The following is a 57671-nucleotide window of genomic DNA, read 5'->3' as shown; positions in this document are numbered from 1 at the left end:
TGTGCTCACGAGTTCGTGTGTAGTTACTGGTCGGTGCGTTATGGGTGGCCCACGGCAAGATCACCCGAAAAGCCTCGTTCGCCGCCACCCTGGGTAGGTTTGGCGAGGCATTTTCAATCTTCGCTCTGCAAGTTTTCGACCGCCTGGCCTCTTGACTCCCAGCCCTTGCGCCACGTTGGCGGATGGCCAGGCCGCGCCCCGCGCAGGTCGGTGATCTGCCTCGTGTCTGCCTGCACCCGGACTGGGCAAGCAGAATCCGTCCGATCCCGTCGGCCTCCGGCGTCACGGAGGCGTCGGCGAACGGGCGCCGGTCCATATCTCGATGCAGACGTGCCGTCCAATCGAGGGCAGCAGGGTCTGGGTTGATGTCGTCGTACACGCGGACCACGACGAGGATCGATGCGGCTATCTTCTGGTTGCCTGGTTCCAGGTGCAGGCGCCCGGTGCGGTTGAGTGTGCAGATGAACGGGCCGTCTTCGATCACGGTCACTCAGTTGTCGGGCTAGACGGTGAGACTCATCGAGGGGATTCACCACCTGGCTCTTGACCAGCAAAGATGTAGCAGTTGAGCCCGTCTTGGCCAAGCATTGGCCACGGACCACTGCGAGAGACCCCGCGGAGGCGGGAAGTGGGCAGCCGAGGCCGCCTACTTCATTCGCGTTGAAAATCCGCCTTTGGGCAGTTCGTACACGCACCCGATATCGAGGGCTTGAAGGAGGCCGACGATGTCCCCGCCCGGGTGCCCGGGAAGTAGCACAGTGGCTGTGAGCAAGCCTCGACCGAGCGTGCCAGGAGCGTACGGCGGCCGGTCAACGTGGAGTCGGTGGCAGAAGGCGGGCCATGTCCGCGAACCAAGCGGGCCAGCCTCGGTCAGCGGCCAACCGCCTCCACCCCTGATCGCGCCGAATTCGCCCCGAGCGCGGCCCTTATGTTCTACAAAAGGATCATGACACAGTTCGCGACCGGCTCCGGCCGTGTCCCTCGGCTTCGCCCGAGCTGGGCCACGTGCGATGTTGCTGGGCAAAATGGGTCGCGGTGTACCGGGGTCCAAGTCGATGGCTTCGGCCAATGCCTAGCCCACTTGGCCTCTGAACAGCTCAACGAGGCTTTAACCCGACTCCGCCGATCTAGCGACGTGGACCTCCGCGGCACCGAGCTGTCGCCTGAGCTGCTCGGGCGAATCCTCGACGCGGTTCGCGAGGAGGATAGCCATCCGGTCTTCTCTGGCTTTGCCTCATTCGTCGGGGCAACGTTCTTGGGCGGTGCCTCTTTCGATGGGGCCACGTTTTCGGGTGGTGCCTCGTTCGATGGGGTCACGTTTGCCGACGAGGCGTCATTCGTCGGCACGACGTTCTCCGGTGACGCTGATGCCTCATTCGTCGGGGCGAGGTTCGCTGGCGACGCGTTCTTCATTGGGGCAACGTTCACTGACGACGCCTGGTTCATCGAGACGACCTTCGACAGCGAAGTCTCCTTCGGCAAGGCAACGTTCAGCGGCAAGGCCCGGTTCGGCGGGGCACAGCTTAACGGCACAGCTTGGTTCAGCGAGACGACGTTCAGCGGCGAAGTCTCCTTCGACGGGGCACGGTTCAGCGGTGACGCATTGTTCAGCGAGACGACGTTCAGCGGTGACGCTCTGTTCAGCGAGACGACGTTCAGCGGCGATGCCTTGTACGACGGGGCACGGTTCAGCGGTGACGCTCTGTTCAGCGAGACGACGTTCAGCGGTGACGCTCTGTTCAGCGAGACGACGTTCAGCGGCGAGGACGCCATGTTTGACGGCGTGGCATTTGAGATGGCGGAGTCGTTCGGGCCAGTGGTCGCCTCCTGGTGCTTGACGCTTGATCGCGCCGTATTCAGCAAGCGTGTGGTGGTACAGGTCTCCGCCAGTTATCTGGAGTGCGTCGAGACTCGGTTCGCGTCTGGGGCTGAACTGCAGCTTCGTTTCGCCTGCACCACTCTCAGGCGCGCAGAGTTCGGGGCGCCGTCCGCGATCGTCAACGCTGCTCAGCCACCCACCAAGCGTGTCGAGGCAGACGAACAACGGAACGAGATAGCTGGACTAGAGGTGGGACCGGATTACCTCCAGCAGTCGCCAGCACTGGCCTCCTTGGAAGGCGTGGACGTCACGGACCTGGTGGTTACCGACATCGACATGTCGCCCTGTAGGTTCGCCGGAGCGCACCACCTAGACACCCTCCGCCTGGAGGGCGACTGCCAGTTCGCCTGGCCCCCGAAGGGTGCCCGCTTCGGCTGGACCTGGCCACCGGTGCGGTGGTGGACGCGTCGACAGGTCCTAGAGGAGGAGTGCGGCCGACGAGCCGCCGGCTCCAAAGGCACCGGATGGCGGATCCACTCATCGTTCAACCCGCCGGGGGCCACGCCGTTGAACGCCAAGCGGGTAGCCGCGTTGTATCGGGACCTGCGCAAGGCCCAAGAGGACAGCAAGAACGAGCCAGGCGCCGCTGACTTCTACTACGGCGAGATGGAGATGCGCCGAACAGACAGCGCGACACCCTGGCCCGAGCGCCTGATCCTTTTCCTGTACTGGCTGGTTTCAGGCTATGGGCTGCGAATGACACGAGCACTGAGCTGCTTGGTTGTCCTTATCGCTATGGCATCGACCACCTTGTACCTAGTTGGACTCGCTCCTCCTCGGCCAACCCCGCCTCCGCTGGAGATTCCCCATAGGTTGAGCGCGAGTGTGCTCTACGCCGCCGAGAGTGCTGTGTCGTTGGAACCCAAACTTGCAGGGCTTCCTGTCCTCACCCCGCAGGGCGAGGTTGTACGGCTGATCATGCGGGTGCTCGGCCCACTGCTACTCGGCTTGACACTCTTGGCCATACGTAATCGCGTTAAGCGCTGAGCGACCACGCGCCCACTTAGGGTTCGTTGTCATGGACTGCGAACGACGAATCGCCCCGCGTTGCCTTGAGAGCGACGCGGGGCGATTCGTGTCTGGTGGGGCTATAGCGGCGGAGCTCCAGTCGCGCCGCGGACGCGCTGATCGAAGACGCGTTGGGTGATGTTGACGCCGAAGGCCGGTCCGGCCAGCTGTTGACCGATGTGAAGGTGGCATGGCTTTCACCCACGAGTTCCTGGCCTATCTCCGTGACGACCAGGGGTTCTGGCTGCCAGCTAGTGCAGTCGGGGTCACCGTTGTCCCGGTCGTGGTGTACCTGCTGGAGGATCGCCTATGAGACAGTTGTGCAATTTGTACGTCCGGGTGCTGTCAACTAGTCGTCTTCGTTGCTCAGTCTGATCCACTCTCTCCGAGCTCGACGAGAATGTCGGAGAAGGCTTGGCCTCTCAGCTCGTGGGCCTCCCGTACGGCGGAGACGGCAGTCATGAGGCCGATGAGCGCGTTCAGTTCGGTGCACTGAATGCGTCCAATCGCGTGCGCGGTGGCGTGCCTGTGGAAGAACGTCGGAATGCCCTGCGTTTCGAAATTGATGTCTCCGAACACCAGCGGTACTTGCAGGAACGTGCATACGGTGCGGACCGCCTTCGTCGGCACCCTCCAGGGCTCAGCTTCGTCGACAGCATTGGTCAGGTGTTTGTACCTCCAGCGCGACGCCCCTGGTGGTGGCTCGAAAAGCTGCCTCACTACGACGTCCAACACTGAGGCGGACAGTGGCTGTCCTGCTCGGAAAAACCCCGCTCTCCGCCATCCGGACCAGCTCGTCGAGAAGTTCGACTTGCTCGTCCCAGGGGGCGTTTACGGTCCCCCTTAGCTCACTGACGACAGCGACGCAGTCGTGCAGCACAGCCTTCCGGTGATCCAGGAGCGCGGTGCCGCGCTCCGCGGATGACGCATTCAGGAGCAATTCGAGGACGCTGACCCTCGGTACCCATGTAATCGGATAGCCGCGCTTGGCCAGTTGGAGCAAATTTCGCATCCGGATGCGTTTATCAAGGCGAGCCCAGTTGGACGGCTCGAATTCTTCGACGTCATCGCGATCGTGTCGTTCGAGAGAGTCCAGTAATCGCTCAATTGTCGGGATAATTTGGCTGGGCCACTGCGTCGCGAGAAGTTGGCGATTCTGCTCTTTAGTCGACCGGATAAACTGACTGAATTGGTCCTCGGTGAGCTGACCTGCAAGCTTCGAAGTGAAGTTGCTCTGCTCCTCGGCCCACTTCGCCAGGTAGAAGGTCGGATTATAGGCGCTCCTTACGATATCTTGGAACAGCGAGAGTGCCGGGACTAAATGTTTTGGCCTGCGTAGCGGGTCGATCGACGGCTCGCGGTCATCGTCAGGTTCGTCTACAGAATCGGCGTTGAATTCTGGGCTCATGGTTTTAGGGTCCTTTGTCAGCGCAGGCAAAGCGAATCGGATACAAGGCGCCCCCGCGTGGGCCTGTCTTGGGGGCGGGTCATCGTCGATGCCAGCGGCCTGGTCGTCCTTCCACCGCCCAGGCAGGTGGGATCGAGTGTCGGCGGATGGTGTCGGGTGTGAAGGGTCGAAGGGCCTTGGGCGGGCCTGTCGGCTGGGCGCAGTCTGGCGCTGTGAGAACGCTGTGGAACGGTGTGATCAGTTTCGGGCTGGTGGCGATCCCGGTCGGGTTGGCGGCGGCGACGGAGTCGCGCTCGATCAGCTTCCGGCAAGTACATCGAGCTGACGGGGCCTGGGTGCGGCACGAGCGGGTCTGCACCGTGGAGGACCGCCGGGTGCCGTGGGAGGAGATCGCCAAGGGCTACGAGCTGCCGGACGGCCGCATCGTGGTGATGTCCGAGTACGAGCTGGCGGAGTTGCCGCTGCCCAGTGCGCACACCATCGAGGTGGCCGAGTTCGTCCCGACCGGCGCGGTGGACCCGATCCTGTTCGACCGCTCGTACTTCCTGCAACCGCACCAGGTCGCACTCGGCGCGTACAGCCTGCTGCGTGACGCGATGACCGACACCGGCCACGTCGGTTTGGGGCGGGTGGCGATCCGGACTCGGGAGCGATTGACGCTGCTGCGGCCCTATGGGCCGGGGATCAGCCTGGTCACGCTGTTGTGGCCGGATGAGGTGCGGGAACCGGATTTCGGATGGCTCACCGACCAGGCTCCGCCGCCCCGCGAACAGGAACAGCGAATGGCCGAACAACTGGTGCTGTCGCTCTCGAACGTGACCTTCGACCCCACCGCCTACCGGGACCACTCACGCGAGGCCCTGCAGGCGCTGATCGATGCCAAGCTCACCAACCGCCAGATCGCCGTTCCGGAGCCCCGCACGCAGGAAGCCGCGGACCTCGAGGAGGCGCTGCGGGTCAGCCTCGACCAAGCCCGCCAGGCGCGCACCGCTGACCGACGTGAGACCGGATGACGGCGGGACACGGCCAGGGGCAACCAAGCGCCCCGCGTCGCCTTACTCAGGCGGTGCGGGGCGCTGTCGTGTTCGCCGTCCCCGCGATGACCGGTGTCGAGCTGGCCGACGGCTGGGGCATGGAGGCGACCGTGGAGGGCGACCTGATCGGCTGGCGGCGAGACACCGGCGGCCGCTGGTGGGGGAAGGTCTGCCTCTGCGTCCAGCGAGGCGTGAACGCTGGAGCGGGCAGGGTCCCGTACACCTGGTGGGTGCCGGCGCATGCGGTGAGCCGCCGCTGAGGCGGTTTCGCGTCTGAGCAGACACGAGTCTTCCAGGTCTCAGGTGTCTAGTCAGATCGTCTCTGACGTCGCCCCGACTTCCCCCCGTGTTCCTGTTCGAGGAGGGTTTGGAGCGCCCGGGACATGTTCGTTCCTGGCTAGTCTGCGGCTGCAGCTCAGGACATGTCGGAATGCGGATACATCGCTGCGCAGGTGGCACGGACGGACGCTGCCAAATGGTCAAGCTTCTCGCCCAATAGCCACACATCCGACGTTGTGAATTCTCGTGCTTGGTTGTACTTCCATTGACGACTGACGTGGCAGTGCCAAAGCGTTTCGTCACCGGGCTGATTCCAGCCGAAATAGGGGCGGGCGCGGTCCGGCAGGTCGTCTACACGTAGCTGAGTTGACCGCGGGGCGACCTCGTCCTCTTCTTCTTCGAAGGGAGTGTGGTCAGCGGAATACCAAGTGCCATGAATGACTGCGTTTCGCAGCTCTTGGAGGGTCTTGGCTCTTGTCAGGATGTCTAGGAGACGGTTATGTGTCTCCTTCGGCCAACTCCGATAGTAGGGGTCGCGCTCACTAAGGACGCCCTTGACTGATTCACGTAACCAGTTCGCGCTCTGTCCCTCGAATAGGATCCATGATGGGCCAATTAAGTCCCCGTCGTTTACGAGTAGCTGGAGCAACGATCTCAGCGCATGCTCAAGTCGGGCGCTTGACATTGCGACGTAGCCGATGCCGCACGCAAGCGCCTGGTCGGCGTCCATATCTCCCGATTCAGGAGCGGCTGGGATGATCATGATAGCGCTAGGGTCGATGTCCATGTGTGGAGGCCAACCTGGCGTCTATGCAGGTTCTTGTCATCGTTGGCGTTGCAGTGGTAGAGGTTCGAGCTCATGCGTGGATCTCCGATTCGATTTCCGAAAGGTGCATGTTCGGGTGGGGGTAGGCGCAGGGTTAGGGAAGGATGACCGGCGGCATTTGGCCGGTTGAGATCCATGTGAATACGTAGTTGCCGGCTACACCGACGACGAGGGCGAGTGCGACCCCACTGAGCAGGAGAGAAATGACTGCGCGAAAACGGCTCTGCCGCTGTAGACGTTCAACAAGTTCCTCGTTCTTGCGTGCGAAAAGTGCCTCGACGGCGGCTGCGGCGTCGGCATGAATCGTCGCCAATTTTTGTTTCTCGTCGGCCTCAGCGGTCAGCTGCTCTAGACTCGTCTTCTTCGCGCGAACCTCGGCGGTTAGCTCTTCGATAAGCTGCTGCGATCGGTTCAGGTGACGTGTTAGCTCTTCGATTCGATGCTCAAATGCGTCTTCCTCGGCAGCTACGGTGGGGGCGTCGGTTTTCCAGGCCGTGAGCAGTTCGCGGATCTCGTAAACTGCCAGTGCCCCAAAAATACCGAAAGTACCCACGACGAACCCCACGCCGAAGTTGGACAGTTCCCTCCAGGGGGCCGCCAAGGCGATTGCTGCCGAGCCAACGAGGACCGCGACCAGGGTGGAAAACCCGCTGCGCCAAAATGAGGAGAACATCGATTCGCAGCGTAGCGGGTGATCACTCCCTCGCGAGACTCCACCTAGGCAGGAACAGCGCGGCGACGCCAAGGACAAGCCGTGATGCGCTAACGGCGTCGTGTCGGGCGTAGCGCAGGGTGTGGTTGTACGGACCCATTGACCGGGCGCGTAGCGCCCCGCGTCACCTGAGCAGGGACGCGGGGAGCTACGTCGCCCGATCGACTATGCCCTAGTGAGCTGACGCGTTCTCCAGTCAAGGGCTCCGGCGAGACGCCCGGCCTGCGGGCTTTTCCAGCTACCGCTCCGTGCGGTGGGAGGGGCTGAATTCTCGTTCTCTTTCCGCGGAGCCGTGTTCGGCCCCTTGACAGGTCAGTGACACGCCTCATAGCGTTCCCGACAATGAACGTATATTCATAAATGTGAACAGGAGTGTTCGGCCGCCGACACCCGGGTGGTGCTGCGGTGGGACCCCGTAGAAGGGCTCGTTCCAAGGAGGCACCGTGGCCGCCATGCAGAGGTCGACAACGCCGACGGTCGACAGCAAGTCCGTGATCAGGAAGGTCAAGCGGGGGATCTTGCCCGTGGCCTTCTTGCTCTACGCCTTCAACTACATGGATCGTTCGTCGATCAGCTACGCCCAGCTGACGATGGGCAAGGAACTCGGCATCGACGTCGCGACTTACGGCAGCATCGCTGCGATCTTCTTCGTCGCCTACGTGTTGCTCGAGGTTCCCAGCAACATGATCCTGGCGAGGGTCGGGGCACGACGCTGGCTCGCGCGCATCGCCATCACCTGGGGTCTGGTCACCATCGTCACCGGCTTCGTGCAGGACCTCGCGCAGCTATACGTCGCGCGCGTCGCACTCGGAATCGCCGAAGCCGGCCTCTTCCCGGGCCTCATCCTCTTCCTCACCTACTGGTTCCTGAACCAGGACCGGGGCCGGGCGATCGGGGCGATGGCACTCGCGATGCCCGTTGCCCTCGTCGTGGGCAGTTTCACCGGAGGCCTGATCCTCGACCACGTCGACTGGTTCGGACTCAGCTCGTGGCGATGGGTCTTCATTCTTCAGGGGCTGCCGCCAGTCCTTCTCGGGTTCTGGCTTCTGCTCACGCTTGCCGATCGGCCCCGCAAGGCACGATGGCTGAGCGAGGCCGAGCGCGACTGGCTGGAGGAGTCCATCGCCGCGGAGCAGGCGACAGTGGCGGAGCAGCAGGACAAGGCTGGCGAGCTGCGAGCCCTCCGCCATCCCAAGGTCCTGTACCTCGGTGCGATCAACGCACTCGCGGGAGTCGCCACCTACGGCATGACGTTCTTCCTGCCGCAGGTCGTTTCCCAGCTCTACCCGACCTATTCCGCTACGGACATCGGAATCTACGGAGCCATTCCCTACATCTGCGCGGCAGGGGCGATGCTGTTGATCGTGCGCTACGCCGACCTCAGCGGAAGACGGAAGCCCGTCGTGCTGGCCTGCTTCTTGATCGCCATCATCGGGCTCATCGTCACTGCGGTTTTCCAGGACGTCCCGGCCTTGGGGCTCGTCGGGCTGGTCCTGCTCGCCATCGGAGTCGTCTCGAACATCCCCACGTTCTGGGCGTTGGCGAGTGAGGTCCTCACCCGAGAGCAGAGCACCGTGGGGATCGCGGTCATCAACGCGCTCGCGTCCGCTGGCGGATTCTTCGGGCCGTTCCTCATCGGCAAGGTGGCTGGAGCGGGCAACACCATCGTCGGGCTCAGCGTTCCGATGGTCTCTCTCGCCCTGGCGTTCGTCATGCTGCTCTTCGTGAAGGTGCCTGGGCGGGTACCGCCTTCAGCGCCTGAAGCGAGTCCCTCCGACGCCAGTCGCTGACGAGCGCGGGATCGAAGAGATGCCTGAGCAGTACGAGGCCTTCTCGGCGCATCCCCGCCCGGAACCTGCTGACTGGAAGAACGTCCAGACGATCGCTTCTCCTGCGAGCGCGATCGAACCTTCGACATCGACATGGGAGTCGACGTGATGGCAGAGTGGTCGGAGATCGACGACGGGTTGCTGAATCCTGCTTGGTACGTGAATGGGGATCCGCACGAGGCTTTCGAGCGGCTACGTGCCGAGGATCCCGTGCACTGGGCGGAACCAGAGAGCTATGGCAGGCCCTTCTGGGCCCTCACCCGTTACCAGGACGTCCGCGAGGTGCTCGCCGATGCGGCGAACTTCAGCAACTACCGCGACACGAGACCGCCTCGCACTGCGAAGCGACTGACCGCCACGCAGCTGCACGAGAGCGGGACCGACGGCAACCTCAACCACATGGATCCACCGCTCCACACGCTGTACCGGCGCCCGATGGAGCGTCATTTTGATCCGCTGTCGAGGGAGCACCTTCGCGTGTTGATCGAAAACTGCGCCGATGAGCTCATCGCCGAGGTCGGACACCGCGGCCGGACCGAGTTCGTCGGCGAGCTCGCAGCAGACCTACCGATGCACGTGATCATGCGTTTCCTGGGAGTGCCGCGCGAGGATTGGACGTGGCTCCGCGACTGCGTGTGGCGATCGTTCCTGCCCGATGACCCGCGCTTCGCGGTGCCGGGGCAGGCATCCGAGAAGACGATGGCCGATGCCAACCAGATGATCGCGGATTACGCTGCGAGGTTCGCGCGCGAGAAGCGGGAGCGTCCCGGAGATGACTTCGCAAGCGTCCTGACGGAAGTGGTCGTCGACGGCACGCCGCTCGACGACCACGAGGTGGCCGCATGGCTCGCGCTGCTCATACCGGCCAGTCTCGAGACCACGCGGAACACGGCCTCGGTCGGGCTCTGGCTCTTCTACCGCAACCCTGAGCAGCGGCAGGCGCTCGCGCAAGATCCTGCACTGATCGGGCAGGCCGTCGATGAGGTCATTCGCTGGGCCTCGCCCGTGCGCTCCCGTCTTCGCGTGGCGAGGTTTGACACCGAGGTTGGTGGGAAGGCGATCAAGGCGGGGGACTGGGTTGTCCCCTTCCTCTCATCCGCGAACCGCGATGCGTCGGTGTTCGAGGACCCGCACGCCTTCAACATCCGCCGTCAGCCGAGGAAGCACCTATCATTCGGCGAGGGCGTGCACGAGTGCCTCGCCTTGCACCTCGTCAGGTGTGAACTCATGACGCTCTTCTCGAAGTTCTTCGCCGCATTTCCCGACTACGAACTGCCCCAAGCGGATTCGCCGTCCTGGATCGCTGATCACGTTCTGAACGGCTTCACCCGGTTGGAGGTCGATCTCAACGTCACCTGAGCGCCGTGACCACGATGGCGGGTGCCTGGAGCGCGCCAATCGGCAAGCCCGGGGCTGCGCATTGAACAGTCTCGGGCTTGCCGGTGAGGGGTGCGGCGTTGCCATTCGCGCGCATGTTTGGTCGTGCGGCGGTTCAGATGCTGAGCAGTACCTTGGTGGCTCGTCGTTCGTGCATGGCTCGGTAGCCTTCGGCGGCTTGGTCGAGGGGGAGGGTGAGGTCGAAGACCTTGCCGGGGTCGATTTCTCGGTTCCAGATGCGCTGGATGAGGTCCGGCAGGTAGCGGCGGACCGGTGCGGGGCCGCCGAGGGTGTGGATGCCGGCGAAGAAGAGCTCGATTCCGGGGATCTTGACTTCGTGGTTGACGCCGACGTAGCCGAGGTGGCCTCCGCCGCGGGTGGCGCCCACGGCCTGCATGAACGATTCCTGGGTGCCGACGGCCTCGATGACCGAGTGCGCGCCGAGCCCGCCGGTGAGCTCCTTGATCTTGGCGACCCCTTCGTCGCCGCGTTCTTCGATGATGTCGGTGGCGCCGTAGTAGCGGGCGAGCTGCTGGCGCTCGGGGTGGCGGGACATGGCGATGATGCGGTCCGCGCCGAGTTGCCGGGCGGCCAGGATGGCCATCAGGCCGACGGCGCCGTCGCCGACGACGGCGACGGTTTTGCCGGGGCCGGCTTGGGCGGCGTCGGCGGCGAACCAGCCGGTTCCCAGAACATCGGAGGCCGCGAGCAGTGCTGGGATGAGGTCGTCGTCGGGTTGGCCGGGGGTGGCCACGAGGGTGCCGTCGGCGTGCGGGATGCGCGCCTTTTCAGCCTGGGTCCCGATCTGCGCCACGAACTCGGCGTGCACGCACTTCGACTGGAAGCCGGCCTGGCAGATCTCGCAGGTGTTGTCGGAGATGACGAACGAACCGACGACGAAGTCGCCGGGCTTGAGGGTCGTCACCTGCTCGCCGATCTCCTCGACGACCCCGACGTACTCGTGGCCCATGACCTGGTGGTCGGCGGGTTCGACGCCGCGGTAGGGCCACAGATCCGATCCGCAGATGCAGGTCGCGGTCAGTCGGATGATGGCGTCGGTCGGTTCGACGATCTTCGGGTTGTCGCGCTCCTCGACCCGGACGTCGCCGGGTGTGCGCATGACAACTCCACGCATTGCTCTCTCCTGTGGTGATTCAGTGGGCCGGCTGGCCGTATTCTTGGTCGCTGACGTGGTCGCCCCATGTCACGACCTGTCCTGTTTCGTCTGCTTCCTGGATGGCGACGTGGGCCATGAACCGGTCGGGAGTGGCACCGTGCCAGTGCTCTTCGCCGGGCTCGATGTAGACGACGTCGCCGGGGCGGATCTCCTGGGCCTGCCCGCCGCGGCGGGCGACGTAACCGATGCCGTCGGTGACGTAGAGCGTCTGGCCCTTGGGATGGGTGTGCCAGGCCGTGCGGGCTCCCGGAGTGAAGCGCACGTGGGCGCAGCCGACCGCGGATTGCTCATCGGGGTTGCGGATGCCGTCGATGTAGACGGTGCCGGTGAACCAGTCCTGGGGGCCGGTCGCGGTCTGGCCGCCGCTGCGGGTGATGTTCAACGTCTGTGCCTTCTTGGATTCAGGCGCGTTCGATCCGCGGACGGCAGGTCCGCTGTCGGGCGCGAGTTGTCTAGTGCTTCTTGGCCTTCTTGAGTTCGTCGGCGAGTGTGCGCGCTTCGTGTGAGAGCTGCTCGGCACGAGCGTGATCGCCCGCATTGACGGCTCGCCAGTAGTCGATCTTCAGCTGGACGTAGCGCTGCCGAACCGCGATGAACTCTTCCTCGCGGGCCAGCTGCTCCCGTTGGGCGGTCAGCAGCTCGATCTGCTCTTCGGCCGCGGCCGGACCGAGCGCCCCGTTGGCCACGTAACGCCGCATGTCATCGACCGACATGCCCGTCGCGCTCAGACAAGCGACCCAGGTCAGCAGGTCGAGATCTTCCTCGGTGTACACCCGGTGCTTGCTCGTCTCGCCCCGGGTGACCGGCCCGATCACACCGATCGTCTCGTAGTAGCGCAGCGTGCTGGCCGGCAGACCGGTCAATGCGGCTGCTTCCTTGATCGAGTAGGTGTGCCGGCGGTTCGGTGCGCTCACCTCTTCGACGATAAGAACTTCAAGCACTTGAAGAAAAGCGTTGCGCACGCCACATCGAAGCACGTCATCCATCCGGGTGGCGGGAGAACGCCCGGCGGCTTGCGATGAGGCCGGGTCAGGGTTGCCCCTGTTCGCACGGGGGCGGCCAACCGCTGGTTCGACGCGCGTCCGAGTCCGATCGGGGCTGCTCGCACAAGGGTGGTACTCGCAGGGACTTCTTCGAGGTGAACGTCCTGCATACCGTGGAGGCATGGACAATCGTGCAGAGGTCCGCGAGTTCCTCACGACTCGGCGTGCCAGGGTCACGCCGGAGCAGGTCGGCCTGCCGGCGGGCTCGAATCGGCGGGTGACCGGGTTGCGCCGCAGCGAGGTGGCGTCGCTGGCGGGTGTGAGCGTGGAGTACTACACGCGGTTGGAACGCGGCACGATCAGCGGTGCGTCTCCTGAGGTACTGGACAGCCTGGCGAAGGCGTTGCGCTTGGACGACGCGGAGCGGGCGCACCTGTTCGATCTGGCTCAGGCCGCCAGTCCGGTCGGCCGTCCGGCCAGACGGCGCAGCGCGAGGACTTGGCGACCGCACGAGAGCCTGCAGTGGGCGCTCGACGCCGTCAGCGCGGGGCCGGCCTTCGTGCGCAACGGCCGGATGGACCTGCTCGCCGTCAACCAGTTGGCGCGCGCGTTCTACAAGGACGTGTACGCCATGCCCGGCGAGCCGCCAAACATCGCGCGGTTCACGTTCCTGGACGAACGCGCGTACGACTTCTACCCCGACTGGGACGCCTTCGCGGACGTCACGGTGGCGATCCTGCGAACCGAAGCGGCACGTGACCCGCACAACAAGGAGATGCACGACCTGGTCGGAGAGCTGAGCACCCGCAGCGACGAGTTCCGCCGCCGGTGGGGCGCCCACGACGTGCGGCACCACGGAACCGGGTTCAAAACGTTCAAGCACCCGATCGTCGGCACCCTCACGCTCGCGTTCGAGGGTCTGGAGATGGCGGCCGAGCCCGGACTGACGCTCACCATCTACACCGCCGAACCCGGCTCGTCCTCGGAGGAAGCCGTGCGGCTGCTCGCGTCCTGGGCCGCCAGCGAGTACGGAACCGTGCCCGACCGGCACGAAAGAGAAGGATCCGAGCGCTGATGGACGGGCGCTGAGGGCCCTGGCCGCCTGGAACGGCCCCCGTCGGCCAGCTTTCTCAGCGCCAGCGGTGAGCGTCGGCCTCCCGGCTTGCCTGCTCTGGCCGTTCGCCAGAGGAGTGATCGCGTGGTTCACCAGGCCCGATAGGCGAGCACGATCACCTGCATCGGTGACGCATCTTGGACGCCGGGTTACTGATCGCGTTCACTCGGGTGCGAAACGCACAGCGGGCCGCCGGGCGTCGCGACGGTGGGAAAACCGATGAGGCAGGAGGGCGCGCGACCTCGGAAGACGTTGTGCCGAAGGGGAAGCGACTCGAGACGCGCTTGCTTTTGCTGCGCCGTGAACAGCAGAGCGAACCCCCGCAGGCCCGCGAAAGCCCCGAGACTTCCACCTCTCGTCGCCCGGTACCGCCGCGCGCCCGAGAGGCGGCTCGGCAGTCCGGCTGATCAATTCCCCGCGACGTTGCGAGGTGCATTGGTACGTGCAGAACAGGGATACGTTTCGCCGCCGTGTTGCAGGCAGCGCGATCGGGAGTTTCGTCGAGTTCTACTCGTTTCTCGTCTACGGGCTCACCGCGCCGGTGCTGGCGCGGCACTTCTTCCCGGAGAACAGCTCGATCGCGTTGATCGCGACATTCGCCATCTTCGCCGTCTCGTTCGGTTTCGGACCGCTCGGCGGTGCGTTCTTCGGGTACCTAGGAGATCGGATCGGACGGGTTCGCGTGCTCGGCGCAACCGTGCTGCTGGCCGGCGGCGCCACCCTCGGTATCGGTGTTCTCCCGACGTACCAGTCGATAGGGATCGCTGCGCCGATCGTGCTGCTGCTGTGCCGCGTCGCGCAGGGCTTCGCGGCCGGCGGTGAACCCACCGGGGCTTACAGCTACGTGCTCGAGTCCGCACCGAGCGACCAGCGGGGTCGCTGGGTGACTTTCACGGTGACCTTCGCGTGGCTCGGCCCCACCGTGGGAAGCATTCTCATCGTGTGCCTGCGCACCATAGGCGGAGAGCAGGCGTATACCGACTGGTTGTGGAGAGTGCCGTTCATCATCGGCGGCATTGTCGCGGTGATCGGGTTGTGGATCCGGCTCAAGCTCGAGGACTCTGACGAGTTCGAGCAAGCGACCAAGCAGGAGATGGCGCCCAACCCGTTCTCCCGCGTCTTCCGAGAGAACCGACGAGCGTTCGGCCTGGTCCTGCTGCTCGGGATCACCAACGGCGCCGCTGCCTACACCATCAACGGCTACATCGCGACATACCTCAGCGAGCTCGCGGGACTTTCCGCCACGGCCACCCTGGTGTCGTCTGCGGTCGTCCTCCTGCTCTTCGTGATCATGCTGCCCTGCTTCGGCATCCTCACCGACCGCGTGGGCAGGCGACCGGTCCTGCTGGGCGGCGGCGCCGTTCTGCTGCTCACCGCGTATCCGGCTTTCCTATTGGCTTCGACCGGCACCCTGGTCGGCGCGTTCGCGGCCCAACTGCTGCTCGGCGTCCCTATCGCGGCCCTGCAGGCGGGGTTCTACCTGGCCAGTCTGGAGCTGTTTCCCACGGCGGCGCGCTACACCGGGCACGCCGTCTCGTTCAACCTGGGCAACAACGTCGTGGGCGGTGCCACCCCGCTGGTCTGCACCGTGCTCATCACGTCCTTGAACCTCTCGACCGCACCCGCGCTCTTCCTGATCGCCGTGGTGATCGTCGGGCTCGGTGCCACGTCCTTCCTCCCCGAGACACGGCACGTGGAGCTGCGGGATTCGATTCACCGCCGTTCGGGCGGGACGCGCGGCCAGGAGGCCGGAACACGCGCGTGAGCGGAAGAGCCCGCCCTTGTGCGCAGGCCCGACGTTTCTGGAAGTCCGAGACCGGTGGTCCCAGGACACCGGCCCCGTCGGCTCCGGGCCGACGACCAACTTCACCCCGAAGGAGTGCGGAGGATGACGCAGTTCGCAGGGAAGACCGCTTTCGTCACCGGTGCGGCGAACGGGATCGGCCGAGCTACGGCCGTGGCGTTCGCTCGTGAGAAAGCGGCCGTGGTGCTCGCCGACATCAACGAGAGAGGCAACGAGGAGACCGCACGACTGATCCGTGACTCCGGTGGCCGAGCCGTCACCGTGCACTGCGACGTGCGGGAGGAGGACGATGTGCGCGCGGCGGTGAGGCGCGCGGTCGAGGAATTCGGCCGGCTCGATATCGCTTTCAACAACGCCGGGCGCGAGACTTCGCTGGGGCCGCTGGACGCGCTGAACGTGGATGACTTCAACGGCGTCATGGACGTCAACGTGAAGAGCGCGTTCTTGTGCATGAAGTACGAGATCCCGCACATGCTCGAGAACGGAGGCGGAGCGATCGTCAACACCTCCTCGGGCGCGGGGGTCATCGGGATCAAGAACCAGGCCGCGTACTCCGCGGCCAAGCACGCGGTGATCGGTCTGACACGATCGGCCGCGCTGGACTACGCCGACCGCGGCGTGCGGATCAACGCCGTGTGTCCCGGCATCATCGCCACCGACATGATGCAACGCGTCTCCGGCGGAACGGCGGAGGGTCGGGCCGAGATGCTCGCCGAAGAGCCGATCGGGCGGTTCGGTCGGCCGGAGGAGATCGCGTCAGCGGTTCTCTGGTTGTGCTCCGACTCCGCGGGCTTCGCCATCGGTCACGCCTTGGTCATGGATGGTGGGCACACCATCCACTGATCCCACAGGTGCTTCGGTCGACCCTTGGCGCTGACTGGGGTGTACCGACAGTGACTCCCTCGCCCGTCGGTTGTCGGGTTTCATCGTCCCTGCCCGGCTCGCAGCTTCACTCGGCGGTCACCCCCGATGTGATGGTTGCGCTCTGGCCTGCAGGACAGGGATCTCCGGTGACACTGAGAGGAAGCACGGTGATCGAACACCCCGAACTTTCCGGCTCCACCGCTCCGCCTGATGATGACGATGATTCCTCGGGGGTGTCTCGGCGTACGTTCATCGCAGCGACCGCGGTCGGTGGCGCCGCTGCGGTGGCGGGCCCGTACCTGCTGGGTGCCGAGACGGCTGCCGCCGAAGGGTTGAACAACCAGCTGTCGCTGTCGGTCAACGGGTCTCAGCACGCCGTCACGGTGGACAACCGAACGTCATTGCTGGACCTGTTGCGCGAGCACCTCCGGCTGCCCGGGACGAAGAAGGGGTGTGATGCCGGAGCGTGCGGGGCCTGCACGGTGCTTGTCGACGGCCGCCGGGTCAACGCGTGCCTGACGCTCGCGGTGCGGATGGAAGGTGCCGAGGTCACCACCATCGAAGGACTCGCGGATGAGGACGGTGCGCTGCATCCGTTGCAGCAGGCGTTCATCGACCGCGACGCGTTCCAGTGCGGTTACTGCACGCCGGGCCAGATCATGTCCGGCGTCGGCTGCATCGAGGAGGGCCACACCGGGACTCGTGCGGAGATCCGGGAGTGGATGAGCGGCAACATCTGCCGGTGCGGGTGCTACGTGAAGATCGTCGACGCGGTCGAGCAGACCGCCCTGGGGAAGTGAGACTCGGATGCGCCCGTTCGCGTACACGAGGGTTTCCGACACCGGTGCCGCGCTGGCAGCCGGGCGTCGAGGAGGACGATACATCGCCGGGGGAACGACCCTGGTGGACCTGATGCGGGAGACCGTCGAACAGCCCGATGAGCTGGTCGACATCTCCTCGCTGGAGCTGCGCGAGGTCGCCACGACCGCGGGCGGTGCGTTGCGCATCGGCGCCCTGGTGACGATGGCCGAGGCCGCCGCGCACCTGGAGGTGCGGACGAACTTCCCGGTCATCTCGCAGGCCTTGGAGCTGAGCGCGTCGGCACAGCTGCGCAACATGGCCACGATCGGCGGCAACATCATGCAGCGCACCCGCTGCACCTACTTCCGCGATGTGTCCGCGGCCTGCAACAAGCGCAGGCCCGGAACGGGGTGCGCGGCGTTGGACGGGCACAACCGCAGCCACGCGATCCTCGGCGGATCGGACAGCTGCGTGGCCACGCACGCCTCCGACGTCGCGGTGGCCTTCGCCGCGCTGGAGGCAACCGTTGAGGTTCTTGGACCGGACGGTCAGCGCAGCGTTCCGTTCGCCGAGTTCCTGTTGCGCCCTGGCGACACGCCTGAACGCGAGCACGCGTTGCGTCCCGGCGAGCTGATCACGGCTGTCGAGATCCCCGCGCATCCGCGCCCGCTGCGGTCCGGGTACCTGAAGGTGCGCGACCGGCAGAGCTACGAGTTCGCGCTGACTTCCGCCGCGGTCGCCCTGCACGTTCAGGGCGGTGTGATCCGGGCGGCGAAGGTCGCCGCCGGGGGAGTGGGAACCGTCCCGTGGAAGCTCTCCGCTGTCGAAGTCCGGCTCGTCGGTCAGCGTCCTTCGGAGTCCCTGTGGGCGGAGGCCGCGGAGGCCGCGGCTGATGGAGCGCGATCGTTGCAGCACAACGGTTTCAAGGTGGACCTGCTCAAGCGCACTGTGCAACGGCAGCTGCGCATCGTGGGAGGCAACAAGTGACCCAGCAACCGCGAGTGGCCGTCGGAACCCCACAATCCCGAGTGGACGGACGCCTGAAGGTGACGGGCCAGGCGGCTTACGCCGCCGACCACCGCGTTGACGGCGTGGTCTACGCCGCGGTCGTGGACAGCACCGTGGGTCGAGGACGCATCACGGGGATCGACGCGCGTGCAGCCGAGGCCCAGCCCGGGGTCCTGGCGGTGATCAGCCATCTCAACGCACCGAGACTGGCCTACCGACCGAACTCGGGGTCGAACAACCCGGATGGCGCCCGGCTGCGTGTCTTCCAGGACGACCAAGTGCTCTTCCACGGCCAACCGGTCGCCGTCGTGGTGGCCACCACGCACGAAGGCGCGCGGCACGCCGCGAGCTTGGTGGAGGTCCGATACGACGCCGCGCGGCCGTCCACGGACCTGAACTCCGCTCCGGCCGGCGAAGCCGACTCCTACGCGAGGGGCGACGCGGACTCGGCACTGGCGTCGGCGGAGGTCCGGTTGGAGCCGAAGTACCGGTTGTCGCGCAACCACCACAACCCGATGGAGCCGCACGCCACGATCGCCCGCTGGGACGGCGACAGGCTCACCGTGTGGGACAAGACCCAATGGGTGGTGGGCGGTACCCAGCAGGAACTGGCCGCGGTGTTCGGCATTCCGCAAGAGTCGGTGCGGGTGATCTCGCCGTTCGTGGGCGGCGGTTTCGGCAGCGGCCTGCGCGCCTGGCCGCACGTGATCATCGCCGCGCTGGCCGCCCGCGAGACGGGACGGCCGGTCAAGCTCGTGCTGACCCGCGAGCAGATGTACTTCGGCACCGGATTCCGGCCTGCCTACGAGTACCAGATGAGGGTGGGAAGTGACCGCCGTGGACGGCTGATCGCGATGACCCACGACATCCGCGGTGAGACGGCGACCTACGAGACGTTCACCGAGGAGGTCATGGCACCCGGGCAGATGCTCTACAGCATGCCGAACGTCCGGCAGACCTACGCCACGGTTCCGCTGGACGTCAACGCGCCGACGTGGATGCGCGGTCCGGGTGCTGCGACCGGGGTGTTCGCCATCGAATCCGCCGTGGACGAGCTCGCGCACGAGGTCGGTGTGGATCCGATCGAGTTGCGCCTGCTCAACGAGCCCGAGCGAGACGAGTCCACGGGTCTTCCGTTCTCCACGCGCCGGCTGCGCGAGTGCTACGAGGTCGGTGCCCGTGAGTTCGGGTGGAACCGGCGCGACCCGCGACCGGCGGCGACCCGTGACGGCGATTGGCTGATCGGCACGGGTGTGTCGGCGGCCATGTATCACACGGGCAGCATGTCGGCCCGCGCCTACGTGCGGCTCAACGCCGATGGCACCGCCCTGGTCCAGTCGGCGACCAGCGACATGGGTCCGGGGACCTACACGTCGATGCCTCAGGTCGCGGCCGACGCGCTCGGGCTGGCGATGTCCGCCGTGCGGTTCGAGCTCGGCGACTCGCTGATGCCGCCCACTCCGCCGCACGGGGGCTCGATGACCATGGCCAGCGTCGGATCGGCCGTCCAGGACGGCGGCGACAAGGTGCGGCAGCAGGCCATCGCGTTGGCGGTCAACGATCCGCGCTCGCCGCTGCACGGAGTTCGTCCGGAGGACGTCATCGTGCGACGGGGGCGGCTCCACCTGAGCAACGACCCCACGCGCGGGGAGACCTACGAACAGCTCCTGACCCGCAACAACCGGCCGCACCTGGAGATCATCGGCAGCTACGCGCCACCGGAGCAGCAGCGCTACACCATGAACGCCTACGGCGCGGTGTTCGCCGAGGTCGCGGTCGACCAGCGCTTGGGCCTGGTGCGGGTGCGCCGGATGCTCGGGGTCTACGACGCCGGACGCATCATCAATCCGAAGCTCGCCGAGAGCCAGGCGATCGGCGGGATGGTCGGCGGGATCGGCACCGCGTTGCTCGAGCACACCGTCACCGATCACCGGGACGGCCGGATCGTCAACGCCAACCTCGCCGACTACCTCGTCCCCGTCAACGCCGACGTCCCCGACCTGCGGGCGATCTACCTCGACGGCGAGGACCAGCACGCCGATCCGATCGGGGTGAAGGGGCTGGGGGAGATCGTGATCGTCGGTGTGGCGCCGGCCATCGCCAACGCGGTCTTCCACGCCACCGGACGCCGCATCCGCGAACTCCCCATCACCGCGGAGGCGTTGCTGTAGTACGAGCGGTGGGGTGGCGCTCAGGCGCATCGGGGGGTAGTCCGATCACCGGATGAGAATGCGGCTCCGTCTGCTGAGGCGGAGCCGCATTCATCGTTCATCAGGCAGGTTCGTCAGAGCGTCAGCTGCAGCTTCTCGGCGCTGCGCTCGTTCACGGCGGGGTGATCGTCGAGCTCGACGGGATCATCACACCGGCGTTTGTCATGTCCCGGGCCCGACACCGTCGCCCGAATCAGTCACGAGAACAAGCGACGTCGTGCCCGTCAGCTCGACAGTCAGTTCGGCGGCAAGGACGTGCTCGCAGTGTCTGTTCAGGAGACTGGATTTCCCAGTTCGCCGAGCGGAGTTCGGTACGTCTCGCGAGCTGTCGTCGCAGCCACGGCCGAGACCAGGCAGAATCCGAGGAACATCCACGCTACTGGCAACCAGTTGGTGCCGCCTTCTCCGATCAGGGCCCATCCGATGGTCGGCGTCAGCCCGCAGATCGCGAATCCGATCTGCGTCCCGAGAGCGAGACCGGTGAACCGCACCTTCACGTGGAACATCTCACCGAAGAACGACGGGTGGATGGCGGTGGGCAGGACCCCGACCATGCCATTGAGGACGATGGCGGCGAGGAAGATCATCGAGATCTCGCCGGAGGTGATCGCGGAGAAGTAGACGAAGATCATGACACCGGAACCGAGCACACCGACTAGGAAGACCGGTTTGCGCCCGTAGCGGTCCGCAGCCGCTCCAGCGAGCGGGAACACCATGAGTCCGACCACGAAGGACGCCACGGTCGTCCACAACATCGTGCTCTTGGCGATGCCAACTGCCGGACTCGTCGCGAAGGCGACGCCGAAGATCGGGGGAACCTGTTGAATCGTCGCGTAGAGCGAGATCACGAAGACGCGGATGAGGTCCTTTCGGTGGGTGCGAAGGAGCACGGACAGCGGTGCGGACTCCGCCTTCCCCGAGGCTCGGGCTTCGGCCAAGGCCTCCGGCTCTTCGAGGTGACGCCGGACCAGGTAGGCGCCAACGACGAGCACGGCGCTGGCCCAGAAAGGCACCCGCCAGCCCCACGAGAGCAGCATGTCCTCGGGCAGTTCCGACACGGCGGCGAACACCGCTGTCCCGAGCAAGAAGCCGCCCGCTGAGCCCGCCGGGGTGAAGCTGGTGAAGAAGGCCCGCCGACCGTGCGGCGAGTGTTCCAAGGTCAACGTGCTCGAACCCGCCTGCTCGCCGGCGACGGAGACGCCCTGCAAGACGCGGAGGACGATGAGCAGTATCGGGGCCCAGATCCCGATGGTGTCGTAGCCGGGGAGGCATCCGATCAGGAAGGTCGCCGTTCCCATCAGCGCGAGGATGAACATGAGCATCTTCTTGCGCCCGATCCGGTCGCCGAAGTGCCCGAGCACGGCCGCCGCGATGGGGCGCACGAGGTAGGCGATCGCGAAGGTCGCGAGCGAAAGAAGCGTCCCGATGAACTCGTTCTCCGCCGGGAAGAACACTTTGCCGAACACGAGCGCGGCTGCGGAGCCGTAGAGGAAGAACTCGTAGTACTCGAGCGAGGTTCCCAGCAGCGAGGCCAGTGCAGCGCGTTTGACCTTGCGCAGGTCCTCCGGCGGGACCGGGCGATCATGCACCTTCTCATCGCGTTCAGGTGTCGACGTCATTGTCTCTCCTTGGCTAGCTATCTCGGTGATTCACCCGAGCGGTCATCGGGCGGAGGGATCGCACTGCGACTTCGCACGGGGCAGAACGACGTACCGTTCGGTGGACCGGTCGGTCTGACCTGGTGGATCGTGTTGCCGCAGGTGAGCACCAAGAGGTGTGGTGTTCGGAGGCCTCAGCGGCCTCGAACGCGTCGCTGCGTCTCTGCAGTGCGCAGTCTCCGCGTCTCCAGGAGGTTCGCCTTTCAGCTCCAGCCGAATCCGCGGATCGCTGTGACAACGTGGTCTCGGACGGCCTCGCGCCCGGCGCGCAAGACTCGCGCAAGCTCCGAGCCCGGCAGTGCTGCGGGTAGCACGTCGGCCACCGCTTCCAAGTAGGCACGGCGGAGTTCGGCGTTGACGTTGATCTTGGCCACGCCCGTTCTGATCGCCCCGTCAAGGTCGTTCGCGGGTAGCCCGCTGGCCCCGTGCAGGACCAGTGGTACCGGCACCGCCTTCCGAACCGCATCCAGCCGATCCAGGTCCAACCGCGCCGATGAGGAGAAGCCGTGGACGTTGCCCACGGACACCGCGAGCGCGTCCACTCCGGTGCGGTCGACGAAGTCCGCAGCTTGTTCCGGTGAGGTCATCATCGCGCCTGTCGGCGCCACGTCCGTGGAGACGTCCTCGTCGCCGGCCAGCCCGCACAGTTCGCCTTCAACCCACGCTCCGTGGCCATGTGCGATGCGGACCGCTTCGGCTGTGTGCGCGACGTTGTCCTCGTAGGGCTCGTGCGAGCCGTCGTACATCACCGAGGTGTAGCCGAACTCCACGCACCTGCGGAGTTCGGCGAGATCACGGCTGTGGTCCAGGTGGACACCGACCTCACCCTCGGCCTCCTCGGCGGCCACCAGCGCCGCAGTCGCCAGCAGGCGAATGTCGGCATGCCTGAACTGACTCGACCCGGCCAGCAGCATCACCGGTGCGCCGGTGATTTCCGCGGCCTTCGTCACCGCCTGCACCTGTTCGAGATCATAGGTCGCGAAGGCACCGATGGCCCTGCCCGCAGCATGCGCCCTGCGCAGCGAAGCGACACCGAGGCTCAGCACGCCGCCTCCTGAAGTCTTCGCACCGCGTCCCTAAGCCCGTTCTCATCTCCTACGTTGCCCGCGAAGACCGCGTACGGAATGCCTTCGGCCGGTCCGGAAACCGGTTCCCAGACGGAGACGGTCCCGGGCAAGACCGTGCCTCGCGACCACGCCCGCCGGATGACCAGCCCGGCCGTCGCGACGTCGGACGAGGTGATCCCTCCCTTGCCCAGCACGAACGCAGGGCGGACCGCGGTGAGCACGGAGCGGACAACAGCCACGAGCGCCGAGCTGACGCTGCGCGCGATCTGCAAGCTGTGCTGGGCGTCGCTGCCGGTCACGAGCGATCGACTTGTGTGCAGCACGACGTCGGCGGCCGTCTCGGTTCTGCTCAACAGCTCGATGACCAGCTGGGATACGTCTTCGACGTGCGCGTCTCGACTGCCGGCGTCGAGCACTCGGTGGACGTCGAGCTCCACATCTGCGCTGCGCCCGTCGGCGCTGAGCGACTCCAGCTGCCGCGTGGTGAGCCCCACGTGCGACCCGACTATCACCATCCCGGACCCCGAGGCGTGGCGTTGCTCCCCGTCGGCTGGTGGGCAGGCGCGCAGGTCCTCGGGTGATGCAGGTGGCCGGGCGCGCTGGCCGAAGCGAGCCCGGAGGAATGAGGGGCCGGTGCGATAGAGGAACCGCTTGCCCGTCGCCTCGGCCCTGAGCAAACCTGACACGAGAACCCGAAGGTCCGCATCGGTGACCGCGTCGATCACGACTGGACGGGCGCCGCTCAGGCCGCAGAGGATCTGGGAGACGGCCTCCGGACCTCTCGCGCGGAGGTCCTCGAGGGTCACCGCCGTGACGGACCCCCGGGGAATCCTCGAATCGGTCTTCTCCTCAACCCACGCTCGCAGGTCCGAGTTGCGGTACCCGAACGTCCGGTCGCGGGCGAACTCGCTCTCGCCGACCTCGAGCATCCCCTCCTGGGTCCGCATCCAGTGCACCGAGTCGACGGTGACACGTCCTGGTTCGATGAGGGCGGGGACGATCAGCACACCGTCCACGGTCATGCCCTCTGCCTCGACTTCCTCGGTGAGCACATCGGTTTCCAGTGGGTAGTGCCCACGCAGCGTCGAATCCCCGCGGCTGGCGAACGCGCAATCGATCCCGGTCGCGCCCGCGACCGCGTGCACCGCCTGCGCGATCTCCCGATTCACCCGCGCTGCGTCGTAAGGTGGAAGGCTGCGGGTGTTGGTCAACACGAAGAAACCAGGAGTTGGCTGCGCGAGCGCCCATTCGAGGTCCGGCTTCGTCCACGCCGTCAAGACCGGAAGGTCCCGGATGCTCTGCGTGCCGGTCGGGTCGTCGTCGAGTACGACCACGCGGCGGGAGGACCCAACTGCGTCAGCGAGCTCCGCCTCAGGGACGTCGAGCGGCTCGGGATGGCCCGCCAGCAGGTCCTCGTACGGTACCGTCGCCATGTCAGACCTCCCGGTCTCGTGTCGTGATTGCGCGCAGGATCCAGGTTTCGGCTTGCGCTGGAGAATTCTCGAACTGGTTCATGTCAGGCGTACTGGAAGCATCGTCGGCCCTTGCTGGTCACCAGCCGGCCGAAGCGAAGGTCTGGGAAGTGGGCTGGTGCGAACACCGTGCCGCTGTCGGTGAGCTCTGAGGCGATCTGTTCCCGTGCCGCTCCGGCGGCATCGGGATCGACGTCGTAGAGACACCGCCACTCCGGATCGGTCAGTTCGCTGACCCCGTGCACGACGTCACCGAGGAGGAGGGCGCGTTCCCCGGCGCTTTCAATGAGGAAGATCGTGGAACCAGGTGTGTGACCGGGAGCCGGTCGTGCGAACACTCCTGGTGCGAGCTGGGTTTCGGCGGAGAACGTTTCGAGCCGCGGTTCGATCGGTCCCAGCTTCCGCGTGGCTCGCTCCACGGGATCGGATCCGCTCACGAAGTGCTCCCAATCAGCCTCGTGAACGCGAAATGTGGCACGGGGGAAGAACACTTCATCGCGCTGGGTCGCCCAGCCGACGTGATCGTGATGCAGGTGGGTGAAGAGTACGTCGGTGACGTCCGCTGGGTGCACACCCTGTTCCTGCAAGCGTTGGGGGAGTGAGCCGCACTGGACGTCGTCCTCGACGACCGGGCCGATCCCGGTGTCGACCAGGATGGTCCGCTTTCCAGTTTTGATCAGGAAGCCGCCGATGGTCATCTCAATGCGTCCGCGGGCGTCCAGCGGATGTTCCGGGCAGTCCCACCGGTCGCCGGATTCGTGCACGAGCAGCGTGTCGATCGGGTCATAGCTGTGGCCATCCAGAATCGGCACGATCTGCAGGTCGCCTACCTTCATTCCCAAACCATTCCATCCTCGTTGACGTGGTGAGACGGGGAAGGCCGGGCTACTTGCCGACCGGATTGCCGAGTTCGTCCAGCGGCGTCCGGTACGTCTCCCGGGCGGTGACCGCCGCCGCGGCCGCGATGAGGCACACGACCACCACCATGAGCGCGACCGGCAGCCAGTGCGTTGCGTCATCGCCGACGAGTGACCAGGCGATCGAGGGAGCGAATCCAGCTGCCGTGAACCCCAGCTGCGTACCGACCACGACCCCGGTGAAACGCACCCGGGTGTTGAACATTTCAGCGAAGAAGGACGGGAAGATGCCGTCCACGGCCGAGTAGAAGACCCCGATGAGGAGAATCGCGCCGATGAAGATGAGCGGAATCGTCGCAGTGCTGATCGCCCAGAAGTAGAAGAGCACAGAGGCCCCAGAGCCCAGGAGCCCGAAGATGAAGACGGGCTTCCGTCCGATGCGGTCGGCGAGCAGTGCCCACACCGGGTACATGCAGACGGCGACCGCGCAGCCGACTACGGCCACGAGCAGCATGGTGGTCCGGGGAACGCCGACGCTGGTCGCGAAGGCGAGCGCGAATGCGGCGTAGACGCTGTAGATGACGGCCTCGAGAGCGCAGATGATCACACGTGCGGTCGCAGCGCGGTGCGTGCGGAAGAGCGTCGCGATGGGGTAAGCGGGGATCTCGTTCTTCTCGCGCTTCTCGGCGTAGACCTCAGGTTCCTGCACTCGGTGCCGGATGACGTAGGCGATGATGACGATGAGTGCACTGGCCCAGAAGGGGACCCGCCAGCCCCATGAGAAGAGGTCTTCATCGGGAAGCGTTGCGACGCCGAGGAAAACCAGTGTTGCGATGCCGAAGCCCAGTTGCGACCCCGCGGGCATCCACGATGTGTAGAACGCGCGGCGCCCCTCCGGTGCGTGTTCCAGGGCCAGCACGCCGGCGCCGGGTTGCTCTCCTGCGGCGGAGAAACCTTGCACGAAACGCAGGAAGACGAGGAGCGCCGGGGCCCAGTAACCGATCGTGTTGTAGTCGGGAAGGCAGCCGATTCCGAACGTGGCGCCGCCCATCAGTCCGAGGGTGAGCATCAGCATGGTCTTGCGGCCTAGCCTCTCCCCGAAATGACCGAGAACCATGGCCGATAGTGGTCGCACCGCGAATGCGATGCCAAAGGTCGCCAGTGACAGCAGTGTTCCCACGACGGGAGTGGAGTCTGGGAAGAACACCTGGCCGAAGACGAGTGCCGAGGCTGAGGCGTAGATGTTGAACTCGTAGAATTCGAGCGTGCTTCCGAAGACCGCTGCGGCGGCAGCTCGTCTGCTTTGCTTCGCTTGATCGTCAATTCGACCTTGAATCTCGATCGTGCTCATCATGCCTTCCGATTCGCCGCAGATGTTTTCTCACGGTCAACACCTAGGAGTTCGGTGTCCGTCGCGGCTGAAGAGAGTGCTGGCCCAAGATCCCACGACAGGGTGTCGTCGTGTGCTGTAGCGGCGAGCTGTCCAGGTGCGGAACAGGCCGCTCGCGCATTCGTATTTCAGAATGGCCGTTCGGTATGGGGAAACGCTACGACGCTGGGTCATCCGTGTCAAGGCTCACGCGATTGCCTTTGGGGGCAGAAAACTTCGTTGATCTGCGTTACCGGAGGGTGAATTCAGCGCGTTTATCCGGCCTCAGGAAACCGGTGCGGAGCGTGACGTCTCCGGCTCGAACGCCTGCTTGCTCATGGGCCGGAGGCGCCGCGCTCCGCGGCTCACTGCTCGTCCTGCTTCGATATGTTCATTGTCGACGGGACGCGATAGGTCTCGATGACGGCTTTCAGCCCGTCTCTCGCGATGTGCGATTTGACCGCTTTCACGCTCTCCGCGGTGTGTGCGATGGCGTCGTATTCCGGCGGAGCTGCCAGCGCCTGACGCGTTCCCATCGCGTTCATGGCTTGGTTGACCGATGCCTTCTTCAAGGCCAGCAGATCGGGCGGTGTCAGAGCGATCCGTTCTGCGAGCGACTGCACGGATTTGATGAGCCGGTCTGCAGGCACCGCGTGGTTCGCCCATCCCCATTCCACTGCGGTTCGTCCGTCGATGCTGTTGCCGGGTACGAAGGTCAGCTCCTTGGCGCGTTTGGGACCGACCAGGGTCGACCAGACCGGCGAGACGTACCCGGCGCCGACAGGCACCGTGACGAGCCCGAGCTTGGCGTCCTCGGTGACGATGGTGATGTCGGTCAGGGTCACGATCTGCGTGGCTCCCGCGATGCAGTAGCCGTGGACCGCGGCGATGATCGGCTTCGGGTGGTCCCACATCGCGATGTAGCGGTCCAAGTTGCGCCGCATGCGAGCACGATCGGCCACGGGATCGACCGCACCGTCCGGTGCGACCTGGCCCAGGTCGTAGCCTGCGCTGAAGCCCTTTCCTTCTCCACGGATCGCGATGACCGGCTCCCCGTTCTCGCGAAGCCATTCCAGAGCTCGGGAGAACTCCTCGAGCAGCTCGTTGGAAAGAGCATTCGCTTTGTCGGGGCGATTGAAGACGATCCATGAGATGGGCTTGGTGTGCTCTAGTCTGATGTTAGTGAACGCGGGTTCCGCTGTGGCCGCAGGCATCTGTTCTACTCCTAACCAACGAGTGCATTGGGTCCGCAGGGCGTCTTTCCGCCACGTGCGGAGCAGGGCTTCGCTTCTAACTCGTCAATCGTGCTGAGCGGGTCGCCATTGCCGGCATCCTGTCCCGGATGAGCTCCTCCGCCTCGTTGATGATGTTGTCGACTACTTGCTGGCACGTGAGCACCTCGTTGATGAGCGCCTGTGACTGCCCGGCCCACCACATCCCGTCGTCCATGCGTCCCTGCGCCAGAACGCTCTCGCGCCCGCGGGCGCCGGAGGCCAGCTCTGCGATGTCGTCGAAGCTCGAGTCGGGTTCCTGCTCGATCTCTCGGATCCGCTCCGAGATGGCGTTCTTCGCGACCCGTGCCGTGTTGCGGAACTTGCGGAAGACCAGGTTCGTGTCCCGCTCGGTGTTGGCGACGATCTGGCGCTTGACGTTCTCGTGCACGGACGATTCGACTGTCGCGACGAAACGGGTCCCCATGTTGATGGCATGGGCACCCAGAGCCAGGGCGGCTGCCAGCCCGGATCCTGTCGCGAACCCGCCGGAGGCGATGATCGGAAGGTCCACGTCGGCGGCGACGGCCGGGATCAGCACGAGCCCGGGAACATCGTCCTCGCCCGGGTGCCCTGCGCACTCGAAGCCGTCAACCGAGATGGCGTCCACACCCATGCGCTGGGCCGACAGCGAGTGCCTCACCGCGACCGCTTTGTGGATCACCTTCACACCCGCCCTCTTGAGAGAGGGCAGGTGGGAGGACGGATTGGCGCCGGCGGTCTCCACGTACCGGATTCCGTTGTCCAGGATCACCTGCCGGTACTCGTCGTAGGGAACTGGCTTGATCGTCGGCAGGATCGTCAGGTTGACGCCGAATGGGCGATCCGTCATCGATTTGGTTCGCCGGATCTCCTCGTCGAGGAGGGCTGGTGTCGGCTGTGTCAGGGCCGACAAGAATCCCAGGGCGCCGGCGTTCGCCACTGCGGCGATCAGTTCCGCGGTGCCGACTCCGACCATGCCGCCGCACACGATCGGGTGGTCGATTTCAAAATCACGCGTGAATCTGGTTTTGATCATCGAATGTCGTTCTCTTCCAGCGGTAATGGTGAGTGTGCGTGCCAAGCGGTCCGGTCGCGTCAGCGCTCTGGCGCGGCCGACAGAGGCGCTCGGCCCCGGCCGAGGAAGTGCCACGGCAGCCCGACCACGTCGTAGCCGCCGAGCGTCGTGCTCGTGACTCGTTGCAACAGGCCGGTCGAGCGCAGGAACGGATCGGCCGAAAGCTCAGCCGCTGTCAGCACCAGTGCCGAGGGCACGCCGATCTCGCGCAGCCGTTCGTCCAGGTCTGCGACGGTGGAAATGCCATCGCGCGCCTGGACGTCGATGAGCTCGCCCCTCCGGACGAGAGCGGGCACCGGCATTCCGACCAGCGATTCGAACGATGCGACATCGTTCGAATCGCGCAGTGACACGGCGACCAGGTCGTTCGCGCCGGGAAGGCGGACGAAGACGTCGCCTCCGACAGGCGGGGCGCGATACGCGTCGTCGACGTCGACGGTCACCAGTTCGACCAGTTGGGCTGCCATGAGTTCCGCCATCGAGATGTCCACGGCAAGACTGGACTCGCGTACTGGTGCCAGCGCCCAGGCCAGAACCCAGGCGTTGAGGGCGACGCTCGTGAGCACGTCGGCCACGGGCACGCCCATGTCGGCCATCTTGCCGAGCGGGTTCTGAGTCGATGCGGTCACGCCTGAGAAGGCGTGCACGTTGTGGCCGTAAGCGCGGTAGTCCGACCACGGCCCGATGCGGCCGAAACCACTGGAGACCAGGGAGAGTGCCGGGCTCTCGTGGGACGTCACGGTGTCCGGGTCGATGCCGACCAAGCGCGCGCGCCGATCCGTGACGTTCTGAATCACGACGTCGAACCTTGTCGGGTCAAGGGAGCTGCCGTTGGCATCGACGCTGACGTCCAGCGTTGTCTTGCTGTGGTTGATGTGGTTGAAGTAGCCGCTGCGGTTCAACCCGGGCTCTCCGTTGGCGAACGGCCCGCGGCGGCGATAGACGTCAAGACGTTCCGGGTCTTCGAGCTTGGTCACCTGCGCACCCATCGCGCCCAACCAGGCGGCACCCAGCGGTACGGCCAGCACGTTTCCGGCGTCGAGCACTCGGAGGTCCGCCAGCGGCACCATTCCGGCGACCCTGGGCGTTGGGGTCTTGCCGGGTACTTCCCGAACCACCGCCGGTAGGGGCGGCGCCTCGCTCGACGCGAAGCCGGAGGGGCGCTCGCTGTCCAGGGTTCGTTCGATGAAGGTGGAGACGGAGTTGACCGCAGTGGCGGGGACGCCGGCTTCCTGGAGTGCCTTCTCGACGTCGGCTGCGCACTGATCGCTGACCCACCGCGACGCGGCGTCGTTGACCTCGTCGGGGCGGTCGCGTCCTTCCTCCAGAGTCGGGATGGAGTCGAGCAGCGGTGCCAAAGCGCGGCGGAACCCCGCCCACTGGTGCTGCTCGAGAACGCAGACGTAGACGAAACCGTCTTTGCACTTGAAGAAGCCGGTGGGGGCTCCGTAGCGGATGCTTCCGCCTTCGCCGGGGCAGTCGGCCAGGACGTGGCCCATCTCCAGTGCCAGGCCGGTGGCGATCAGCACGGCCTGCGCCGAGACGTCGGCGTGCACGGGTTCGCCGTCGGCGCGCAAGGAGTGCAGGCCGTGCAGCGCTGCGACAGCAGCGGCGACGCCCACCATGCGGAGGCCGAGGGAACCCGGGGTCACGGTAGGGGGGAGGGACTCGTCGAAGCGAGCGTGAGCGAGGAATCCCCCTGATGCCTCGACCGAGAACTCGCTGCCAACGGCGTTGGCACGATCGCCGGCCACACCGTACGGGCTGATCGTCACGCACACTGACCGGTTGCGCTCGGAGACGAAGTCGACGTAGTCGTCCGCAGCCCCGGATGCGAGCCCAGGCAGCTTCGGGACCGACTCGGTCCGGTCCACCAGGAGTACGTCGGTCACGCGCAGGTCCTCGGCGCCAACATCGTCGCCTGCGATGACACGAGCACCGAACTGGCGCAACGTCGCCTCCGCCGCCGCGAGCGCGGCGGATTCACCGAAACACGCCACGGTGACGTCGTTCAGCCACGCAACCCTCGCTCCTGCCTCGTTCATCGCCGTTGCGATGCCACTCAGCGAATCGTTCACGAGTCTTCCCACTCCTTTCACCGCCTGAAGTCCGGGCCACCCGATGGATGCGCTAGCCACGCTGGACGCGCCTCTGGTCCGGAGGTCGCCGAATTCCAATCCATTCGAAATATGGAACAGAGTTTCGTGATTCTGAATCACGGTAACCAAGTTGCGTGCAGGGGGCAAGGGTGCTCGCGGCTGGCTTCGCGGGGTCCTCTCGGGCGTTGTCGCGAGGCTTGACACTGGTCTGCCGCGTCCTGAAAAATCCCTAATGGCGAATGAGCATTCGAAATGCTGAACAGGGCCTGCTTGTGGTGACCTGGCGTCGCTCATGGCGCCGGGTCAGGCGGACCGAGGTGGAGGGCTTATGACAAGCGTTGAACGGGTGGGCACGGCGCGATCGGAGCGAGTGCTCACCGAGGCGGAGATCAGGAAGGCCGTGCAGGGGGCTAACATCCCGCCGCTGCTGATGATGGTCTACCAGTTCACCGGTGACGCGGCATGGCTCGATGATCGGTACCGCCCCCGGCGCATCAAGGGACTCCACCCCCGCGAAGACGGCGGGCTCTCCGCCGGGGCGCAGCAGGAGATCCGCGAGGCCGCGGTTCCGGTCGTCGCGGCGTTGCAGGCCGGGGAGGAACCCAAGATCGGCAGCGTCGGCGAAGACGACATGGCCTGGCTCATCGGATTCTTCCTCGGTGAGGACGTCGACCCGCGGTACGGCCCCATGCTCGGCGCTGAGATCGACCGCCGAACGCGCCGGCATCAGCCGGAGGGGGAACCTGTCGCAGTTCCCAACGGCTTCCGGGTCATCATCATCGGTCTCGGACTGGCCGGGCTCGCGGCGGTGCACACCCTCCAAGAGCTCGGGGTCGAAGACTACGCGGTGTTCGAGCGCAGTTCCGACATCGGCGGGGTCTGGAGCGTGAACCGGTACCCAGGTGCCGGCGTCGATACGCCCAGTCACCTCTACACGTTCTCGTTCGCCTACCAGGACTGGGCGAGGCACTTCGAACTTCGTGACGAGCTGCACGACTACTTCGTCGATGTCTTCGAACGGCTCGACGTGCGTGACCACGTGCACTTCGGCACGGAGGTCATCCGCCTGGACTACGACGAGGGGGCCGCGCTCTGGACGGTGACGACCAAGAACGGTGAGGGCGTCGTCCAAGAGCACACGGCCAACGTCGTGCTGAGCGCGGTGGGTGCGCTCAACAAACCCAAGCTGCCGGATGTTCGTGGAATGGGCTCGTTCGACGGGATCCAGTTCCACTCCACGGATTGGCCCGGAGATCTGGACCTGAGCGACAAGCGCGTCGCCGTCGTCGGCGCCGGAGCGAGCTCGCAGCAGATCGTACCCGCGATCGCATCAAAGGCACGGCACGTCACCATCTTCCAGCGGTCACCGCAGTGGGTCGCGCCGTTCCCGCTCTTCCGCCAGCAGATCCCGCAGGCCCAGCGGATGATGCTCGGATCGGTCCCGCTCTACCACGCCTGGGCTTGGCTCGAGCAGTTCTGGCAGTTCGGCGACTCGGTCATCCACGACCTCCGCATCGATCCTGAGTGGCCGGACCTGAAGCACTCGGTCAACAAGCGGAACGACCGGCACCGCAGCTTCTTCACCCGCTACATCGAGGAGAAGCTCGACGGGCGTCCGGACCTGATCGAGAAGGCCGTCCCGCAGTACCCACCGTTCGGCAAGCGGATCCTCCTGGACAACGGGTGGTACGAGACGCTCAAGCGCGACAACGTCGAGCTCGTGACCAGCGGGGTCGACGAGGTCGACGCGACCGGGCTGATCGACAGCGACGGCCATCGCCGCGACGCGGACGTGATCGTGTGGGCCACGGGTTTTCAGGCTGATCACTTCCTCGACTCGATCGACGTCTACGGCGAACGAGGCGTGCGCCTGCGCGACGTTTGGGGAGTCGACGATCCCCACGCCTACCTCGGGGTCGCGGTACCGCGCTTCCCGAACTTCTTCATGCTGGGCGGCCCTCATTCCTTCCCCGGGAGTGGAAGCGTGATGTACGTCGCGGAGGTCCAGGCCCGCTACATCCGAGAGCTCCTGCGACAGATGCTCCGCGAAGGGATCGCAGCGATCTCCGCCGACGACGAGGTCACCGCTGAGTACAACAAGGCCATGGATGAGCTCCACGACCGCGCGGTGTGGAGCCACGAGGGCTTCAGCACGTACTACCGCAACAGCAAGGGGCGGGTCGTGTTCATCATGCCGTTCACGAACCTGGAGTACTGGGAACGCGTCCGGGACGCCGCTCTCGGCGATTACCGGCAGCGCGGAGTGCCGGATGGCGCAACCGTCTACGGAGCTGCGGATGGCTGAGTTCGTCGCTTCTGTCTTCAGCTCCCGTCCAGGTCGCCGAGCGAACGCGGAGGAAACCGAGTAATGGATTTCGAGACTCTCAGTTGGGGAGTGGACGAGCACGGTGTGCTCACGCTGAGGTTGAACAGACCAGATCAGCTGAACTCCTTCAACCTGACCATGGCGAAGGAGCTCGAGCAGGCGTTCGTGCAGGTCCGGGACGACAACGATGTGCGAGCCGTCGTCGTCACCGGTGCGGGGCGCGCCTTCTGCGCTGGAATGGACCTCACCGCGGACGGAAACGTCTTCGGGCTGGACGAGACCGCGGCTCCCACGCCGGAGGCACTGCGGGACCACCTCACCGAGGACCCGTACCAGGACGGCGTCCGTGACACCGGCGGCAAGGTGACGCTGGCGATCCACGCATGCGACAAGCCCGTCATCGCGGCCATCAACGGGCCGGCCGTGGGGATCGGTGCCACCATGTCCCTCGCCATGGACATCCGGCTCGTGTCGACCGCGGCACGTATCGGATTCGTCTTCGGCCGGCTCGGCATCACTCCGGAGGCCGCGTCCTCGTTCTTCCTCCCGCGTCTGGTTGGACTTCAGACCGCGCTGGAGTGGGTCTACGCGGCCGACATCTTGAGCCCGCAAGAGGTGCTGGCGAAGGGACTCGTGCGCTCGATCCACGAACCGGAGGACCTCCTGCCAACGGCCCACTCCCTCGCCGCATCGTTCGTGAAAGACAGGTCCTCCGCCGCCTTGGCGTTGACTCGGCGACTCATGTACGCCGGTGCCGGGGCGGGCCACCCCATCGAGGCTCACCGTCGAGACAGCCTGGCCATGTGGCACTCCTCGATCGGCGACGGTAAGGAGGGTGTCGCTGCGTTCCTCGAGAAGCGGCGCCCGGTCTTCACCCGCAACGCCGCAGATGCTCCTGCGATCGAATGATCGGCCGGCCCAGCGGAGAGAGGACGACAAGGAGTCCCATGAGCGACGAGCTGATCTACGAGGTCGACGGGCACGTTGCCTACGTGACGCTCAACAGGCCTCACAAACTCAATGCCCTCAACGCGGAGCTCGATGAGCTGCTCGCTGCGCGGTGGGATGCCATCGAAGCCGACCCCGACATCTGGATCGCAGTGCTGGCCGGGGCGGGTGACCGCGCCTTCTGCGCGGGTGGCGACATCGGTGCCGACGCAACAGCGCAGCCGCCTCGCATCGCGCTCGGGGGTGGGCTGACGGGAATCGGTGGCCCCCTCCGCACTCTCAGCAAGCCGCTTGTCGCGCTGGTTCAGGGATACGCGCTTGGGGGCGGCTTCGAGCTCGCGATGTGCGCGGACATCATCGTCGCCGCGGACACGGCGCTGTTCGGCCTCCCGGAGGTCAAGTCCGGGATCATCGGTGAGGCGGGAGTGGTCCACCGTGCGATCCGGCAGCTGCCCCATCGCGTGGCCTTGTCCATGATCCTCACCGGGGAGCGGCTCGACGCGCAGCGCGCGTTCCACTTCGGCCTGGTCAACGAGGTCGTTCCTGCTGATCAGCTGCGCACTGCCGGCGAGTCCTGGGTTGAACTGCTGGCTGCGGCGTCTCCGCTGGCCCAGCGCGCGGCCAAGCACGCGGTCCTGTCCCGCGCAGGCCACCCTCTGGAGGTCGCGTTGGCCACGAAGTTCGAACCGATCGAGGCGTACGCGTCTTCAGCCGACGTCGTGGAAGGGCGCAGGGCCTACGCCGAGAAGCGGGAACCGCGCTGGGGCGGACGCTAGGGGAAACCAGGCTCTGAGGCTCTGCGCCCGCGCTCAGCAGCGCGAGCGTCCTATCTCTGCCGAACCGCTATACGATATGCTGAACAGTACGTCCCGTGTTCATGAAGCCGGTTCGGCAGAATTCATAGGATTGAGCGAGCATGCCAAACGAAGACCCAGCGACGCTAGCCGCCGAGCATCGGACCGTTTCACGTGTCATGGGCATCGTCGAGGCCGTCGCGGGCAACGAGCCGCACGGGCTCAAGCTCGGCGATCTGGCAGATGCCGTGGGAGCACCCAAGTCGTCCGTGCACGGCCTGGCGAAGGGGCTGGTGGCTCTCGGATATCTCCAGGAGAGCGATGCACGCTACTTCATCGGTCCGGCGGCGCCGTCGCTGGTGAGCGCGAAGACCGATGGGCTGCGTCAGCGAGCGACCACCGAACAGCTCACCGGCCTACGCGACAAGTGGAACGAGACCGCGATGGCGGGTGTGCTCGTGGGCCAGTCGGTCGTGTACGTGCAGTCGGTGGAGTCGTCGCACACACTGCGCGCGGCGGTCCCGCTGAACAGCAGGGTGCAGCTCTGGCCCGCGAGCAGCGGCAAGTGCCTGCTGGCCGACATGCCTCGCCGCCGCCTCGAGGGGTATTTCAAGCGAATCGGCGTCGTCGGTGAAGAACGGGACAACGCGCTCGAAGAGCTCGAGCAGGTCAAGGAGCAGGGGTACGCGCTCAACCTCGGGGGCACGGCCGTGGGCATGTTCGGGGTTGCCAGCCCGATCACCACTTCCGATCAGAAGGTCACCATGACGATCGCCGTGACCGGTCCCGAGCTGCGCCTGACGGGGCAGCTCGATGCCCTCGCCGCCGATGTTCGCCAAGCGGCCATCGCGCTCTCCCACGCGGGCTAGTCGGAGACGCCGGATCATCTGTCTTGCCGGGGTTCACGGCGCTGGACGAACAACCTCGCCTGGCCATGACATCCAACTGGTGTGGTCGGGGGAAACGCTTTCGTTCCAGGTCTTTCGGTGCTGCTCGCGGCCTCAGCGAGGCGGACCGCCCGGATCAGCAGCCTGATCCGGGCAGCTGGTTCGCGAGCCCGCCCGTGGTGCTTCGACCAATGCCCAGAGGCCGGGGTGACGGCGCAGCGGAAGGCTCCATCGGTGGCGGGCGGAGAGCAAGCTCACTGACTGGTGGAACGCACGGGAGTTTTCAGGGCCGGCCGCTCGGCTCCTGGTCCGTCGGCGGGAGCGGTGCGAAGAGAAGGTCGTGTTCGTCGCGTCGTGCCGGTGTCCACGACTTGTCGATCTCGACGAAGTCGCCGGTGTTGCGGCGCCGCATCCAGTCGAACACGCAGTCGCGGCGCCAGATCCGCCACCCACCGTCCTCACGGTGCTCGAAGGTGTCGACGTAACGGCTCATCACTTCGGTGAAGACGGGTTCGTCTCCGGTACCGGCGAACGCATCGCCGCTCGAGGGGTCGACCACCTGCATGCTCAAGCAGTAGCTCTCGACTCTCGCGAACCTGTGATCCGCGGTGAAACGAACTGACACGTTGGACAGGTGGTGGACCGACGAGAGGACGTGGTCATGGCGTTTTCGCAGCCAGGCGATCAGGCCGTCGACGTCACCGACGTAAGCACCATGGGAATCGATCGCTCCGGGGTGGTAGCAGTCCCGGATTTGATCCCAGGATCGACGGTCGACGCCCTGGCAGTAAGTCAGCAGCACCCCGCTGATGGCTCGCTCGGCGAGCAATTCCTTCAGCTCGATCTCGGTGTCGTTCACGGCGAAACCACCACTTCCACCTCTGCCTCGGACTCGGGCGAGACAACGGGTTCGAGGCCGACCGACGCGCGGTTCAAGTTGATCGTCCGCAACAGCCCGTCCTCGAGGCTGAACTTGCTCTGGTAGCCGATCTCGGCGGTGGCACGAGATCCGTCGTAGCGGCGCTCCCACGCGAGCGAAGAGCCGGGCGGTAGCGGTGCGTCCTCCATGACCGTCGACAGCGGCGCGTCGGGGAACAAGGAGTGAACGAAATCGAAGGCATCGGAGACCCTGCGGAAATCACCGCGGATGATGTAGTTGCGGGATCCGCGGTCAACTCGTGACAGTGCCTTCAGGAAGGCGTCCGAGACATCCTCCAGGTACAGGAAGTCCATGTAGCGCGCGCCGAAGGGCACCACGACCTCCACGCCGCTCCCGACCGCTGGTTCGTAGAGCAGTCCGGTCATCCACGAGCTTCCTGCGCCACGCCCAGACTTGATGTGCTCACCGAATCCGTATCCCCGTGTCAGGCGCAAACCGGTGATGCTCAAGCCGTGGTTCTCGGCGTATCGCCACGCCATCTGCTCACCCATGACCTTGGTCGCCCCGTAGATGAAGGGCGGGTCGTACGGGGCGTCATCGGTGACCACCCCGGAAGCGTCGGCGGATCCGTCGCCGAAGACATCCACGCTGCTGGCCCACACGACCTTTTTCAGGTTCAACCTCGATGCGGCTTCAAGCACGTTCGCCATCCCGACGACGTTGACGCGTGCTGCCAGGGGCGGGTTCGCTTCAACACCGGCGGATAGCAGCGAGGCCAGGTGAACGACCTTCGTGACTTCGTAGCGCTCCATCACGTCGACAAGAGCGTCCAGGTCGGCAACGTCTCCCACGACGATCTCGGTCTTGTCGCGGAGTCCGCCGCCGACCAGCTGATCGACGAACTGGAGGTCTGGCGGGAAGAGGTCGGCCGGGTCGCCTGTGCCTCCGAAGAAGCCGTACAGGACGACTCGCTCGCCCGCGTCCAGGAGATCGCGCACGACGTAGCCGCCGACGTGGCCAATTCCCGTCACCATCACTGTCATCCGGGCTTCCCCTCGATTTTAGACGTTCAGATATACGATTATCCGTTCAATATTGGAAATGATGCTACGGGCGGCGGTTGGTGGCGTCAAGGAATGCGATCGCGGTCCGGGCGGCAGAGGTAGCTGCTCGCGGAGCTCGGCGGGGAGTGGGCCGGCGCGAGCCCGCGAGATCGAGTGAAGGGCCGTGCCTGTGTGAACGGAATTGGAAACCGTTGGGAGACAAGACTCATGATCCGCGGTTCCGGAGGTAGTCCATTCACGGGGGTGCTCGCGGGGACTCCCTCAGTAACGGCTGACGTTCATGGACGTGGCGGAATGCCTCATGAGGAGTGCGGTGAACGAAGAACACGCCCCCTGGCGCACTGTGGCGACCCGGGGGCGTGCGGCCAGGCAGGAGCCGACTAGTGGTGTCAGGCGACAGGTTCCGGCATTCGCAGCTGCGCGTTCGACCTAGAACGTTCCTTGCGGCGAAGGAAGATCAGCGGTACGAAGTAGAGGCTGGCGACCACGGTTCCGACGAGTACCGGCCCGGTCGCGCCGAGCGCGGAGTCCAGCGCGAAGCCGGCGATCCACGACCCGACGGCGGTGCCGAAGTTGAACGACGACGTGCTCAACGCGGAGGCGAGGGTCGGCGCCCGATCCGCGTAGCGGACGGCCAGCCCGATCAGCACGGGGTTCGTGGACATCCCGAACATGCCCAGCAGTGCGATGAGCACCAACGTGATCGCGGTGTGGTGGGAGAACAGGCACAAACAGGCGAGGACGAGGAACGTCATCGTCGCGGAGACGAACAGCACCGCGTACGGACGCTGCGCACCGAGGTGACCGCCCAGGTTGGACCCGATGAACGCTCCGATTCCGTAGATGGCCAGGACGAACGGGACGGAACCAGCTGTCAGGCCGGTGGTGGTCAGCAGTGGTGAGATGAAGCTGTAGGCCGCCAGGGACGAACCGCACACGATGGCGCAACCGGCGAGGACGAGCCAGATGCGCCCATCGCGGAGACTCGCGAGCTCGGCCCGCACCGACGGTGCCGGACCGTCCTCGGCCTCCTCGGTAATGAGCCGGTGGACGATGACCGCGCCGAGCAGGGCCACCACCGCGAGGGCCCAGAACGGTCCGCGCCACCCGATGGCCTGGCCGGCGAAGGCACCGAGCGGTACTCCGATGACGTTGGCGAGCATGCCGCCGCCGAGCACGATGCCCAGTGCACGGGAACTGGAGTCAGGACCGGCGGCCTTGGCGCCGACCACGGCGGCGACCGCCCAGAAAGCGCCGGTGGCCAGCGCCGTGACGAAGCGAGCGCCGAGCACGAGCGCGAAGTCCGAAGTGGTCGCGACGACGACGTGGCCGAGCGCGAACATCAGCAGGGAGAGGCTGAGCGTGAGCCTGCGGGGCATTTTGAGGGTCGCGATGGCCATCGTGGGGGTGCCCACGATCATGCCGATGGCGAAGACGGTGATCGACAGGCCCGCGGTCGCGACAGTGACGCCCAGGTCGGTGGCGATTTCGGGCAGGATTCCCGCGACGACGAACTCTGTGGTGCCCATCAGGAAAGTGCCTGCGGCCAGCACGTAGGTCACGAGCGGTAGTCGGGTCGGGTGTGTGGTCGGAGTGGTGTCACTGGCCATTGAGTCGTGATGTCGCTTTCTTCGAGGTGTCTTCGTGCACCACGTCGATGGGGCGCCGACGTTTCCGAACTCAATGGGACCAAGTGCGGCCGACCCGGGGGAGTCACGCTTGGTGGAGGTACTGGGAGTAACCCGCTGATTCTCCGTTGCCGAGGCGGAGTCGCACCGGTTGGTGGGGCGGGAAGTTCAGTCAGGGGGCGTGGGTGTCCTCGCTGCGATCAACGGCAGCGTGATCTTCGCGGTCGAGCGTGGCTGCCCAGCTCGCGAGGAGGTTGAGGGCGTCTTCGGAGGCCGTGCCCGGCTCGGGGCTGTATGCGATGAGCTTCAGACCTGGGTTGGCGGCGAGTTCCATGGCCTCGAAAGCGAGGTGGATGGCACCGATGACTGGGTGGTGGAAGTGCTTGAGCCCGCTCTGGTGGAGGCGCACGTCGTGCGCAGCCCACCGGGAGCGGAACTCCTCGCTGCGCGTGCACAGCTCGCCGATGAGGTCCGTCAGAGCCTTGTCGTAGGGGTCGCGGCCGACGGCGGTGCGCAGCTGGGCGACGGTGGTGTTCGCGGCCCCGTCCCAGTCCGGGTAGAAGTCGTGCGATCGCGGGTTGAAGAAGGCGAAGCGCGCGAAGTTGGCCGGTCGTGCCGGTTCTTCGAACACCTCCGAGTACAGGGCGTATCCGAGCCGGTTGAAGGCGACGATGTCCAGGCAACCGTTCTGGACGAACGCCGGGGTGCTGGCCATGCCCTCGAGGATGCGCTGCACCGTGGGCGTGACGCGGGGATGCGGCTTGCGCCGCGGGCGGGCACCCGCGTTGGCGATCCGGGCGAGGTCGAACAGGTGTGTGCGTTCGGCTTCGTCGAGCTGGAGCGCCCGGGAGATCGAGTCGAGCACGCTCTCGGACACACCGCGCAGATTGCCGCGTTCGAGACGTGCGTAGTACTCGGTGCTCACCCCGGCGAGCATGGCGACTTCTTCGCGGCGCAAGCCCGGGACGCGGCGCTTGCCACCGTAGGTCGTCATGCCCGCCTGCTCCGGGGTGATCCGGGCACGACGGCTGGACAGGAACTCACGAACGTCAGCCTTGCTGTGCACGGCCACCACCGTACGACCGTTCTGCCTGTTGTGGGGTGGTCTGCCAGTACACGGACAACGCATGACTCCCACGTGCGCGGTTGGTCCGGTTGTCTTGCTGTTGTCCGTTGCGGTCGCCAGTCCCGGGACGGGCTTGATCAGCGTCAACGTCCGTCTGCGAGGTCCCGGGACGAGCAGCCGCTGATGAGCAGTGCGCAGTCAACCTCTGAATCGATGAGCGATTCCCGAGTCCCGTCCCGGATGGTGCCGGGCGTGTGGTTCTTCGGGCGATTAGGAGCATCAAGGAATGAAGACCAACCTCGACGCCGACGGAAGTGCGAGCACCTCCACCCGGTTCAACCGTGGCCGCTTGCTGAAGGTGGCCGGAGCTGGCGCCGCCGTGTTGGGTGTGCTTGCCTCCACGGGCTGCTCGCCGTCCGGGCAGGCCGCGGGACAAGCGCCGACCGTCGCGCGGGCGGCGGCGAACCTTCCTGCCGGGGACATGTCGAACGGTGCGGACAACTTCTACACCAGCGACCAGGTGACCGTTCAGAAGGTCACCTTCAAGAACCAGTACCGGATGGACGTCACCGGGAACCTGTTCATCCCCAAGAACCTGGATCGCAACGCGAAGAACCCGGCGATGGTGGTCGGGCACCCGATGGGCGCGGTCAAAGAGCAGAGCGCGAACCTCTACGCCGCAAAGATGGCCGAGCAGGGTTTCGTCACCTTGTCCCTGGACCTGTCGTTCTGGGGTGAGAGTGCCGGGGAGCCGCGCAACGCGGTGTCGCCGGACATCTACGCGGAGGACTTCAGCGCTGCGGTTGACTACCTGCGGACCGAGGACTACGTCGACCGGGAGCGGATCGGCGCGCTGGGCATCTGCGGTAGCGGCAGTTTCGTGATCAGCGCGGCCAAGATCGATCCCCGCATCAAGGCCGTAGCCACGGTCAGCATGTACGACATGGGTGGCGCGAACCGCAACGGGCTGGGGCACTCGGTCACCCCGGAACAGCGGCAGGAAACCCTGCGGCAGGCCGCGGAGCAGCGCGACGTGGAGTTCCGGGGAGGACCGACCGAGTACACCTCGGGCACTCCGGAGCAGTTGAACGCTCAGTCGACGCCGGTCGAGCGCGAGTTTTTCGACTTCTACCGGACCTCCCGCGGCTTCAGCCCGGACACCACGACGCACCCGACGCTGACCAGCAACAGCAAGTTCATGAACTTCTACCCCTTCGAGGACATCGAGACGATCTCTCCCCGTCCGATGCTGTTCGTGACCGGTGAGAACGCGCACTCGCGGGAGTTCAGCGAAGAGGCATTCCGGCTCGCGGGTGACCGCAAGGAGTTGGTGGTCGTCCCTGGCGCGGGACACGTCGACCTCTACGACCGCGTCAACCTGATCCCGTTCGACAAGCTGACCTCGTTCTTCCAGGACAACCTGAGGTGATGTAGCAGCCGGCGAACCCGCGGAGCGCGGCGTGGGGGGTGTGTGGGGCCCGGTTGACGGGCCTAACGTGGCTGGTCACGGGGCCCTCTACTTGTTGTTGCGGACTCGGCTCCAGCCGGCCGGTTCTCCCGCCTGAATACGATCTGTTGACGAAGTCTCATAATGCAGGATATCGTCAACGCCACCTTGGGAGCGACGTCCGTCACAGCTGCGCATCGGCGCATCGCCGAGTCGGCGGTTGCTTCGCAGATCGAGACGATCCATCCGCGAGAAGGAGCGGTTCCCCATACCCCGTTGTGTTCGCGCTGTCGCACACCGAACACCAAGTCGAAGGTAGTAAGCCGCATGAACGAACAATGTTGCTCGAACCCATGCGAAACCCGTACTCCTAGCCTGCCCGCGCGCGCTCGTATCGCGGGCGCGATTGCGGAACCGGCCTCGTTCGCCCTCCGCGCCCCGGCCCACGAGAGTTCGGGCCGCGACCTCGGCCCGGCACGGTCGGGAGGTGTGCGCAGGTGAACACTTACGTCAACGCGGCCCAGCGGCTAGACAGTCTCCCGCTCGGCAAGTTTCACGGGCGCATGATGTTGCTGATCGGGCTGGGCATGTTCGTCGATTCGTTCGACAACAAGATCTCGTCCGCGGTGCTGGCATCAATGCTGCCCACCGGCTTCTCCACGCTCGAGCTGAACTCCCTGTTCCTGTCGGGCACGTTCGCCGGTCTGGCGATCGGAGCGGCTCTGGCCGGCTGGCTCAGCGACCGGTTCGGGCGCTCCTTCGCCTTCCAGTTCAACCTGGCGCTGGTCGGGCTCCTCTCGTTCCTCGCGGCGATGGCACCGACGATGGAGGTGCTCATCGGTCTGCGCTTCATCATGAGCATCGGCATGGGAGCCGAGTACGTCATCTGCTACGGCCTGATCACCGAGTTCATCCCTCGTGGTCGTCGCGGCCGCTACCTGGGCATTCTCGGCATCTTCGGCGGCCTCGGCGTCTCGCTGTCCTCGCTCATCGGCTGGATCGTCATTCCCGCGCTGACCTGGCGTGGAATGTTCGTCATCGGGGGGCTGGGTGCGCTGATCGTCTGGTGGCTGCGCCGCGGTATGCCGGAGTCGCCGTCCTGGCTGGAGTCGCGCGGCCGCTACGAGGAAGCCGAAGCCGTCCTGCAGCGGATCGAACGGGAGTCCGGTGCCACTCCCCAGGAGGGCGAGGCCGCTCCGGCCGCGCACCGGTCGGCCGATGGCACAACGGACGAGAAGGCGGAGTGGGTGCCGATCACGGTCCTGTTCTCCCGCACCGTCATTCGACGGACGTTGATGGCCCTGCTGTTGACCGTGATCGCCCTGTTCGGTTCCTACACCGTCACCGGCTGGATGCCCACGTTCTTCGTGGAGCAGGGCATGACGGTGTCGAAGTCCCTGGGATTCAACGCAGCCATCATGTCCGGCTACGTCGCGGGACCGCTGCTGTGCATGTTCATCGCCGACCGCCTGGGGCGGCGTAACAGCATCATGCTGTTCGGGACGCTCGCGGCGATCTTCGGCGCGATCTACCCGTTCATGACCGAGCCTGCGCTGGTGATCGTCGTCGGCTTCGTCCTCGTGGCCATGGCCGCGTCATTCCTGACCCTGGCGCACGGAACGGCTCTGGAGTTCTTCCCCATTGCCTACCGGTTCCGCGGCGGTGGGCTTGCTCAGACCGTCGGTCGCGTCGGCCTGATCTTCTCCCCGTTCATCATCCTCTGGTTGTTCTCCAGCTACGGGATCGGCGGAGTGATCTTGAGCCTGTCGGGCATGTATCTCGCGATCACGCTGATCTACGCCGTCGCCCGCATGAACACGGTCGGCGAGGTCGTGGAGCAGATCCCCTCGGACCGTGACACCGATGTGCGTGAGGAGTCTGGAGCCATGCATGGTTCGCAGCGAGAGCCGGATCAGTCTTCCGGTTCCTCGCGCTCGGGCTGATCTCGCAGGGTTGGCCGGCCGGCTCGCAGTGGCCGGCCAACCGTCGGTCGCCAGCTGGCCGGACGGGCGCACAAGCTCAGCCAGCTCGTTCGGTGGGTGGCGCAGATCCACTGGAGCTGCCACGGCGGAGGGCAGCGCGAGCTGTGAGAACTCTGCCTTCTGAGCAGGCCGGTGGTGGGGCGCATGGTCCCCACACCCCTCCACTGGCCATCCCACGTCGGGTGCGGCGGGCTCGTTCCACCTCCTGAACAATTGAGGAGCATTACCATGAAAGCTGTCTACTTCCTGGGCGAAGGCGAGCTCGAAGTCCGCGAGCTTCCCGACCCGGCCCCCGGCCCCGACGAGGTCGTGCTGCGCATGAAGGCCTCCGGGATGTGCGGCAGCGACATCAACCACCTGCGCGGCCCCAAGCGCACCGGATCCGAGCTGGTGATCGAGGGGCACGAGCCGTGCGGTGTCGTCGAGCTCGTCGGTGAAGCCGTGCGGCCCAGCGAGGCGAAGGTCGGGGACCGGGTCATGGTCCACCACTACGACGGCTGTCGCACCTGCCAGTACTGCCGATCGGGCTGGACGCAGTTCTGCCCGACGGGACGCACCGTCTACGGCGGGCTGGACGGCGACGGTGGGCACGCGGACTTCATGAAGGTGCCCGCGCACGCGCTCATCAGGCTGCCGGACTCGCTGTCGTTCAAGACCGGCGCGGCGATCTCGTGCGGGACTGGTACCGCCTTCGGGGCGATCAAGCGGGTCGTTCTGTCGGCCGACGAGACCGTTGCCGTCTTCGGGCAGGGGCCGGTGGGCCTGAGCGTGACCATGCTGGCCAAGGCCTTCGGTGCCCGGGTCATCGCCGTGGACGTGGAGCCCTCGCGGCTGGAGATGGCCGCGAAGTTCGGCGCCGACCACGTCATCAACGCCGCCGAGCGGGACCCCGTGGTCGCCGTTCGCGAGCTGACGCGAAACCGCGAAGGCGCGGACAAGTCCATCGAGTGCAGCGCCAACACGGCCGTGCGCACCCAGGCGGTCCAGGCGCTGCGACGATGGGGAACTGCCTGCATGGTGGGCGTTTTCGGCAAGATCGAGCTGGACAGCGAGGAAGTCATCCAGCTGCAGAAGACCGTCGTCGGCTCGCTGACCTTCAGCAAGAACCTGCAGGAGGAGTGCGCCTTGTTCGTGGCCGAGCGCGGCCTGGACGTGGAGTCGCTGTTCACCGACGAGTTCCGGCTGGACGAGGCCGAGAGGGCCTACGAGCTGTTCGAGCGGCGCGAGATCGGCAAGGGCGTTTTCATCTTCGACTGACACCGGCGTCGGAGATCAGGTGAGAGGGGAAGCAGTGACGACCACCCAGCAGAACTTCGCGCCGAGCGAGCAGGCCCAGCGCTTCTTGTCCCGCGACGAGCACCACCTCCTCATCGATGGTGAGCGGGTGCCTGCCGCGTCCGGGAGGACGTTGAGCACCACCAATCCGTCGACCGGTGAGGTCCTGGCGCGGCTGGCTGCTGGTGATCAGGCGGACGTCGATCGCGCGGTTCTGGCCGCGCGCAGGGCGTTCCACGGTCAGTGGGGCTGCTGGACGCCCTACGAGCGCCAGGCGTTGTTGACACGCATCGGCCAGGTCCTCGACGAACGGTTCGAGGAACTGATCGAGATCGAGGCCCTGGACATGGGCGCCCCGGTCTCGCGGTTGCGCAACACCAAGCCGGCGCTGCTGAAGATGGTGTCGTTCTTCGCTGCCCAGGCGGCAGGCATTGCGGGGGAGACGCTGATGAACGGCATCCCCGGCGAGGTCACCACGATGACGTTGAAGGCCCCGGTCGGGGTCGTCGGCGGGATCATCCCGTGGAACGGGCCGCTCAACGGCCAGTTCTGGATCATCGGTGCCGTTCTGGCCAGCGGGTGCACGGCTGTGCTCAAACCGTCCGAGGAAGCGTCCCTGTCGGTGCTGCGGGTGGCCGAGATCCTGCACGAGGCCGGGGTGCCCGCCGGGGTCATCAACGTCGTCACCGGGCTGGGCAAGGAAGCCGGGCACGCGCTGGCGGCCCACCCCGACGTCGATCGGATCGCGTTCACCGGATCGACGCAGACCGGCCGCATCATCATCGAAGCCTCCACTTCAAACATCAAGAAGCTGCAGCTGGAACTGGGCGGCAAGTCAGCCGACATCGTGTGCGCGGACGCGGACCTGGACAAGGCCGTTCCTGGAGCTGCGATGGGCGTGTTCGCCAACTCCGGCCAGATCTGCTTCGCGGGCACGCGCGTGCTGGTGCAGCGGCCAGTCGTCGAGGAGTTCACCGAGCGGCTGCTGGCGTTCATGGACACCTTGCGGGTCGGGCACAGCCTGGACGACGCCGCGACGCTGGGCCCGGTCGTCTCCCAGCCCCAGCTGGACAAGGTCTTGTCCTACATCGACGTCGGCCGTGATGACGGTGCCGAGCTGCTCTGCGGTGGACGTCGGCTCGAAGGTGAATTGGGCAACGGGTACTTCGTGCAGCCCAGCGTGTTCACCGGTGTCACCAACGAGATGCGCATCGCACGCGAGGAGATCTTCGGTCCTGTCCTGTCGATCTTGCCGTTCGACGACGTCGACGAGGCGATCGCCATCGCCAACGACAGCGAGTACGGGCTCGGTGGAGCGGTGTGGTCCCAGAACCTGTCCACCGCACTGCGAGTGGTTCACGGTGTCCACACCGGAACGATGTGGGTGAACTGCTACGGCTACATCGATCCGCTGGTCGGGTTCGGCGGGACGAAGATGAGCGGCTACGGCTCCAAGGGAAGCGCCGCGCACATGGACACCTACCTCTACACCAAGAGTGTCTACATCGAACTGTGAAGGACTGCTGATGACCACCAACGAGGCTGGTAACGAGGTCGCTTCCCGTCCGCCGGGCGAGTTGCAGGACCTGCGAGGAGATTCCCTGAGGCGGACCACGTTGGCCGCATCCATCGGATCGGGGATCGAGTACTTCGACCTCGTCGTCTACGGAGCGCTGGCCACGACGATCTCCACAGTGTTCTTCCCGAACACCGATTCCACGGCCAGCATGCTCAACACCTTCGCCGTCTTCGCAGTCGCCTTCGTCGCACGACCCCTGGGCGGGCTGTTCTGGGGTCCCCTCGGCGACCGCATCGGCCGGAAACGGACCCTGTCCGCGGTCATCCTCGTGATGGCCACCGCCACGGCCGCGATCGGCCTGATTCCGAGCTACGGCTCCATCGGCACCACCGGCCCCGTCCTACTGGTCTTGCTGCGGTTCATCCAAGGCATCTCGGTCGGCGGGGAGATGCCGGGAGCGGCGACGATGGTCGCCGAGTTCTCCCCGAACAACCGACGTGCGCTGCAGACCAGCTTCCTGCAGTGGGGTGTGATCATCGGGCAGGTCGGCGCGCTGCTGGCCGTCGCCGCACTCAGCGCCGTGCTCACGCCCGATCAGATCGTGCAGTGGGGCTGGCGTATCCCGTTCTTGATCGCGTTCCCGGTGGGCCTGATCGGTCTCTACATCCGGACGCGGATCGGTGAGACCCCGGAGTTCGACGAGGTCGCCCGCTCCGGTGCGAAGGTGGAGCACCCGCTGCGCGCGCTGCTGGGCTCACGTGCTGGGTGGAAGGGCATTGGGCGCACGGCGATGTTCAACCTGCCTGCCAGCGTCCCCGCGTACCTGCTGCTGACGTTCATGCCTACCTTCTTGAAGAGCGAAGCGGGGCTGTCCAGCGGTGAGGCGCTGATGTGCGTGACTGCGGCCGTGCTCGTAGCGATGCTGGCGCAGCCCGTTGCTGGCTACTTGTCGGACCGCTTCGGTCGGCGTCCGCTCCTGTTCGCGTTGTGCGTGCTGGAACTGGCCCTGGCGTATCCGGCGTTCTCCTTGTTGCTGCACGACAGCGTTGGCCTGGCCGTGTCGGGTCTGGTGGTGATCGGTTTCCTGCACGGTGTCGCCACGGGGTGCCAGGCTGCTCCGAACTTGGAGTCCTTCCCGACCCGGATCCGGTTCACTGGCTTCGCCGTCGCGTTCGGCCTCTCGACCGCGATTCTGGCCGGTCCGACGCCGTACGTGGCGACCTGGCTGATCGATGTCACGGGCAATCTGATGGCGCCAGCCTGGATGATTATGGCCTGCGCAGTGATCCCGTTCGTCGGCGCGTACTTCATCCGTGAGACAGCAAACCGCCCCCTCGCCATGTGATCGCTGGGAGCACGACGAAGGGGCCATTCGCAGCGCTGAAGTGGGCCTGGTTTTTACTCGGTATTTGAGTGTCGAGACCGTGAGGGTCTGAGTTCGGTAGTGCACTGGGCTCAGGCCCTCACGGTGTGTGGTCCCGGCCCCGGTATGTGTCAAGTTGGACACTCGAACAGAACCGACTGATTCGACGCCTTGCTCAACCAGCGCCGCTTCCCCATCAAAGTGACATAGGTCGTACAGCGGAGTGATCGCCGAATGCGACACCCTGACGGCTGGTCGCGACTGACCCTTATGGCTCCCCACCGACAACTTCATCGCAGGTGCACGCTGCTCCATAGGAAACGAACTGTCCTTACGTGAAAACTGCTCCCCGCAGGTCGGAACTGAGATTTCCAGTTCAACCCGCGGGGAGCAGTTCGCCGATGCGGCCCGCCCATAGCCGTGCGAGCGGAGCTACCAGTCGAGGACGAGGCGCTCGGTCATCGATTTCGAGACGCACGGTGCCATCAGCATGCCGGACTCCCGTTCCTTGGGGGACAGGAAGGAGTCGCGGTGGTCGGGCACGCCCTCCAGCACGGTCGACAGACAGGAGCTGCACGTGCCTTCGAAGCAGGCGGCGGGGATGGTCACGCCCGCTTCGGCGCAGGCGTCGATGATGGATTGGCCGGGCTGCACCGACACGTCGACGTCGGACCGCTGCAGGTGCACGGTGAATGCCTCGTGCGATCCCGCCGCCGCTTGCCGCGCACCGGGTTTCGGCGCGAACCACTCGGCGTGCAGGTTCCGCCCGGCCCGCTCGGCGGCTTCCTCAACGCCGAGGAGGAAGCCCTGCGAGCCGCACGCATAGATCGCCGACCGCTCGTCCGACGCAGCCACGAGCATGTCCAGCTCGGGGCGGCCGTGCTCGGAGGTGGGGTGGACCCGTACCTGCTCGTGGCCCTCCAACCGGTCGAGGTAGGCCAGCCGGTCGCGGGTCCGCCCCACGTAGTCCAGGCGCCAGGGCACCCCGCGCTGCTGGGCTTCTTCGATCATCGGCAGGATCGGGGTGATGCCGATGCCGCTGGCGAAGAAGTGGTAGCCCTCGGCGTCCTCCAGCGCGAACTTGTTGCGCGGCCAGCGGACCCGGACCTGGTCGCCGGCCTTGAGCGTGTGGATCATCGCCGAGCCGCCGCGGCCGTTCTCCTCGCGGAGCACGGCGATGCGCCAGCAGGTCCGGTCTGACGGTCCGTCGACCAGTGAGTACGACCTGATGATCTCACCGGGCAGCACCAGATCGATGTGCGCGCCCGCCGTCCACTCGGGCAGTTCCGCGTCTTCGTTGGCGCGCAGCTCGATCTCGCGGGTCGCCTCGGCCACGTCCCGCACCGCGGCGATGTTCATGACCAGTTCCCGGTACCCGGCCCGGATGACGCTCCCGGTCAGGTCGACCGAGCGTGGGACGAACCGCACGGGCAGCTTGGAGGGGCCGAGGTGGGTCCAGGTGCTGGCCTCGGGTTCACCGGTGAGCTCGAAGTCGTCTGTCATCGACAGCAGTTCCTCGGCCGCGATGCGCAGCTGCTCGCGGGCCAGGGAGGCGCCGACGCAGCGGTGCGGGCCGAAGCCGAACGCGATGTGCGGATTGGGCTTGCGGTCGAAGTCGACCTTGTCGGCGTGGTCGAACTTGCGCTCGTCGAGGTTCGCCGCAGACACCATCAGCCCGACCCGCGAACCCTGCGGGATCGTACGACCCTCGATCTCGACGTCGCGCGTGGTCTTGCGACCGACGAGACGGACGGGCGTCCACACCCGGAGCATTTCTTCGATCGCTTGCGGGATCAGCTTCGGCTCGTTGCGGAGCCGTTTCTGGTCCTCCGAGTTTTCGGCGACGTGCCGGATGATGCTGCCGAGCATGTTGGTCGTCGTGCCGTGCCCCGCTTGTAGGAACAGACGGATCGTGCCGGCGATGTCGTCGTCGGTGAGCCGCCGCCCGTCGACCTCCTCGTAGATCATCGCGCTGATGAGGTCGTTCGGGTCGTGCGGCGCCTTCTTGCGGGTTGCGAGGACCTGGTAGATGTAGTCGTAGATGTCGTCGTTGGCGGCTTTGTGCGTCTCGGTGTCACCGGCGGCACCCGCGTCGATGATCCGATTGATCGTGGTCTTGATGCGATCGGCGTCCTCGACGGAGATGCCGAGGAAGATGCACTGGACCTGGATCGGCATGTAGAAGGTGAACGACGCGACGGCGTCGACCTCCCCCAACGACACGCACCGCCCGATCAGGTCCCGCGCCGTCCGTCGGATCACCGGCTCGATGCGACGGATGTACTCGGGCGTGAAGAAGCGGTTGAGCAGGTCCCGGTAGGCCGTGTGGAACGGCGGGTCGACCTCGGCGGGCGCTCGAGGCGGGCGATCCGGGCTGGTGGCGTCGGGGATCGGGGTCTTCTGCGCGCTGGTGAAGGTGTGCCAGTCGAGGGCGGACTCGGTCACGTCCTTGAAGCGCGTCAGCGCGTAGAATCCGCCGAACCGGTCGCTCCACGCAACGGGACATTCATCGCGCAGCCGGGTGTAGACGTCGGTCGGGTCTGCGTGGTTCTTCGCGGCAAGCGGATCCCAATCTTCGTTCGGCTGGGAGACGGGACAACCAGAGGACATGGAACTCACCCTTCGATGCTGGTGTCCTGGTACTGGCCCGCGGCGCGGGCCCGCTGGGTGGCCAGCTCGATCACCAGGTCGAGGTTGGGGGTCGGGACCTGCGCAAGTTGCGCCAGGTCGAGCGGAACGCGGAGCATGGCATCGATCTCCATGGGCCGCCCTGCCAGCAGGTCCTGCGCGATGCTCTGGAGGTGGCCGGACTTCGACAGCTTGGCCAGGCCCTCGGAGGGATCACCCGGTTCGCAGCCCAGGGCCTTGGCGATAGCAGCACCTTCGGCTGCCATGGCCTTGGCCGTGCCGGCGGCGGCCGGTTTGTTGAGGACATTCTTCATGGGCGAGGCGGTGAGGACGGCCAGCGAACCGCCGATGAGGTTCATCATCAGCTTGGCCCAGATCGCGTCGCGGATCTCCGCGGTGACGCTGGTTTCCAGGCCGGTCGGAGTCAGCAGCGACGCCAGAGCGTCGAGTCTGCTGTCTGGTTGCCCGTCGGGGCGCCCGAGGATGAGTCGGTTGCGCGGGTTCTCGGCGCGGATGACCCCCGCCTCGAGCACGCTGCAGGCGGTGTAGGCCACCGCACCCACCGCGCGTTCCGGCCCGACGTGCTCCCACAGCGCACCATTGGGGTCGAGCCTTTCGAGACGGGTACCGTTCAGGTCGCCGCCGTGGGAGTGGAAGTACCACCAGGGGATGCCGTTCATGACGAACAGCGCCAGCCCGTCAGGTTTCAGCAGCGCACCGACGTGCTCGGCGATTGCTGGCAGTGCTGGAGCCTTGACCGCCACGATGATGATGTCCTGCGGATCCAGATCGGCCGGCCGATCGGTGGCCACCGGGTGTGAAATCAGCTCGCCGTCGCGGGTCTCCACCCGCAATCCCCGCTCCCGGACCGCGGCCAACTGCTGACCGCGCGCGATCAGCGAGACTTCGGCCTGACCTGCGGCGAGTCGTCCGGCGATGTGCCCGCCAACGGCTCCTGCGCCGTACACGCAGATGTTCACTTGCGCTCCCTGTGTCGTGGCATGTTGATCACGCGAACTGCCGACGCTTCTGGCCCGCAGCGGCGGTGAGGAACGAGATGTCATTGCCGGTCGAGACGTAGGCGGCACCGTGTTCCAGGTACTGGTGGATGAGGTCCGGCCGCCCACCCAGTCCGCCGATGCCCACTGTCTTGCCGTGCGTCCGACAGGCATTGATGACGCGGAGATATGCCTCGTGCACCAAGGGGTGGTCCATCTGCCCGGCGACGCCAAGCGCGCCGCTGAGGTCGTTGGCGCCCACCAGGAGGATGTCCACGCCGTCGACCGCCGCGATGGCCTCGGAAGCCTCGAGACCGGCCAACGACTCGATCTGCATCACCGCCATGGAGGCGTTGTCGAGCTCGCGTTTGGTCTGCTCGGGCGGGAAGGACCGGTAGTGCAGCTGCGGCGCCGCGCCCGCCAGGGAACGTTCGCCCAGCGGTGCGTGCTTGACCGCGTTCACCGCGATGCGCGCCTCGTCGGCGGACTGCACGGACGGCACGACGATCCCCATCGCGCCGGAGTCCATGACGCGGGCGATGAGGTGCGGGTCCAGGCCGGGCACGCGGACCAAGGGAGTGATGCCCAGGTGGTTGCAGGCCATGCAGATCTGGCCTGCGGCTTCCAGCGGGAAGCTGCTGTGCTCCATGTCGATGTAGACCGAGTCGAAACCCGCCGTGTGCGCGATGGCGGCGATGTCGACGGTGCGCACCAGCCGCACAGTCATCGAGTACACCGACTCGCCCCGCGCCAGCTTCTCCTTGACGGGATTGCGCAGAAGAGGGGTCGTTTCGTCGCTCATGATGTGAAGAACTCCTGTCCGACTCGGATGTCTCAGCCGAACAGAGTCGGCAATGTCTGCGCCTCGTCATCGAACCCATAGACGGATTTGACCTCGAGGTATTCTTCGAGCCCGAACCTGCCCATCGAGCGGCCGATGCCCGACTGCTTGTACCCGCCCATGGGCGTGTGGGAGTCCGTAGCCGCGCCGTTGAAGCTGACCCGCCCGGCACGCAAGCCGTTGACCACCCGACGGGCCCGCTCGCGGTCGCGGCCGAAGACGAAACCACCCAGCCCGTAGGGGGAATCGTTGGCGATGCGCAGGGCGTCATCCTCGTCCCGGTAGGGCAGGACCGCCAGCACCGGCCCGAAGATCTCCTCCTGCGCGATCCGCATCTCCGGTGTGACGCCGGTGAACACAGTGGGGCGCACGAAGTGGCCGCGTTCGAGACCGTCCGGGCGTTCGAGGCCACCCGTGACGAGGTTCGCGCCGTCGTCGAGGCCGCTTTGGATGTGCTCCCGGATCGACTTGAACTGCGCCGCGCTGACGACCGGGCCCATCGTCGTCGAGGGCTCCAGCGGGTCACCCAGGCAGTAGCGCTCGGCCTCGTCGACCAGGAACGGCACCACCTGCTCGACCTGGCTCTCGTGCACCAGCATCCGGCTCGGGGCGTGGCATGACTGCCCGGCGTTGAAGAAGCAACGCTGGACGTTCCAGCGAGCAGCCCGTTCGAGGTCTGCGTCGGGGAGCACGATGTTGGCCGACTTCCCACCCAGCTCCAGGCACACTCGCTTCACGGTTCCGGCCGCAGCGGCACCCACCTGCTTGCCCGCGCCAGTGGAGCCGGTGAAGGAGATCATGTCCACGTCCGGGTGGTGCGACAGCGCATCGCCCACGACCCGCCCAGTGCCGCTGACCAGGTTGAACACACCTGCCGGCACCCCTGCCTGGTGCAGCACTTCAGCCAGCAGCGCGCCGCTGGCGGCGGAGTTCAAACTGGGCTTGGCGACCACCGTGCACCCGGCGGCCAGGGCGTAGATCAGCTTGATGACACCGGTCTGCACCGGCCAGTTCCACGGTGAGATCAGCGCGCAGACGCCGATCGGCTCGCGGCGCACGATCGCCCCGCCCACGCGGGACTCGAAGGAGTAGTCGCGCAGCAGGTCGCGGGCCACCCGCATGTGCTCGGCCGGGCCGGTGACCTGCGCGCGGTTGGCGACGGGAATGCCGACCTCGCGCGCGATCAGCTCGGAGAACTCGTCGATGCGTGATTCGTAGACGTCGATGATCCGGTCGATCAGCGCGATTCGTTCGTCCAGCGACGTGGTGGAGAAGCTCTCGAACGCGCGCCGGGCCGCCGCGACCGCGCGATCCACTTCGGTGGCTCCGCCGAGAGCGACCAAGGCGAAGGGCTCCTCGCGGGTGGGGTCGACGAGCTCCACTTCGCGGGGCTCGGACGGTTCGGTCCAACGACCGTCGATGTAGAGGTGCGGGTAGTGCCTCATGGGCCAGGTCTCCTCAGACTGCGTGGCTCGTCCGGTGGGTCAACTGCTGTGGGTGTAGCCGCCGTCGCAAGCGATCGTCTGGCCGGTGATGAATGCCGACGCCGGCGTGGCCAGGAAGAACATGACGCCGACCAGGTCGGTGGGGACCATGTTCCGCGGGATGCACTGCTGCGAGGCCGCGCGCGCACGCGCTTCGGGGGACTGGTCGCGCTCGACCTCGGTGGTGACCATGCCCGGCCGCACGCAGTTGACGGTGATCCCGTGCCCGCCCAGCTCGCGCGCCAGGGCGTTGGTCATGCCGATCACAGCCGACTTCGAGGTGACGTAGTGCAGGTAGTTGCCGACGCCGCGAGTCACCGAGTCGGACGAGATGTTGATGATGCGACCGAAACCCGCAGCCCGCATGTGAGCGGCCACCGCCCGGACGCACAGGAAGCTACCGGTGATGTTGACCTTGAGTACCTTCTCCCACTGCTCCAGCGGGATCTCGTCGAACGGCCCCTTCTCGATGGTCGCGAAGATCGACGCGTTGTTGATCAGAACGTCGATCCGGCCCCACTGCTCGATGACGGTGTCGACCATCGCCGCCACCGACGACTCGTCGGCCACGTCGACCTCGACTGCGAGGCCGACGCCGCCGGCGTCGTGGATCTCCTTGGCAACGGCCTCCGCCTTGTCGATGGCGAGGTCGGCGACTACGGCGAAGGCCCCGGCCGCCGCGAATTGACGCGCCAGCTCGCGACCGATGCCCTGAGCGGCGCCGGTCACGAGAACCACCCGCTCCTCGACGCTGAAGTCCCGCGCCGACTCCGGAACTCCGGAGTCGTGCGGGGTGTGGGACAGGGGAGTCGTCGTCATGTTCGGTCCTCGCGGAGTCGAGCCAACTGGATTGTTGGTGGACAATATCCCGCAATGTAGGATATTGTCAATTTCGGCGGCCAGAGCTGAGCTGATGCACGACGACAAGCGAGCAGGCCTGACGCCGCATCCCAGCGGCCTTCACCGCGGGAGCACATCGATTTCGCTAGGGAGCTACTAATGCGCGTGGGCAAAGCATCCGACACCGACGTCGAACGCGTCGGAAGCATGCGTGAGGGCAAGCTCGACCAGAAGCATCTGCTGTTCGGCGAAGACGGCTCGCCGAACAACTACGACCTGAACATGGGCCTCACGGGCGGCGGCGGCTGGCGTACCCCGCGCCACCGGCACAACTTCGACCAGATCCGCTACGTCATCGCAGGCACGCTGCCCTACACCGAGACCGAGGTCCTGGAGCAGGGCTGGGTGGGCTACTTCCCCGAAAGCGTCCACTACGGTCCGCAGGAGCGCGCAGAAGGTCTGCGGACCATGGTCCTGCAGTGCGGCGGCGCCAGCGGAGCCGGCTACCTGAGCGTGGCCCAGCGCGAGGCGACTAACGCCGAGCTCGCCAAGACCGGTGAGTTCAAGAAGGGCCTCTACCACTACACCGACGAGAACGGTGTCACCCAGACCAAGGACGGCTCGGAGGCGATCTTCGAGCACGCCACCGGTGGAAAGTTGGAGTTCGCGACCCCGCGCTACACCGATGTCATCGCCATCAACCCGGCTGCCTATGACTGGTTCCCGCAGGGCGGAGACGGCGTCTGGGAGAAGTGGCTGGGCAGCTTCACCGAACGCGATCTGCGGATCGGGTTCGTGCGTCTGGACGCTGGCGCGGTGTACCAGGCCGGGCAGTTCCCCAGCATCGAGATCCTGTTCCAGATCAGTGGACAGGTCACTGCGGGCGGCGAGAAGTACGGTCCGGAGACCGGTTACGAGTTCCTGGCCAACGAGGGGCCGGTCCCGGTGGAAGCAGTCGAGCCGACGGAGTTCCTGCGCGCGGTGCTGCACAAGTTCTGAAATGGTGCTGCGCAACACGGGGTGCGGCCCCGTGTTGCGCTCACCGGGCCGCCCTTCGCGAAAGAGAAACTCACCCCATGGCCGATATCGCCGCCGGACCGACAACGCTCAGACAAGGCGACTCCGAGGCGTTGCTTCAGGTGCTCGCGGAGGCAGGGATTCCGGCGGACGCGTCGCCTCGGCGGCGTGCCGAGTACTCCTACGACGCCTCCAACTACCGCGTCGAACCGGTCGCGGTCGCGTTCCCGCGCACCGTGGACGATGTTCTTGGTGCGGTTGCGGTGTGCCAGGCGACCGTGACGCCGCTCATCGCTCGGGGTGGTGGGACGTCGATGGCGGGCAACGCGGTCGGCCCGGGGCTGGTCCTTGACTTCTCGCGGAACATGAACCGGGTTCGCGCCATCGACGAGGTGCGCGGGACGATTGACGTCGAGCCGGGGGTTGTGCTCTCGGACCTGTCTCGCGAGGTCGAGCGCGCCACCGGCGGCCGGTGCACGTTCGCGCCCGACCCGTCGTCGAAGAACCGCGCGACGGTGGGTGGGGCGATCGGCAACGATGCGTGCGGCAACCATTCCGTGCGCTATGGGCGCACTTCCGACCACGTGGCGGAGATCGACCTCGTCACGTCGGACGGCGCCAGACTGACCGCGACTGAGACAGGCATGCGGGCCACCGACTCCGTTGACTCGTTTTCCGCCGTTCGAGCGGACGAGCTCGTCGAGTCGTTGACCGAACTGGTGCAGGAGCACTTGAGGGCGTTGCGTCTGGAACTCGGTCGCATCCCTCGGCAGGTCTCCGGTTACCACCTCGAAAACCTGCTGCCGGAGCGGAAGTTCAACATCGCCCGCGCCGTGGTCGGCTCTGAGGGGACGTGGGCGGTGGTGGTGGGTGCGCGGATGAAGCTCGTGCCGAAACCGGCCAGCGCGCTGCTGGTGTGCCTGGGCTACCGGGACGTCGTCGACGCAGCCCGCGACGTCCCGACGATCCTGGAGTTCTCACCGGCCGCGGTCGAGGGAACCGACGAGGCGATCGTGGCCACGATGCGGCACCGGCGTGGCCCCGACTCGGTCCTGGGGTTGCCCGACGGGCAGGCGTGGCTGTTCGTCGACCTCGACGGCGACGACCCGGCGTCGGTGAGCGCCCAGGCCGACCGGCTGCTGGACCGGCTCGGCGAGAACGGCCGACTGGTCCAGGGCCGCAAAGCGGCGGATCCGGCCGAGCGCGCGTCGCTGTGGCGGGTCCGCGAGGACGGCGCGGGCCTGTCCTCGCGGCTGGCGTCGGGCGGTGAGTCGTGGCCGGGCTGGGAGGACGCGGCCGTCGCGCCCGAGCGGCTGGCCGACTACCTCGCCGATCTGCGCGAGCTGCTGGCCGCCCACGAGCTCACCGGTGTCATGTACGGGCACTTCGGGGCCGGGTGCATGCACATCCGCATCACCTACGACCTGCGCAGCGAACGCGGCCGCGCGGTGTTCCGCGAGTTCACCCGCCAGGCCGCGGAGCTGGTGGTGCGCCACGGCGGATCGCTGTCCGGCGAGCACG

Annotated in this window: 47 protein-coding genes (1 of these 47 running past the window's edge); 22 read left to right on the top strand and 25 right to left on the bottom strand. The window is 66.1% G+C overall.

Annotated elements, in window-relative coordinates:
- Positions 1–9: the start of a Crp/Fnr family transcriptional regulator gene (locus R4I43_RS31420; RefSeq protein WP_324269343.1), read on the bottom strand. The gene continues 690 nt to the left of window position 1, outside the view; 9 of the gene's 699 nt are visible here — the first part of the coding sequence; its start codon is at positions 7–9; its stop codon lies off the left edge, out of view.
- 1126 nt (positions 10–1135) lie between these two features.
- On the opposite strand from R4I43_RS31420, the gene R4I43_RS31415 reads away from it, so the two are divergent.
- On the top strand, positions 1136–2866 hold the full coding sequence (locus tag R4I43_RS31415) for a pentapeptide repeat-containing protein (protein ID WP_324269342.1): 1731 nt from the start codon (positions 1136–1138) through the stop codon (positions 2864–2866).
- Positions 2867–3253: 387 nt separating this feature from the next.
- On the opposite strand, the gene R4I43_RS31410 is transcribed toward R4I43_RS31415, so the two are convergent.
- Both R4I43_RS31410 and R4I43_RS31405 read right to left on the bottom strand, forming a co-directional pair.
- Positions 3254–3517: a hypothetical protein gene (locus R4I43_RS31410; protein ID WP_324269341.1), complete on the bottom strand. Its 264-nt coding sequence runs from the start codon at positions 3515–3517 to the stop codon at positions 3254–3256.
- A gap of 10 nt (positions 3518–3527) precedes the next feature.
- The gene (locus R4I43_RS31405) at positions 3528–4295 is read right to left on the bottom strand and encodes a hypothetical protein (RefSeq protein ID WP_324269340.1); all 768 of its coding nucleotides are present in this window, start codon (positions 4293–4295) and stop codon (positions 3528–3530) included.
- 212 nt (positions 4296–4507) lie between these two features.
- On the opposite strand from R4I43_RS31405, the gene ku reads away from it, so the two are divergent.
- Positions 4508–5308, top strand: a complete 801-nt coding sequence (gene ku / locus R4I43_RS31400; protein WP_324269339.1) for a non-homologous end joining protein Ku — start codon at positions 4508–4510, stop codon at positions 5306–5308.
- A 53-nt stretch (positions 5309–5361) separates the two neighbouring features.
- On the top strand, positions 5362–5589 hold the full coding sequence (locus R4I43_RS31395) for a hypothetical protein (RefSeq protein WP_324269338.1): 228 nt from the start codon (positions 5362–5364) through the stop codon (positions 5587–5589).
- 155 nt (positions 5590–5744) lie between these two features.
- On the opposite strand, the gene R4I43_RS31390 is transcribed toward R4I43_RS31395, so the two are convergent.
- Both R4I43_RS31390 and R4I43_RS31385 read right to left on the bottom strand, forming a co-directional pair.
- On the bottom strand, positions 5745–6395 hold the full coding sequence (locus R4I43_RS31390; protein WP_324269337.1) for a hypothetical protein: 651 nt from the start codon (positions 6393–6395) through the stop codon (positions 5745–5747).
- 133 nt (positions 6396–6528) lie between these two features.
- Positions 6529–7107, bottom strand: a complete 579-nt coding sequence (locus tag R4I43_RS31385) for a hypothetical protein (RefSeq protein ID WP_324269336.1) — start codon at positions 7105–7107, stop codon at positions 6529–6531.
- Positions 7108–7598: 491 nt separating this feature from the next.
- On the opposite strand from R4I43_RS31385, the gene R4I43_RS31380 reads away from it, so the two are divergent.
- A complete protein-coding gene (locus R4I43_RS31380) occupies positions 7599–8936 on the top strand; it encodes an MFS transporter (protein WP_324269361.1) in 1338 nt (445 codons plus the stop codon).
- 132 nt (positions 8937–9068) lie between these two features.
- Positions 9069–10334, top strand: a complete 1266-nt coding sequence (locus tag R4I43_RS31375) for a cytochrome P450 (RefSeq protein WP_324269335.1) — start codon at positions 9069–9071, stop codon at positions 10332–10334.
- 133 nt (positions 10335–10467) lie between these two features.
- Here the strand turns inward: R4I43_RS31375 and R4I43_RS31370 are convergent, their stop codons facing one another.
- From R4I43_RS31370 to R4I43_RS31360, 3 genes are all read right to left on the bottom strand, one after another.
- Positions 10468–11472 carry a zinc-dependent alcohol dehydrogenase family protein gene (locus R4I43_RS31370; protein WP_456115140.1) on the bottom strand — a complete coding sequence of 335 codons (1005 nt, stop codon included), beginning with the start codon at positions 11470–11472 and terminating at the stop codon, positions 10468–10470.
- A 34-nt stretch (positions 11473–11506) separates the two neighbouring features.
- The gene (locus R4I43_RS31365) at positions 11507–11911 is read right to left on the bottom strand and encodes a (R)-mandelonitrile lyase (protein WP_324269333.1); all 405 of its coding nucleotides are present in this window, start codon (positions 11909–11911) and stop codon (positions 11507–11509) included.
- 70 nt (positions 11912–11981) lie between these two features.
- The gene (locus tag R4I43_RS31360; protein WP_324269332.1) at positions 11982–12515 is read right to left on the bottom strand and encodes a MerR family transcriptional regulator; all 534 of its coding nucleotides are present in this window, start codon (positions 12513–12515) and stop codon (positions 11982–11984) included.
- Positions 12516–12693: 178 nt separating this feature from the next.
- Between R4I43_RS31360 and R4I43_RS31355 the strand changes: the two genes are divergently transcribed.
- From R4I43_RS31355 to R4I43_RS31330, 6 genes are all read left to right on the top strand, one after another.
- Positions 12694–13587 carry a helix-turn-helix transcriptional regulator gene (locus R4I43_RS31355; protein ID WP_324269331.1) on the top strand — a complete coding sequence of 298 codons (894 nt, stop codon included), beginning with the start codon at positions 12694–12696 and terminating at the stop codon, positions 13585–13587.
- 481 nt (positions 13588–14068) lie between these two features.
- Positions 14069–15391 (top strand): MFS transporter, encoded by a 1323-nt coding sequence (locus tag R4I43_RS31350; RefSeq protein ID WP_324269330.1) that lies wholly within the window; start codon positions 14069–14071, stop codon positions 15389–15391.
- Between the two features lie 123 nt (positions 15392–15514).
- Positions 15515–16273, top strand: a complete 759-nt coding sequence (locus R4I43_RS31345; RefSeq protein WP_324269329.1) for an SDR family oxidoreductase — start codon at positions 15515–15517, stop codon at positions 16271–16273.
- A gap of 254 nt (positions 16274–16527) precedes the next feature.
- On the top strand, positions 16528–17094 hold the full coding sequence (locus R4I43_RS31340; RefSeq protein ID WP_324269328.1) for a (2Fe-2S)-binding protein: 567 nt from the start codon (positions 16528–16530) through the stop codon (positions 17092–17094).
- Positions 17095–17101: 7 nt separating this feature from the next.
- Positions 17102–18082, top strand: a complete 981-nt coding sequence (locus R4I43_RS31335; protein ID WP_324269327.1) for an FAD binding domain-containing protein — start codon at positions 17102–17104, stop codon at positions 18080–18082.
- Positions 18079–20274 carry a xanthine dehydrogenase family protein molybdopterin-binding subunit gene (locus R4I43_RS31330; RefSeq protein ID WP_324269326.1) on the top strand — a complete coding sequence of 732 codons (2196 nt, stop codon included), beginning with the start codon at positions 18079–18081 and terminating at the stop codon, positions 20272–20274. The genes R4I43_RS31335 and R4I43_RS31330 overlap by 4 nt, the downstream gene beginning before the upstream one ends.
- A 311-nt stretch (positions 20275–20585) precedes the next feature.
- On the opposite strand, the gene R4I43_RS31325 is transcribed toward R4I43_RS31330, so the two are convergent.
- The 8 genes from R4I43_RS31325 to R4I43_RS31290 form a co-directional block, all read right to left on the bottom strand.
- A complete protein-coding gene (locus R4I43_RS31325) occupies positions 20586–21932 on the bottom strand; it encodes an MFS transporter (protein WP_324269325.1) in 1347 nt (448 codons plus the stop codon).
- Between the two features lie 242 nt (positions 21933–22174).
- Positions 22175–23017 (bottom strand): class II fructose-bisphosphate aldolase, encoded by an 843-nt coding sequence (locus R4I43_RS31320; RefSeq protein ID WP_324269324.1) that lies wholly within the window; start codon positions 23015–23017, stop codon positions 22175–22177.
- On the bottom strand, positions 23011–24471 hold the full coding sequence (locus R4I43_RS31315; protein WP_324269323.1) for a four-carbon acid sugar kinase family protein: 1461 nt from the start codon (positions 24469–24471) through the stop codon (positions 23011–23013). Before R4I43_RS31315 ends, R4I43_RS31320 begins: the two co-directional genes overlap by 7 nt.
- 83 nt (positions 24472–24554) lie before the next feature.
- Positions 24555–25346, bottom strand: a complete 792-nt coding sequence (locus R4I43_RS31310) for an MBL fold metallo-hydrolase (protein ID WP_324269322.1) — start codon at positions 25344–25346, stop codon at positions 24555–24557.
- Positions 25347–25395: 49 nt separating this feature from the next.
- Complete coding sequence (locus R4I43_RS31305; RefSeq protein WP_324269321.1) at positions 25396–26718, bottom strand: MFS transporter; 1323 nt, start codon at positions 26716–26718, stop codon at positions 25396–25398.
- 383 nt (positions 26719–27101) lie between these two features.
- Positions 27102–27950: an enoyl-CoA hydratase-related protein gene (locus R4I43_RS31300; RefSeq protein ID WP_324269320.1), complete on the bottom strand. Its 849-nt coding sequence runs from the start codon at positions 27948–27950 to the stop codon at positions 27102–27104.
- A gap of 76 nt (positions 27951–28026) precedes the next feature.
- On the bottom strand, positions 28027–29025 hold the full coding sequence (locus R4I43_RS31295; protein WP_324269319.1) for an NAD(P)H-dependent flavin oxidoreductase: 999 nt from the start codon (positions 29023–29025) through the stop codon (positions 28027–28029).
- A 59-nt stretch (positions 29026–29084) separates the two neighbouring features.
- Entirely contained in the window at positions 29085–31283 is a 2199-nt protein-coding gene (locus tag R4I43_RS31290) for a CoA transferase (RefSeq protein ID WP_324269318.1), read from the bottom strand.
- Between the two features lie 208 nt (positions 31284–31491).
- Here R4I43_RS31290 and R4I43_RS31285 point away from each other — a divergent pair, with 208 nt between their 5' ends.
- The 4 genes from R4I43_RS31285 (at position 31492) to R4I43_RS31270 (ending at position 36100) form a co-directional block, all read left to right on the top strand.
- Positions 31492–33468 carry a flavin-containing monooxygenase gene (locus tag R4I43_RS31285; RefSeq protein WP_324269317.1) on the top strand — a complete coding sequence of 659 codons (1977 nt, stop codon included), beginning with the start codon at positions 31492–31494 and terminating at the stop codon, positions 33466–33468.
- Between the two features lie 63 nt (positions 33469–33531).
- Positions 33532–34398 (top strand): crotonase/enoyl-CoA hydratase family protein, encoded by an 867-nt coding sequence (locus R4I43_RS31280; protein WP_324269316.1) that lies wholly within the window; start codon positions 33532–33534, stop codon positions 34396–34398.
- A gap of 38 nt (positions 34399–34436) precedes the next feature.
- On the top strand, positions 34437–35213 hold the full coding sequence (locus tag R4I43_RS31275; RefSeq protein WP_324269315.1) for an enoyl-CoA hydratase-related protein: 777 nt from the start codon (positions 34437–34439) through the stop codon (positions 35211–35213).
- 140 nt (positions 35214–35353) lie between these two features.
- A complete protein-coding gene (locus R4I43_RS31270) occupies positions 35354–36100 on the top strand; it encodes an IclR family transcriptional regulator (protein ID WP_324269314.1) in 747 nt (248 codons plus the stop codon).
- A gap of 301 nt (positions 36101–36401) precedes the next feature.
- Here R4I43_RS31270 and R4I43_RS31265 read toward each other — a convergent pair whose 3' ends face one another.
- The 4 genes from R4I43_RS31265 to R4I43_RS31250 all read right to left on the bottom strand — a co-directional run bounded on the left by R4I43_RS31265 (position 36402) and on the right by R4I43_RS31250 (position 40765).
- Entirely contained in the window at positions 36402–36977 is a 576-nt protein-coding gene (locus R4I43_RS31265; RefSeq protein WP_324269313.1) for a nuclear transport factor 2 family protein, read from the bottom strand.
- On the bottom strand, positions 36974–38041 hold the full coding sequence (locus R4I43_RS31260; RefSeq protein ID WP_324269312.1) for an NAD-dependent epimerase/dehydratase family protein: 1068 nt from the start codon (positions 38039–38041) through the stop codon (positions 36974–36976). The genes R4I43_RS31265 and R4I43_RS31260 overlap by 4 nt, the downstream gene beginning before the upstream one ends.
- 410 nt (positions 38042–38451) lie before the next feature.
- Positions 38452–39624: an MFS transporter gene (locus R4I43_RS31255; RefSeq protein ID WP_324269311.1), complete on the bottom strand. Its 1173-nt coding sequence runs from the start codon at positions 39622–39624 to the stop codon at positions 38452–38454.
- Positions 39625–39862: 238 nt separating this feature from the next.
- Entirely contained in the window at positions 39863–40765 is a 903-nt protein-coding gene (locus R4I43_RS31250; protein ID WP_407691349.1) for a helix-turn-helix domain-containing protein, read from the bottom strand.
- Positions 40766–41042: 277 nt separating this feature from the next.
- On the opposite strand from R4I43_RS31250, the gene R4I43_RS31245 reads away from it, so the two are divergent.
- The 5 genes from R4I43_RS31245 to R4I43_RS31225 all read left to right on the top strand — a co-directional run bounded on the left by R4I43_RS31245 (position 41043) and on the right by R4I43_RS31225 (position 48324).
- A complete protein-coding gene (locus R4I43_RS31245) occupies positions 41043–42185 on the top strand; it encodes an alpha/beta hydrolase (protein WP_324269309.1) in 1143 nt (380 codons plus the stop codon).
- A gap of 515 nt (positions 42186–42700) precedes the next feature.
- Positions 42701–44146, top strand: coding sequence for an MFS transporter (locus R4I43_RS31240; RefSeq protein WP_324269308.1), 1446 nt, complete (start codon positions 42701–42703; stop codon positions 44144–44146).
- Positions 44147–44413: 267 nt separating this feature from the next.
- Positions 44414–45442, top strand: coding sequence for a zinc-dependent alcohol dehydrogenase family protein (locus R4I43_RS31235; protein ID WP_324269307.1), 1029 nt, complete (start codon positions 44414–44416; stop codon positions 45440–45442).
- A 34-nt stretch (positions 45443–45476) separates the two neighbouring features.
- Positions 45477–46976: an aldehyde dehydrogenase family protein gene (locus R4I43_RS31230; protein WP_324269306.1), complete on the top strand. Its 1500-nt coding sequence runs from the start codon at positions 45477–45479 to the stop codon at positions 46974–46976.
- A 10-nt stretch (positions 46977–46986) separates the two neighbouring features.
- Positions 46987–48324, top strand: coding sequence for an MFS transporter (locus R4I43_RS31225; protein WP_324269305.1), 1338 nt, complete (start codon positions 46987–46989; stop codon positions 48322–48324).
- Positions 48325–48774: 450 nt separating this feature from the next.
- Here the strand turns inward: R4I43_RS31225 and R4I43_RS31220 are convergent, their stop codons facing one another.
- From R4I43_RS31220 to R4I43_RS31200, 5 genes are read right to left on the bottom strand one after another with little or no spacing between them, the layout of a single operon-like run.
- Positions 48775–50952: a cytochrome P450 gene (locus tag R4I43_RS31220; RefSeq protein ID WP_324269304.1), complete on the bottom strand. Its 2178-nt coding sequence runs from the start codon at positions 50950–50952 to the stop codon at positions 48775–48777.
- A gap of 5 nt (positions 50953–50957) precedes the next feature.
- Entirely contained in the window at positions 50958–52034 is a 1077-nt protein-coding gene (locus R4I43_RS31215) for a ketopantoate reductase family protein (protein ID WP_324269360.1), read from the bottom strand.
- Entirely contained in the window at positions 51979–52770 is a 792-nt protein-coding gene (locus tag R4I43_RS31210; RefSeq protein ID WP_324269303.1) for an HpcH/HpaI aldolase family protein, read from the bottom strand. Before R4I43_RS31210 ends, R4I43_RS31215 begins: the two co-directional genes overlap by 56 nt.
- Before the next feature lie 32 nt (positions 52771–52802).
- Positions 52803–54254 carry an aldehyde dehydrogenase family protein gene (locus tag R4I43_RS31205; RefSeq protein ID WP_324269302.1) on the bottom strand — a complete coding sequence of 484 codons (1452 nt, stop codon included), beginning with the start codon at positions 54252–54254 and terminating at the stop codon, positions 52803–52805.
- Positions 54255–54293: 39 nt separating this feature from the next.
- Positions 54294–55112, bottom strand: coding sequence for an SDR family NAD(P)-dependent oxidoreductase (locus tag R4I43_RS31200; RefSeq protein WP_324269301.1), 819 nt, complete (start codon positions 55110–55112; stop codon positions 54294–54296).
- A 186-nt stretch (positions 55113–55298) separates the two neighbouring features.
- Between R4I43_RS31200 and R4I43_RS31195 the strand changes: the two genes are divergently transcribed.
- Both R4I43_RS31195 and R4I43_RS31190 read left to right on the top strand, forming a co-directional pair.
- Complete coding sequence (locus R4I43_RS31195) at positions 55299–56132, top strand: hypothetical protein (protein ID WP_324269300.1); 834 nt, start codon at positions 55299–55301, stop codon at positions 56130–56132.
- A 77-nt stretch (positions 56133–56209) separates the two neighbouring features.
- Positions 56210–57671 (top strand): FAD-binding oxidoreductase (locus R4I43_RS31190; protein WP_324269299.1); only part of this gene is annotated, 1462 nt, incomplete at its 3' end.

The organism is Saccharopolyspora mangrovi (genome assembly GCF_035320975.1).
Classification (GTDB): domain Bacteria; phylum Actinomycetota; class Actinomycetes; order Mycobacteriales; family Pseudonocardiaceae; genus Saccharopolyspora; species Saccharopolyspora mangrovi.
This window is presented reverse-complemented; position numbering and strand designations above follow the sequence as displayed.

Excerpts from the sequence above, each read along its gene's own strand:
- R4I43_RS31210 (WP_324269303.1), bottom strand. The coding sequence starts at position 52,770 with ATGAGCGACGAAACGACCCCTCTTCTGCGCAATCCCGTCAAGGAGAAG.
- R4I43_RS31405 (WP_324269340.1), bottom strand. The coding sequence starts at position 4,295 with ATGAGCCCAGAATTCAACGCCGATTCTGTAGACGAACCTGACGATGAC.
- R4I43_RS31300 (WP_324269320.1), bottom strand. The coding sequence starts at position 27,950 with ATGCCTGCGGCCACAGCGGAACCCGCGTTCACTAACATCAGACTAGAG.
- R4I43_RS31275 (WP_324269315.1), top strand. The coding sequence starts at position 34,437 with ATGAGCGACGAGCTGATCTACGAGGTCGACGGGCACGTTGCCTACGTG.
- R4I43_RS31200 (WP_324269301.1), bottom strand. The coding sequence starts at position 55,112 with ATGACGACGACTCCCCTGTCCCACACCCCGCACGACTCCGGAGTTCCG.
- R4I43_RS31325 (WP_324269325.1), bottom strand. The coding sequence starts at position 21,932 with ATGACGTCGACACCTGAACGCGATGAGAAGGTGCATGATCGCCCGGTC.
- R4I43_RS31245 (WP_324269309.1), top strand. The coding sequence starts at position 41,043 with ATGAAGACCAACCTCGACGCCGACGGAAGTGCGAGCACCTCCACCCGG.
- R4I43_RS31380 (WP_324269361.1), top strand. The coding sequence starts at position 7,599 with ATGCAGAGGTCGACAACGCCGACGGTCGACAGCAAGTCCGTGATCAGG.
- R4I43_RS31220 (WP_324269304.1), bottom strand. The coding sequence starts at position 50,952 with ATGTCCTCTGGTTGTCCCGTCTCCCAGCCGAACGAAGATTGGGATCCG.
- R4I43_RS31285 (WP_324269317.1), top strand. The coding sequence starts at position 31,492 with ATGACAAGCGTTGAACGGGTGGGCACGGCGCGATCGGAGCGAGTGCTC.
- R4I43_RS31370 (WP_456115140.1), bottom strand. The coding sequence starts at position 11,472 with ATGCGCACACCCGGCGACGTCCGGGTCGAGGAGCGCGACAACCCGAAG.
- R4I43_RS31205 (WP_324269302.1), bottom strand. The coding sequence starts at position 54,254 with ATGAGGCACTACCCGCACCTCTACATCGACGGTCGTTGGACCGAACCG.
- R4I43_RS31390 (WP_324269337.1), bottom strand. The coding sequence starts at position 6,395 with ATGGACATCGACCCTAGCGCTATCATGATCATCCCAGCCGCTCCTGAA.
- R4I43_RS31270 (WP_324269314.1), top strand. The coding sequence starts at position 35,354 with ATGCCAAACGAAGACCCAGCGACGCTAGCCGCCGAGCATCGGACCGTT.
- R4I43_RS31295 (WP_324269319.1), bottom strand. The coding sequence starts at position 29,025 with ATGATCAAAACCAGATTCACGCGTGATTTTGAAATCGACCACCCGATC.
- R4I43_RS31335 (WP_324269327.1), top strand. The coding sequence starts at position 17,102 with ATGCGCCCGTTCGCGTACACGAGGGTTTCCGACACCGGTGCCGCGCTG.
- R4I43_RS31280 (WP_324269316.1), top strand. The coding sequence starts at position 33,532 with ATGGATTTCGAGACTCTCAGTTGGGGAGTGGACGAGCACGGTGTGCTC.
- R4I43_RS31355 (WP_324269331.1), top strand. The coding sequence starts at position 12,694 with ATGGACAATCGTGCAGAGGTCCGCGAGTTCCTCACGACTCGGCGTGCC.
- R4I43_RS31235 (WP_324269307.1), top strand. The coding sequence starts at position 44,414 with ATGAAAGCTGTCTACTTCCTGGGCGAAGGCGAGCTCGAAGTCCGCGAG.
- R4I43_RS31385 (WP_324269336.1), bottom strand. The coding sequence starts at position 7,107 with ATGTTCTCCTCATTTTGGCGCAGCGGGTTTTCCACCCTGGTCGCGGTC.
- R4I43_RS31345 (WP_324269329.1), top strand. The coding sequence starts at position 15,515 with ATGACGCAGTTCGCAGGGAAGACCGCTTTCGTCACCGGTGCGGCGAAC.
- R4I43_RS31305 (WP_324269321.1), bottom strand. The coding sequence starts at position 26,718 with ATGAGCACGATCGAGATTCAAGGTCGAATTGACGATCAAGCGAAGCAA.
- R4I43_RS31360 (WP_324269332.1), bottom strand. The coding sequence starts at position 12,515 with ATGGATGACGTGCTTCGATGTGGCGTGCGCAACGCTTTTCTTCAAGTG.
- R4I43_RS31225 (WP_324269305.1), top strand. The coding sequence starts at position 46,987 with ATGACCACCAACGAGGCTGGTAACGAGGTCGCTTCCCGTCCGCCGGGC.
- R4I43_RS31215 (WP_324269360.1), bottom strand. The coding sequence starts at position 52,034 with ATGACATCTCGTTCCTCACCGCCGCTGCGGGCCAGAAGCGTCGGCAGT.
- R4I43_RS31310 (WP_324269322.1), bottom strand. The coding sequence starts at position 25,346 with ATGAAGGTAGGCGACCTGCAGATCGTGCCGATTCTGGATGGCCACAGC.
- R4I43_RS31375 (WP_324269335.1), top strand. The coding sequence starts at position 9,069 with ATGGGAGTCGACGTGATGGCAGAGTGGTCGGAGATCGACGACGGGTTG.
- R4I43_RS31260 (WP_324269312.1), bottom strand. The coding sequence starts at position 38,041 with ATGACAGTGATGGTGACGGGAATTGGCCACGTCGGCGGCTACGTCGTG.
- R4I43_RS31315 (WP_324269323.1), bottom strand. The coding sequence starts at position 24,471 with ATGGCGACGGTACCGTACGAGGACCTGCTGGCGGGCCATCCCGAGCCG.